Consider the following 52,616-nt stretch of genomic DNA (forward strand, 5'->3'; position numbering starts at 1 on the left):
TTAACAGTGGCCTTTTCTCGAATCTGGTTGCGGGAGCCGGATTTGAACCGACGACCTTCGGGTTATGAGCCCGACGAGCTACCAGGCTGCTCCATCCCGCGCCTGTGAGATCGAATTCTACGGGTTTTCTTGCCCATGTCAAGCGATATCGTGAAAAACCCTTTTTCGTTCAATCTCTTAGCGTTAACGTCCGGCTGCGGGTCAGGCGTGGTGCGGCTTTCAAGCCGATTATCGAAGCAGGCTGTCTCAGTGCCAGCAGCATGCGCTAATATCTGTATGAATTTACAGTGGTGGCCGTCATCAATGCCCTTGCGCAAGATCATCCATATCGACTGCGATTGCTTTTACGCCGCTATCGAAATGCGTGACGACCCGCGCCTGGCCGGTCGCCCCATGGCAGTGGGTGGCTCTCCTGACCGTCGCGGGGTAATCGCCACCTGCAATTATGAGGCGCGTGCCTACGGCGTGCGTTCAGCCATGTCGTCCCGGCATGCCCTCAAGCTTTGCCCCGACCTTGAAATCGTCAAGCCGCGCTTCGAAGCCTATCAGGAAGCTTCGCGCGAGATTCATGCCATTTTTCGTGACTACACCGACTTGATCGAGCCGTTGTCACTGGATGAAGCGTATCTGGATGTCAGTGACAGCCAGTGGTATGCGGGAAGCGCTACACGAATTGCTGAAGACATTCGCCGTCGGGTCGCCCGTGCCTTGCATATCACCGTGTCCGCAGGGGTGGCGCCAAACAAGTTTTTGGCCAAGATCGCCAGCGACTGGCGCAAACCCAATGGCATATTCGTGATTACCCCGGACCAGGTAGAGACCTTCGTGGCTGCCTTGCCGGTGGCCAAGCTGCATGGTGTGGGCAAGGTGACCGCCGACAAGTTGAACCGCCTGGGTATCGATACCTGTCTTGACTTGCGAGAGTGGTCGCGGCTGGCATTGGCGCGCGAATTCGGCAGTTTTGGCGAGCGACTGTGGGGGTTGGCGCGTGGCATTGATGAGCGTGCCGTTCACAACGATAGCCGCAGGCAGTCGGTCAGCGTCGAAAATACATACGACAACGACCTGCCGGATCTGGCCAGTTGCCTCGAACGTTTACCTGAGCTGCTCGACAGCCTTAATGAGCGAATTGCCCGAATAGACAGCAGTTACCGCCCGGACAAGCCGTTCGTCAAGGTCAAGTTCCATGACTTCAGCCAGACGACCATGGAGCAGGCGGGGGCGGGCAGGGACCTGGAAAGCTACCGCCAGTTGCTGCGTCAGGCGTTCGCTCGTGGTGGCAAACCGGTGCGCTTGTTGGGGGTGGGGGTAAGGTTGCGGGACCTGCGCGGGGCGCATGAGCAGCTGGAGTTGTTCCCAGCCAAATGAAAGGGGCTGCAAAGCAGCCCTTCTATATAGTTACTGCACGCCTGGGTCAGCGACCAACCGGCCAGTGGCCTTGGTCAGTGCCGTCAGGAATTCCTGCTGCAGTTCCGGATCGTTGCGTGTCAGCTCGATCAGGCTCTGCTCCATCTCGCTGGCTTCCTCTTCCAGGCCCAGCTCGGACAAGCGCTTGACCCGGTGTACCCATTGGCCGACATCGTCATCCTCGAGGTCATCGAAGATCAGCTCATGGGCTTCACGCAGCTTGTTGCGCAAGTTTGCGCTGACCAACAGGCTGGCATCGCCGCGCACGCCGTTGTCCTCGTCGACCACTTGCATGTGCAGGGTGCCGACGTGATTCAGGTGCTGTTCCGAGAACGGGCTGTCCAGCAGGTTCAGGCGCAACACGCCGTTCCTGTCGGTGGTCAGCTCGTGGGTCATCTTGCCAGCCTTGACTTCGACGAGGCGCTCGCTCCAGGGCACGCTGGTGAACTCTTCGCGCTTGTCCTTCTGAACTTCGCTGATGCCCGCCAGGTTCTGCTGAGCGCGCCCGTTGGACGGCGTGTTCATGAACGGATTGAGGCCATCCACGCCATAGCTGAGCCAGTCGTGGGTCATGCTCTGCGGCAGGTTGCCGAGGGCGAACACGTTGACCACGTTGGCCCCTATCCCGGCCACCACAGCTACCGCACCCAGCGGGATCTCGTAGATCTCCCGCCAAGGCTGGTACGGGGTGTAGCGGTCGTAGCGACGGGTGACCTCGTAATCGGTCACCTCGAAACGCTTCTGTTCATGGATGCGCACACGCCGTTGCGGAAGCTCCATCACCTTCGGCTCGCCGACATCGATCTGCAGGGTGTGCTCGAGCAGCTTGCGCTCGACGCGCTCCTCATGGTCGCTGCGCTGGGACATCTGGTTGGCGCAACCGCTGACGAGCAGGGTGCCGCACAGTGCGGCGCCCCCCAGGGTAAAGGTACTTCGCTTGGACATGATTACTCGTGCATTGATTATCAGCGGCGAACGCGGGCCTGCAGGAAGGACAGCACTTCATTGAGCGGCAGCGGTTGGGCGTCCTGCTCGGTGCGGTGCTTGTACTCCAGGTTGCCGTCGGCCAGGCCGCGGTCGCTGACGACGATGCGGTGTGGAATGCCGATCAGCTCCATGTCGGCGAACTTGATGCCGGGGCTGGTCTTTTTGTCGCGGTCGTCCAGCAGCACCTCGTAGCCGGCTGCGGTCAGTTCGGCGTACAGCTTGTCGGTTGCCTCGCGGACCACGTCGGTTTCGTAACGCAGTGGTACCAGGGCAATCTGGAACGGTGCCAGGGCGTCGTTCCAGATGATGCCTTTGTCATCGTAGCTCTGCTCGATGGCGGCGGCGACCACGCGGGACACGCCAATGCCGTAGCAGCCCATGGACAGGGTTACCGGCTTGCCGTTCTCGCCCAGTACCTGGCATTTGAGTGCTTCGCTGTACTTGGTGCCGAGCTGGAAGATGTGGCCAACTTCGATGCCGCGCTTGATCACCAAGGTGCCCTTGCCGTCCGGGCTTGGGTCGCCTTCGACGACATTGCGCAGGTCGGCAACCTGTGGAACCGGCAGGTCACGCTCCCAGTTCACGCCAAAGTAGTGCTTGTCGTCGATGTTGGCGCCGATGCCGAAGTCGCTCATCAGGGCGACCGAGCGGTCAATCACGATTTCCAGCGGCAGGTTCAGCGGGCCGAGCGAGCCGGCGCCGGCACCAATGGCCTCGCGCAGTTCGGCATCGGTGGCCATGACCAGCGGGTCGGCAACCTGTTCCAGCTTGGCGGCCTTGATTTCGTTGAGCTCGTGGTCGCCGCGGACGATCAGGGCGACCAGCTTGCCCTCTTCGGAGCCGCGCACGATCAGGGTCTTGACGGTCTTTTCGATCGCCAGGCCGTGGTTTTCCACCAGCTGGGCGATGGTCTTGGCTTGCGGGGTGTCGACCAGGCGCAGTTCCTCGGTAGGAGCAGGGCGCACGGTTTCACGCGGGACGGCTTCGGCCTTCTCGATGTTGGCGGCGTAATCGGAGCTGTCGCTGAAGATCACGTCGTCTTCGCCCGACTCGGCGAGGACGTGGAATTCGTGGGAGTAGCTGCCACCGATGGAGCCGGTGTCGGCCTGCACAGGGCGGAAGTCCAGGCCCAGGCGGGTGAAGACGTTGGTGTACGCCTGGTGCATGCGGTCGTAGGTTTCCTGCAGGGAAGCCTGGTCGGCATGGAAGGAGTAGGCGTCCTTCATGATGAATTCGCGGCCGCGCATCAGGCCGAAGCGTGGGCGAATCTCGTCACGGAATTTGGTCTGGATCTGGTACATGTTGAGTGGCAGCTGCTTATAGCTGGACAGCTCGTTGCGGGCCAGATCGGTGATCACTTCTTCGTGGGTCGGGCCGACGCAGAAGTCGCGCTGGTGGCGGTCTTTCAGGCGCAGCAGCTCGGGACCGTATTGTTCCCAGCGGCCGGATTCCTGCCACAGCTCGGCAGGCTGGATGCTTGGCATCAGCACTTCCAGGGCGCCGGCGGCGTTCATTTCCTCGCGCACAACGTTCTCGACCTTGCGCATCACCCGCAGGCCCATCGGCAGCCAGGTGTACAGGCCAGAGGCCAGTTTGCGGATCATGCCGGCACGCAGCATGAGCTGATGGCTGATGACCACTGCGTCGGCAGGGGTTTCTTTCTGGGTGGCGAGCAAATATTGACTGGTGCGCATGGTTAGCCGTGTCGATTGCCTAAGACGTTGAAATAGCCCCGCATTGTACGGGGGCGAAACGAAGGCGTACAGAATGCCCCAGGGCGTGGCAGTTGTCAGCCAAGAAAAAGCCCGGCGAGTGTGCCGGGCTTTTTCAGGTGCGGGGCACTATAAGCCAGGCTTACAGGATGCTCAGCGGGTACTCGACGATCAGGCGCAGTTCGTCCAGCGATGGGGAGCCGTAGTAGACGCCATCGGCGGAGCGGTAGGTGGCCTGACGGACGCGGAAGCTCAGGTCCTTGGCAGGGCCTTCCTGCAGCACGTACTTGATGTCCACGTCGCGTTCCCATTCCTTGCCATTGTCGGTGCCCGCGACATTGGCGCCGGTACCGCGTACATAGCGGGTCATGAAGGTCAGGCCCGGGATACCGAATTCTGCGAAGTTCAGGTCGTAGCGAGCCTGCCAGGATTTCTCGTCTTCGGCGTTGAAGTCGGAACGGGCAACGGAGTTGGCCAGGAAGATGGTACCGCCACCATCGACACCGTAGCCATAGTCGCCGTCGCCGGTGACTTTCTGATAGGCCAGGGTAAAGGTGTGAGCGCCGATGTTGTACGCACCGGACAGGCTGAACGCGCGGTTGTCCAGTTTGTCGCCATCGAATGCCTTGTAATCGGCCGAGCCTTCACTCTTGGTGTCATAGATGTTGAAGTCGAACACCAGGCCTTGCTTGTCGGAAAGCGGTACCGCCCAGTTCACGTTGGCGTAGTACTTGCGCCAGTAGTCTTCGACCTTCGAGTAGTACAGGCTGGTGGACAGGTTATCGGTGAAGGCGTAGGTGCCACCGACAACGTCGGCCTGTTTCAGGTGCAGGCTGTCGTGGTTGGTCTCGGCCTGGGCGTCCAGCGAGGTGAAGTGACCCGCGTTCAGGGTCAGCCCCTTGATTTCGTTGCTGGTGATCAGGGCGCCTTGGGTCATCTCAGGGAGCAGGCGGCTGTCGTCGGTAGCGAATACAGGCAGGGCAGTGAACTGGTCGCCCACTTTCAGCACGGTATCGGAAATGCGCAGTTTGACCGCGCCGCCGCCCTTGGAGTAGTCATCTTGCGAGCGATCGTCGGAGCCTTTAGGGAACAGGCCAGTACCGGCGCGGCCTTTGCCGCTGTCCAGTTTCAGGCCGAGCATGCCGATGGCGTCGACGCCGAAGCCCACGGTGCCTTGGGTGAAGCCGGATTCATAAGTGCCGAGGAAACCGAGGCCGGTTTCTTCAGCGCGGCTCTGACGAAAGCCGGTAACAGGGTCGCGCTCGTTGTTACGGAAGTCACGGCTGAAGTACAGCATGCGAGTCTTGACGTTCAGCTTGCTGTCTTCGAGGAAACCCTTGGAATCGTCCTGGGACGAAGCCACTGCCATCTGAGAGGTCCCTGCCGCAACGGCCAGGGCGATCATGCTCCACTTCATCACGCGCATCGTGATTTGCTCCTTTGGTTTTTAGGAAGAGTACCGCTGCGCCCAAGTCTTTTAGTTATATGGGGCAGCTCTTTCTTGTTATGTCGGCGGAAATGTATAGCACGCTGACTGTTGTTGGCGATATGTCAAAAATCTTCCTTTCGGGAACTTTATAGTCATGTCGCTTTTAGGTATTTCCATGTCGCAAATCACGCCCCGGTTAATCGGGCCGTACAACGCCAGCGCTGTTCCATTACCGTAACGATTCTGTAAGTACAGATTCCGGCTAGGGAAACTCCCTGGTGTATCCAATCTCGCTGTTGTTATTTGTCGCGTCGCCTGGTCTATGCAGGTGTCGTGCCGACTTGGCGTGAAGAGAATGCAACAAGCGTGCTCAAAATTAACAACGGTTCATGAAATTTTCACAAACCCTGCTGGCGAGGGTCGAAAAGTGCCGAAAACACGGGCTGTGAGTTGTCTGATGGTGTGCCAGATTGAATGTGCACGCTAAAAGAAAAAGCTGCCATAAAAGTCAATGTGTTACCGGCAACTGTTGATCCTCAGTCATTGATGTGGGTAGAAGCGTATTGCTGCACACTTTTGTGGCCTCATTTTGGTGCGAAAAGTAGCGCTGTGTTACCGGCGTTGTGCAAGTCGTGGTGATTCATGAACTTAAAGCGTGCAGCCCTGTGCCTGGCGCATGTCGGCTGGGGCGAAGCAGGGTATCCTTGGCCAATAGTTTTATTGCTGGAGATTGATTGTGTTTGATATGGATTCGCGTTTACAGCAGGACTCTATGGTCCTTGGCGACTTCCCACTGTGCCGTCTGTTGCTCAGCAAGGATGCCAACTACCCATGGTTCATCCTGGTGCCCAGGCGCGCAGGCGTGAGTGAGTTGTTCGACCTGAGTCAGGAAGATCAGGCGCAGCTGTGGAAAGAAACCACCTACCTGGCCGAAACGCTCAAGCATGAGTTTGCAGCTGACAAGATGAACGTTGCCACGCTGGGTAACGTGGTCAGCCAACTGCACATGCACGTGATCGTTCGCCGCCACGGCGATGCAGCCTGGCCAGCGCCGGTCTGGGGGAGGGTGCCGGCAGTCGGGTACACACCCGAGCAGGTGGATGCCATGCGTCAGCGCCTGCGTGCACTCCTTGCTCTCGATTACCAGGAGGTCTGACATGTCGCTGGAGTCGCGCATTATTGAACTGGAAACCCGTCAGGCGTTCCAGGACGACACGATCCAGGCGCTGAATGATGTGGTGGTCGAGCAGGGGCGGGTCATCGAGCGCTTGCAGCTACAAATGGCCGAGCTGATCAAGCGTCATGAAGAAATGGTCGGGCAATACGGCAGTGAAGGGGAAGAGGCGCCGCCGCCGCACTACTGAGGGTGGCAGCCCTGGGGTTGCCCCAGGGCTGTGCAGGGTCAGCGGCGGTTGACCGCGACCACGTCTTCGGCCTGCAGGCCTTTGTCGCGATGCATGACCGAAAACTCCACGCGCTGGCCTTCGACCAGAATGCGGTGGCCCTCGCCGCGGATGGCCCGGAAGTGGACAAAGATGTCGTCACCCGAATCGCGGGAAATGAAACCGAAGCCCTTGGAGGTGTTGAACCACTTCACCGTGCCGGTATCCCGCTTGCCGGCCTCCAGCGGTGCGCCTTGGCTGGCGCGCGCTTTCTTGCTGCTACGGGCGAAGCCCGCCACCAGGTGCAGGACGACGGCCAGTGCGGCGCAGACCAGCGCCGCCAGGTTGCCCATTTCCGGGCGTGCCAGCAGGGTCAAGGTCTGCAGGACCACGGCCACCACCAGCAGGGCACAGGCCAGGTATTGCAGCTGTTGCCGCGCACCGCGGTAATACAGCGGCACGACCGGGGCCAGCAGGAGGTTGAGCAGGCCGAGCAGGGCCAGGTAGACCGCGTCGGATTGCTGCAGGAAGGGTGTTGCGTCGGGTTTTAGGCTGGGCATGAGCGATAGCAGCAAAGCCGCAACGCCCGTCACCAGATGGACGATCTTGAACATGGGTTGGCTCACAGTTGATAAGGCCGATCACAGGAAGAGCTGGCGGCACGGTGCGCATGAGGTATAAAGCGCGAACACGTGGTGGGCCAGCCTATGCACCCGGCAATGACAGTCCGCACGGGTGGCACCCTGCCTATTTAACAGCAAAGGCGGGGGCATCTCAAACCGCAGGCGGCAGGTACCGATGGCTTGCCCTGTGTCATGGGCGCGTTGCACGAAGTATTGATACAGTGTGTCGGGCCGCTTGATCATCAAGCCTTATGGAAAGGGGAATTTCATGGCAATCGATATCGGTATCAGTGAAGAAGATCGCAAGTCCATCGTCGAAGGGCTTTCCCGCCTGTTGTCGGATACCTACGTGCTGTATCTGAAAACCCATAACTTTCACTGGAACGTCACCGGTCCGTCGTTCCGTACCCTGCACCTGATGTTCGAAGAGCAGTACAACGAACTGGCGCTGGCGGTCGACTCGATCGCCGAACGGATTCGCGCGCTGGGCTTCCCGGCACCAGGCTCTTATGCTTTTTATGCGCGACACTCCTCGATCAAGGAGGAGGAGGGCGTGCCGCATGCAGACGAAATGATCCGCCAGCTGGTCCAGGGGCAGGAAGCAGTGGTGCGTACTGCCCGCAGCATTTTCCCTGTAGTGGACAAAGTCAGCGATGAGCCGACCGCTGATCTGCTGACCCAGCGCATGCAGGTGCATGAAAAGACCGCCTGGATGCTGCGGGTTCTGCTTGACGGTAAATGATCGGTTAATCGTGTAGGACTTGTGCGAGGGCCCGGCTGAATCCATTTCAGTCGGGCCTTTTCGTTTCTGCGGGAAGGTTTTGCCGCTGCTTCGAACGCTTCGCTCAGCGCTTCATTGGGCCCCAGTTGATTGAGCTGAGGAAGTGGCGCGATGCAAGCGACCAAGTGTGCGATAGGAACGGGGCGTTGGCCCGGCAAGCAGTGCGTCGACCCGTTCAAGGCCGATTTCGACATGTTGCAGACTCAGCCCGTGTCGCGCTCGGTGCGGTTGAATGGTTTTTCCACCTGTCTACGCCTGGAGGCAGTGTATTGGGGTATCCTCGAGAAGATTGCCGCAGCGAACCAGTGCTCGATCAGTGCCGTGCTGTCTTATGTCGACCGCGAAGTGCACCTGCGTCAGGGTGGGGTGCGCAACTTCAGCGGGCTGATCCGGGTGATCTGTGTCGCCTGGCTGCTCGATCCGCCGAGTGCACGCTGATCGCCCGGCGGGCTGCGCAGTGTCGGTTAACCATATATAATCCCGCTTTTTGCTGCCCCGGCAGCCAGCGTTGTGGTTGACGAGAGACGTTCATGCCCCTTTATGACTATCAATGTGCTTCCTGCGATCACCGGATGGAGGCGCTGCAGAAGATCAGCGCCGCGCCGCTGACCGACTGCCCGGCCTGTCAGGCGCCGGCATTGAAGAAACTGCTGTCGGTCCCCGGTTTTCGCCTGAGTGGCAATGGCTGGTACGAAACCGACTTCAAGACCGGGGCGAAAAAGAACCTGGCAGGCGGCGACAAGGCCGACTGAGTTGAATTGCAGTAGCCGGGTCTTGCAGTATTAGCCCTCCGGGCGGCCAAGGCCTCCAACGAATACACGAATCACGAGAAGCGAAACCACCATCATGATGCGCAGCCATTATTGCGGCCAACTGAACGAGAGCCTGGACGGCCAGGAAGTCACCCTTTGCGGCTGGGTCCATCGTCGCCGCGACCACGGCGGGGTGATCTTCCTCGACATCCGTGACCGCGAAGGCATGGCCCAGGTCGTGTTCGACCCGGATCGCGCCGAAACCTTCGCCGCCGCCGACCGCGTGCGCAGCGAGTATGTCGTGCAGATCACCGGCAAGGTGCGCAAGCGCCCGGACGGCGCGGTTAACGCCAACATGGCGTCCGGTGCCATCGAGATCCTCGGCTATCAGCTGAACGTGCTCAACGAAGCGGAAACCCCACCGTTCCCGCTGAACGAATACTCCGATGTCGGCGAGGAGACCCGCCTGCGTTACCGCTTCATCGACCTGCGTCGCCCGGAAATGGCCGACAAGCTGCGCCTGCGTTCGCGCATCACCAGCAGCATCCGTCGCTTCCTCGATGAAAACGGCTTCCTCGACGTCGAAACTCCGATCCTCACCCGTGCCACCCCTGAAGGCGCGCGTGACTACCTGGTGCCGAGCCGTACCCACGCGGGCAGCTTCTTTGCCCTGCCGCAGTCGCCTCAGCTGTTCAAGCAGCTGCTGATGGTTGCCGGTTTCGACCGCTACTACCAGATCGCCAAGTGCTTCCGTGACGAAGACCTGCGTGCTGACCGCCAGCCGGAATTCACCCAGATCGACATCGAGACCAGCTTCCTCGACGAAGCCGAGATCATGGGCCTCACCGAGAGCATGATCCGCAAGCTGTTCAAGGAAGTGCTGGACCTGGAATTCGGCGAATTCCCGCACATGACCTTCGAAGAGGCCATGCGCCGCTACGGTTCCGACAAGCCTGACCTGCGTATCCCGCTCGAACTGGTCGACGTTGCCGACCAGCTGAAAGACGTAGACTTCAAGGTCTTTGCCGGCCCGGCCAACGATCCGAAGTGCCGCGTCACCGCCCTGCGCCTGCCAGGCGGTGCCAGCATGCCGCGCAGCAAGATCGACGAGTACACCAAGTTCGTCGGCATCTACGGTGCCAAGGGCCTGGCCTACATCAAGGTCAACGAGCGCGCCAAAGGCGTCGAGGGCCTGCAGTCGCCGATCGTCAAGAACATCCCTGAAGCCAACCTCAACAACATCCTCGATCGCGTTGGCGCTGTCGATGGTGACATCGTGTTCTTCGGTGCCGACAAGTTCAAGGTCGTCAGCGAAGCCCTGGGCGCGCTGCGTATCCGCCTGGGCCACGATTTCGAGCTGCTGACCTGCGAGTGGGCGCCGATGTGGGTTGTCGACTTCCCGATGTTCGAAGAGAACGAAGACGGCAGCTTCACCGCGCTGCACCACCCGTTCACCGCGCCGAAGTGCACTCCGGAAGAGCTCGAGGCCAACCCGGCCACCGCGCTGTCCCGTGCCTACGACATGGTCCTGAACGGTACCGAGCTGGGTGGCGGTTCGATCCGTATCCACCGCAAGGAAATGCAGCAAGCGGTATTCCGCCTGCTGGGCATCGAGGCAGAGGAACAGGAAGAGAAGTTCGGCTTCCTGCTCGACGCGCTGAAGTTCGGTGCGCCGCCTCACGGTGGCCTGGCCTTCGGCCTGGACCGCCTGGTCATGCTGATGACCGGCGCCCAATCGATCCGTGAAGTGATCGCCTTCCCGAAAACCCAGAGCGCAGCGTGCGTCATGACCCAGGCCCCTGGTATGGTCGACGCCAAGGCCCTGCGCGAGCTGCACATTCGTCTGCGCGAGCAGACCAAGGTCGAGTAATCGGCCCCGGGCGCATCCCGGCGGGTGCGCCCCGGCGCTTCGGCGCAGTATTTCCACGTTCCGCCCTTCGGGGCGGAACCTGTTTCTGTTTCAAGGATTCGGAGTCGTTATGGCTGGTCATTCCAAGTGGGCGAACATCAAGCACCGCAAAGAGCGCCAGGATGCCAAGAGAGGCAAGATCTTCACCAAGTGGATCCGCGAGCTGACCGTTGCCGCCAAGCAAGGTGGTGCCGACCCAGGCTCCAACCCGCGCCTGCGTTTGGCGCTGGACAAGGCCCTGGGCGCCAACATGAGCCGCGACATCATCGATCGCGCCGTGGCCCGTGGTGCTGGCACCAACGAAAGCGACAACGTCGAAGAGCTCAGCTACGAAGGTTACGGCCCGGGTGGCGTGGCGATCATGGTCGAGGCCATGACCGACAACCGTAACCGCACCGCTGCCGCCGTGCGCCATGCCTTTACCAAGTGTGGCGGCAACCTTGGCACCGACGGCTCGGTGGCCTATCTGTTCGAGCGCAAGGGGCAGATCAGCTTCGCCCCGGGCATCGACGAAGATGCCTTGATGGAAGCCGCGATGGAGGCCGATGCCGACGACGTGGTGGCCAACGACGATGGCTCATTCGAGGTGTTCACCTCGTTCAACAGTTTCTACGCCGTGCGTAACGCGCTGGAAGAGGCGGGCTTCAAGGCCGCCGATGCAGAGATCGTCATGCAGCCGACCACCAGTGCCGAGCTGGATCAGGAGGGCGCCGAGAAGGTGCTCAAGCTGATCGATATGCTCGAAGACCTGGACGACGTGCAGAACGTCTACTCCAATGCACAGATCTCCGACGAGATCATGGAAAAACTCGGCTAAGATTTTGCGCTTGGCTTACAGGGCTTTTTCGCGGGCAAGCCCGCTCTCACAGGTATTGCACCCGGTTCAAATGCGGTGCGATTTCTGTGAGAGCGGGCTTGCCCGTGAGTAGGCCGGTACATTTTGAACTCGCAGGCGCTATGACTCTGATTCTTGGTATCGACCCCGGCTCGCGCATCACCGGCTACGGTGTGGTTCGCCAGACCGCCCGTGGTTGCGAGTACGTGGCGTCGGGCTGTATCCGCACCGGCAGCGGTGAGTTGCCCGAGCGGTTGCAGATCGTCTTTCGCGGTGTCAGTGAAATCATCGCCCAGCACGGTCCAGTGACCATGGGCATCGAGCGGGTGTTCATGGCGCGCAACGCCGACTCTGCGCTCAAACTCGGCCAGGCTCGCGGCGCAGCCATCGTTGCCGCAGCAGAAGCCGGCCTGGAAATCGCAGAGTACAGTGCCAGTCAGGTCAAGCAGGCAGTCGCCGGTAGCGGTGGGGCGAACAAGGAGCAGGTGATGCTGATGGTCATGCATTTGCTCAAGTTGACCCAGAAGCCACAGATCGACGCCTCCGACGCCCTGGCCATCGCCATGTGCCATGCCCATACCCGCTCCAGCCTGGTGCCCCACGGCCTGGCCACGGCGCGCCGACGCGGCGGGCGCTTGCGTCTGTAAGCGCTTCATGAGCTGATACATATTTTGTTCGGGTGAAACGTTCACCTGGCGCATTTGCTGATAGGGTTGAGCGGTCTTCGACCGGCTCCCCGAGAGGAAGGATCGGAACGTGATTGGACGTTTGCGCGGCACCCTGGCGGAAAAACAGCCGCCACACCTGATTATCGACGTCAACGGCGTGGGCTATGAGCTGGAAGTGCCGATGACGACCCTGTATCGCCTGCCCAAGGTCGGCGAGCCGGTTACCGTGCACACCCACCTGGTGGTGCGCGAAGACGCTCACTTGCTCTACGGCTTTGCCGAGAAGCGCGAGCGCGAACTGTTTCGCGAGCTGATCCGCCTTAATGGCGTGGGTCCGAAGCTGGCGCTGGCGCTGATGTCCGGCCTGGAAGTGGACGAGCTGGTGCGCTGCGTGCAGGCCCAGGACGCTTCGGTTCTGGTGCGCGTGCCCGGGGTCGGCAAGAAAACCGCCGAGCGCCTGCTGGTCGAGCTCAAGGACCGCTTCAAGGCCTGGGAAACCTCCCCAGCCATGTTCACCCTGGTCTCCGATGGCCCGCTGCCGGTGGCCAGCGAGTCCTCCGCCGAGGCCGACGCAGTCAGTGCTCTGGTGTCCCTGGGCTACAAGCCGCAGGAAGCGAGCAAGGCCATTGCCGCAATCAAGGACAAGGCCGGCCTGAGCAGTGAAGAGCTCATTCGTCGCAGCCTTAAAGGGATGATTACCAAGTGATCGAAGCCGACCGCCTGATCGCCGCCAGTGGCCGCGACCGTGAAGAAGTCCAGGACCGTGCGATCCGCCCGTTGCGCCTGGACGAATACATCGGCCAGCCGGTGGTACGCGAGCAGATGGCGTTGTTCATCCAGGCGGCGCGGGGGCGTGGCGAGTCGCTCGACCACACGCTGATTTTCGGCCCGCCCGGGCTGGGCAAGACCACCCTGGCCAATATCATCGCCCACGAAATGGGCGTGTCGGTAAAAAGCACCTCGGGGCCGATCCTCGAACGGCCGGGCGACCTGGCAGCGATGCTGACCAATCTCGAGCCGCACGATGTACTGTTCATCGATGAAATTCACCGCCTGTCCCCGGTGGTCGAGGAAGTGCTGTATCCGGCGATGGAGGACTTTCAGCTCGACATCATGATCGGCGAAGGCCCCGCGGCCCGTTCGATCAAGCTCGACTTGCCGCCGTTCACACTGGTTGGCGCCACTACTCGCGCCGGCATGCTCACCAACCCGTTGCGTGACCGCTTCGGTATCGTCCAGCGCCTGGAGTTCTACAGCGACAAGGACCTGGCAACCATCGTCAGTCGTTCGGCCAACATCCTTGGCCTGGCCATCGAGGACCACGGCGCCTACGAGATCGCCCGTCGCGCCCGCGGCACGCCACGTATCGCCAACCGCCTGCTGCGGCGGGTGCGCGACTACGCCGAAGTGCGCGGCAAGGGCCAGATTACCAAGGCCGTGGCCGACATGGCGCTGAATCTGCTGGACGTCGATGAGCGCGGCTTCGACCATTCCGACCGTCGCCTGCTGCTGACCATGATCGAGAAGTTCGACGGTGGCCCGGTGGGGGTGGACAACCTGGCTGCGGCCATCAGCGAGGAGCGGCACACCATCGAGGATGTGCTTGAGCCCTACCTGATCCAGCAGGGTTACATCATGCGCACGCCGCGTGGCCGTGTGGTTACCCGGCACGCCTATCTGCACTTTGGCCTGAACGTGCCTGGCAGCCTGGGCGGCGCGGGTGAATTTTCCGAGCCAGGCGATGAATGACAGATCAAAGCCGGCTTTTCGTGGTCCTACCGCTGGCATGCCCATGGTGCGCTGGCAATACGACATTAATGAAGAAAAAACAGTTGCCGCAGCGGATTGGCAAGCTGAGGAGTAAGCACTAGAGTATGCGCGCGCTAAAAGGCCTGGAACCGTTCGCACACCGTTGTCGTGTCTATTACGAGGATACCGATGCCGGTGGCGTGGTGTATTACGTCAATTACCTGAAATTCATGGAGCGCGCGCGCACCGAGCGCCTGCGGCATCTGGGTTTTTCCCAGGCGCAACTGGCCGAGGACAATCTGCTGTTCGTGGTTCATTCCAGTGAAGCCCGCTATCACGCGCCGGCACGTCTGGACGACGAGCTGAGGGTCACCGCGCAAGTACTTGAACTCAATCGCGCCAGCCTGCGCTTCGTGCAGCAGGTCTGGCGGGAAAAAGATGAAACGCTGCTCTGTGAGGGGCAGTTCCTGGTGGCCGCCGTGCGCGCCGACACTTTCAAACCCCGAGCCATACCCCCGGAACTGCGCGATGCCTTTGCGGCGGACGGCTCGGGTAATCAATCGAACGCAGGAGAATAAGCGTGGAAGCTAACGTCGTCGACCATACCTCCATGTGGAGTCTGGTCAGCAATGCCAGCGTGGTGGTGCAGCTGGTAATGCTGACCCTGGTGGCCGCCTCGGTCACCTCATGGATCATGATCTTCCAGCGCAGCACCATGCTGCGCGCCGGTCGTCGTGCGCTGGATGCCTTCGAGGAGCGCTTCTGGTCGGGTATCGACCTGTCCAAGCTGTATCGTCAGGCAGGCAGCAACCCGGACCCGGATTCCGGTGTGGAGCAGGTTTTCCGCGCCGGCTTCAAAGAGTTTTCGCGCCTGCGCCAGCAGCCGGGTGTGGACCCGGACGCGGTCATGGAAGGTGTGGCGCGAGCCATGCGCGTTGCCATCTCGCGTGAAGAGGAAAAACTCGAGCAGAGCCTGCCGTTCCTTGCCACTGTCGGTTCGACCAGCCCGTACATCGGCCTGTTCGGTACCGTATGGGGCATCATGAACTCGTTCCGCGGCCTGGCCAGCGCACAGCAGGCCACCCTGGCCACTGTTGCCCCCGGTATCGCCGAGGCGCTGGTGGCCACCGCCATCGGCCTGTTCGCGGCCATTCCTGCCGTTATTGCCTACAACCGCTTTGCTGCACGCAGCGAAGTGCTGATCGGCCGTTACTACACCTTCGCCGACGAGTTCCAGGCGATCCTGCACCGCAAAGTGCACACCAGCGAAGAGTAATCAGGTAGAAGCCCATGGCCCGAGTTCGCCACAAACGCAAGCCCGTCGCCGAGATGAACGTGGTGCCCTACATCGACGTGATGCTGGTGCTGCTGGTCATCTTCATGGTGACGGCGCCCATGCTCAACCAGGGCGTGAAGGTCGACCTGCCCAAGGTTTCCAGCGAAGCCTTGCCGCAGGACAACAACGTCCAGATCCTCACCATCTCCATCAAGGCCGACAAGACCTACTACTGGAACCTCGGTAGCGAAGTCGACACCGACAAGCAGATGGACAAGGCCATGACCTTGCCGGACATGACCAGCGCAGTGACCAAGATCATTGCCGCCGGTCGCGACCAGGGCAAGCAGACCCAGGTCTTCATTCGTGGCGACAAGGCTGTCGACTACGGCGCCGTCATGGGCGCCATGGGCGGGTTGCAGAAGGCCGGTGTCGGTAACGTTGGCCTGATTACCGAGGCGCCCTGATGCAACAGCGAGAGCCATCCGCCTCGGAAAGCTACTTCTGGCCCAGTGTCTGGGCCATCGGCCTGCATGTGCTGGTGTTCGCCTTGCTGTTCGTCAGCTTTGCCATGACGCCTGAACTGCGGCCTTCCAAGCCGATCGTTCAGGCTACGCTGTATCAGCTCAAGTCGAAGAGCCAGGCGACCACCCAGACCAATCAGAAGATTGCCGGGGAAGCGAAGAAAACCGCCTCGCGTCAGACTGAAGTCGAGCAGCTGGAGCAGAAGAAGGTCGAGCAGGAGGCCATCAAGGCCGCGGAACAAAAGAAAGCCGATGCCGCTCAAAAGGCTGAGGAAGCGCGCGAAGCCGCCGAGGCGAAGAAGGCCGAGGAAGCTGCGAAGGCTGCTGAAGCCAAGAAAGCCGCTGAGTCCAAGAAGGCTGAAGAGGCGAAGAAGGCCGCCGAGAAGCAGCAGGCCGACATCGCCAAGAAGAAGGCCGAGGAAGAGGCGAAAAAGCAGGCTGAGGAAGAAGCCAAGAAAAAAGCAGCCGAGGAGGCCAAGAAGCAGGCCGCCGAGGACGCGAAGAAGAAAGCAGCCGAGGACGCCAAGAAGAAAGCGGCGGCCGAGGAAGCGAAGAAGAAGGCAGCTGAAGAGGCCAAGAAAAAGGCCGCTGCAGATGCTCAGAAGAAGAAGGCACAGGAAGCGGCCCGCAAGTCGGCGGAAGACAAGAAAGCTCAGGCCCTGGCCGAGCTGTTGTCCGACACCACCGAGCGGCAGCAGGCCTTGGCTGACGAGCAGGGTGACCAGGTGGCCGGCGACTTCGACGACCTGATCCGTATGCGCGCGGCCGAGGGTTGGGCTCGTCCGCCTTCCGCGCGTAAGGGCATGACGGTGACCCTGCAGGTCAACATGTTGCCGGACGGCACCATCACCGGTGTCAGCGTGATCAAGTCCAGTGGCGATGGTCCGTTCGACAGTTCGGCGGTGGCAGCAGTGAAGAACATTGGTCGTTTGACCGAGATGCAGGGTATGAAGCCGAGCGATTTCAACCGTTATCGTTCGTTCAAGATGACATTTACACCTGAGGATCTAGCGTTGTGATTAAACTCCTTCGAGGAATGCTGGTCATGCTCTGCTGCGTGGCCGGCATGGCCATGGCAGAGGAAAAGAACATCCTGGTCACCAGCGGCAGCGATCGGGCCACGCCCATCGCGGTAGTGCCGTTCGGTCTGCAGGGTGGCAGTGTGCTGCCAGAAGACATGGCCGACATCATCGGCAACGACCTGCGCAACTCGGGCTACTATTCGCCGATTCCGCGTCAGAACATGATCAGCCAGCCGACCCAGGGCAGCGAAGTCATCTTCCGTGACTGGAAAGCGCTGGGTGCCCAGTACGTGATGGTCGGCAGCATCGTGCCGTCCGGCGGTCGCCTGCAGGTGCAGTACGCACTGTTCAACGTCGCCACCGAGCAGCAAGTGCTGACCGGCAGCGTGGCGGGCAGCACCGACCAGCTGCGCGACATGGCGCACTACATTGCCGACCAGTCGTTCGAGAAGCTCACCGGCATCAAGGGTGCGTTCTCTACCCGCATGCTGTACGTGACTGCCGAGCGCTTCTCCACCAACAACACCCGCTACACCCTGCAGCGTTCGGACTACGACGGTGCCCGTGCGGTGACCTTGCTGCAGTCGCGTGAGCCGATCCTGTCGCCACGCTTTGCGCCGGATGGCAAGCGTATCGCCTATGTTTCGTTCGAGCAGAAGCGCCCGCGCATCTTCGTGCAGAACATCGATACTGGCCGCCGCGAGCAGGTGACCAACTTCGAAGGCCTGAACGGCGCGCCAGCCTGGTCGCCTGATGGTTCGCGCCTGGCGTTCGTGCTGTCCAAGGACGGCAACCCGGACATCTACGTGATGAACGTGGCCTCGCGCCAGATCAGCCGCGTAACCGCCGGCCCGGGTATCAACACCGAACCGTTCTGGGGCAAGGATGGCAACACCCTGTACTTCACCTCCGACCGTGGCGGCAAGCCACAGATCTACAAGCAGTCGGTCAGTGGCGGTAGTGCCGAGCGTGTGACGTTCGTGGGTAACTACAACGCCAACCCGAAACTGTCGGCGGACGAAAAGACCTTGGTCATGATCCATCGCCAGCAGGGTTTCACCAACTTTAAGGTGGCGGCACAGGACTTGCAGCGCGGAAGTGTAAAGATTCTCTCGGAAACGAGTCTTGATGAGTCGCCCACTGTCGCGCCCAACGGCACCATGCTAATCTACGCCACCCGCCAGCAGGGCCGGGGAGTCTTGATGCTCGTGTCGCTTAACGGCCGTGTGAGGCTCCCACTTCCTACCGCTCAAGGCGAAGTCAGAGAACCGTCCTGGTCCCCTTACCTGAACTGATTGCGGCGTAACACGTTTTGCTTAACACACTGGGGTTTCATTAGGAGTTTCACGATGGAAATGCTGAAGTTTGGTAAATTTGCTGCGCTGGCTCTGGCCATGGCCGTAGCTGTAGGTTGCTCCTCGAAAGGCGGTGACAACGCTGGTGAAGGCGCTGTTGATCCGAACGCTGGCTACGGTGCCAACACTGGCGCTGTTGACGGCTCCCTGAGCGAAGAAGCTGCCCTGCGCGCAATCACCACCTTCTACTTCGAATACGACAGCTCGGACCTGAAGCCAGAAGCCATGCGCGCTCTGGACGTTCACGCCAAGGACCTGAAAGCCAACGGCAACCGCGTTGTCCTGGAAGGCAACACCGACGAGCGCGGCACCCGCGAGTACAACATGGCTCTGGGTGAGCGTCGTGCGAAAGCCGTTCAGCGCTACCTGGTTCTGCAGGGCGTTTCCCCTGCTCAGCTGGAACTGGTCTCCTACGGCGAAGAGCGTCCAGTTGCCACCGGCAACGACGAGCAGTCCTGGGCTCAGAACCGTCGCGTAGAACTGCGTAAGTAAGTTCTTATGCGTATGTGCCGTCGTGCTGTAACCGTCCTCGCACTCAGCCTTCCGCTTTCGGCGTGGGCTGCGGTTCCTGTAGTTGATGACAACGGGGGTGCTTACCCACCTTCCGGTTATGGCACGAGCGGCGCCTATGCCGGCGCAGGGGCTTCGGCCCCTGCCTCGGCACAGGGCCAGCTGTTCATGCAGCTGCAACAGATGCAGGATCAACTTTCCCGTCAGCAAGGCATCATCGAAGAGTTGCAGAACGATGTGTCGCGCATGAAGCAGGAAAACCTGGAGCGTTACCAGGATCTTGATCGTCGCATCAACAGTGGTGGCGCGCCTGCCGCGACCCCAGACAATTCCTCCACCGGTGGTGCACCCGATGCCGCCGCCGGTGCCGCAGCAGGCGCCGCTGGCGCTGCTGCACAGCAACCGGCCGCCAATAGCGAGCCCGGTGATCCGGCGAAAGAAAAGCTCTATTACGATGCAGCTTTCGACCTGATCAAGCAGAAGGACTTCGACAAGGCCAGCCAGGCGTTCAACGCCTTCCTGCGCAAGTACCCGAACAGCCAGTACGCCGGCAACGCGCAATACTGGCTGGGTGAGGTGAACCTGGCCAAGGGCGACCTGCCCGCTGCCAGCCAAGCCTTCGCTCAGGTCAGCCAGAAGTACCCCAAGCACAGCAAGGTGCCCGATTCGCTGTACAAGCTGGCTGACGTCGAGCGCCGCATGGGCCACACCGACAAGGTCAAGGGCATCCTGCAGCAAGTCATCACCCAGTACCCCGGCACGTCCGCCGCGCAACTGGCGCAACGCGACCTGCAGAAGCTCTAAGCTGCACCTTTGCAAGAAACCCGCGCCCGCCGCGGGTTTTTTCGTTAGAATCACGTCCCTTTTTTATAAACACGCTGTAGCGGATAACGCCATGTCGAGTCCGCGACAGTGCCTGACGGAGGCGGACAGCCTGTTTAGCTGTCACGCCCGTGGCGAGCATGCAAGACACATTACGCATCACCGAAGTCTTTTACTCTTTGCAGGGTGAAACACGAACGGCTGGGCTGCCCACGGTTTTCGTGCGCCTGACCGGTTGCCCCCTGCGCTGCCAGTACTGCGACAGTGCCTACGCCTTCACCGGCGGTACCATTCGCACCCTCGATTCGATCCTTGAGCAGGTGGCCGGCTTCAAGCCGCGTTATGTCTGCGTTACCGGTGGCGAGCCATTGGCCCAGCCGAACGCCTTGCCGCTGCTGCAGCGCCTGTGCGATGCCGGCTACGAGGTCTCGCTGGAAACCAGTGGCGCCCTCGATATTTCTGGTACCGACGTGCGCGTCAGCCGTGTGGTCGATCTCAAGACCCCTGGCTCGGAAGAGTCGCACCGCAACCGCTACGAGAACATCGAGCAGCTGACCCGCAACGACCAGGTCAAGTTCGTCATCTGTTCCCGCGAGGACTATGACTGGGCGGTGTCCAAGCTGATCCAGTACAACCTGGCCGAACGCGCTGGCGAAGTGCTGTTCTCGCCTAGCCACCATCAGGTGAGTGCCACCGACCTGGCCGACTGGATCGTTGCCGACAACCTGCCCGTACGCTTCCAGCTGCAGTTGCACAAGCTGCTGTGGAACGACGAACCTGGACGTTGATTGAGGAGTGAAAGAGATGACTGAGAAACGCGCGGTAATCCTGCTGTCCGGCGGCCTCGATTCGGCCACGGTCGTGGCCATGGCCAAGGCCGAAGGCTACAGCTGCTACACCATGAGCTTCGACTACGGCCAGCGCCATCGTGCCGAATTGAACGCTGCGGCACGTGTCGCCCGCGACCTGGGCGTGGTCGAACACAAGGTCATCGGCCTCAACCTCGATGGCATCGGCGGCTCGGCCCTGACCGACAGCAGCATCGATGTGCCGGAGACTCCGGGCGAGGGCATCCCGGTGACCTACGTGCCGGCCCGCAACACCGTGTTCCTGTCGCTGGCCCTGGGCTGGGCGGAAGTATTGGAAGCGCGTGACATCTTCATCGGCGTCAACGCCGTGGACTATTCCGGTTACCCGGATTGCCGCCCAGCGTTCGTCGAGGCCTTCGAGCGCATGGCCAACCTGGCCACCAAGGCGGGTGTCGAAGGGCAGGGCTTCCGCATCCAAGCCCCGCTGCAGAACATGAGCAAGGCGCAGATCGTGCAAGCGGGCATGGCCCGTGGCGTGGATTACAGCCTGACGGTTTCCTGCTACCAGGCCAATGATGAAGGCCAGGCGTGCGGAAAGTGCGACAGTTGCCGCCTGCGTGCCGATGGTTTCAAGGCGGCGGGTGTACAGGACCCGACGCATTACTTCTGATAAAAGGTTGGCCAGGGTATTGATTTCTCGTTAGAAATCAGTATTATACGCGCCATCCAACGGGTCGTTAGCTCAGTTGGTAGAGCAGTTGGCTTTTAACCAATTGGTCGTAGGTTCGAATCCTACACGACCCACCATACTCAGTAAGACAAAGCCCGCTACCAGAAATGGTCGCGGGCTTTGTCGTTTCCGGCTGCGCGCAAGGCCTCGTGGGAGCTGGCTCGCGGGTGATTGTGGGGCGCGAAGCGCCCCGCCTTCGATTATTCAGCCCACTCAGGATCACCAGTAAACACCACGGTAATCCAGCGATCCGGCCCTTCGCCGCCTACCGCATCACCGATTTCATTGCGCCACGCATCCCATTCATCAATGGTTTTCGCGGCCATGGTCTTGGGTACGATGAAATACAGTTCGATCTCCCGCGAGCGCCCGACCTTGGCCACATAGGCCCTGTACGACTGCAAGCCTTGACGCGCCACGAATGCGCGCGCCACCTCTTCCACGTGCAGTTTCAGGTCGCCGGGTGTCACCAGGAAGATTTCCGACAGCGCCTGACGCACTACCGACAGCGGTAGTGGAATGATCACCAGGCACACCAAGGCCAATACTGCCGGGTCGATGTAAGGCGATACCCACTCCCACTGCGTGCCTTGAACCGCGTAGCCGAAGCAGAAGGCGATCAGCAGGGCGGCGGTGATGCTGGCCGACATTACCCAGCCTTTCACGTCCATGCGCACGAAGTCCGACTTCAGTTTGCGGTTGGCACGGTCCTCGACCACGGCGATGGTCGCGCAGGCGATCACGGTCAGCAGTGCGTAGACCATGGCGATGCCGAACTCCAGGTGTCGGCCACCCTGCAGCAGGCTGCTGACCGCGTTGATCAACGCGTAGATGGCGACGCCGCTGAGCAGGATGCCGTTGAGTGCGAGCACCATCGGTTCCAGGTGCCAGAAGCCCATGGTGAAGCGCTCACGCAGCTTGCGCGAGAGTTGCAGGCTGGTGGCGTGCGAGGTGATCAGTTTGACCACTACCAGTGAAAGCCCGCTCATGCTGGCGTCGACCAGCGAGTAGACGCCATCGAAGACAATCGAGAACGAGCCGGAGGCCAGGCCGAAGCCGATACCGATGGTGGCGATGAACAAGGTGACGGCGATCGAGGTACGTAACAGGCCCTGTTCGCTGGTTAAATCGAAGAAAGAAGATCGAGGTGTGGTTTGCATAACGTAAGCTCAGTAAGACGACGTTGCTCTTCGGGGCCTGTGCCGGCTTCTTCGCGGGCAAGCCCGCTCCCACTGTGATATCACAAGCCTTGAGTGACGCGCTGTGCTTGTGGGAGCGGGCTTGCCTGCGAAGAGGCCCTTACAGGCTACACGCGAAACTGTTCCATCAATGCCTGTTGCTGGTTGGCCAGTCTGTTCAGGGCCTGACTGATTCGCGCCGATTCATCGGCCTGCCCGGACAGCGACTCGGTCACGTCGCGAATGCCGGCGACGTTGCGGTTCACTTCCTCTGCCACCGCACTCTGTTCCTCGGCCGCCGAGGCAATCTGCAGGTTCATGTCGCTGATCACTGCCACGGCCTCACCGATGCGTTCCAGTGCGGGCAACGCCTGCTCCATGCGCGTGGCGCTGGCCTGGGCCTGGCGCTGGCCTTCATGCATGGCGCCGACCACGTCCTGGGTGCCTTGCTGCAGCCCTTCGATTACCTGGCGAATCTCTTCTACCGACACCTGGGTGCGCTGGGCCAGGCTGCGCACTTCGTCGGCGACCACGGCAAAACCACGCCCGGCTTCGCCTGCACGCGCGGCTTCGATGGCGGCATTGAGGGCCAGCAGGTTGGTCTGCTCGGCAATCGCGCGGATCACTTCGAGCACCGAGCCGATCTGCTCACTGCGCTGCTCCAGCGCGCGGGCCTCGTCCATGGCGACGTCCATGCCAGTGGCCAACTGGTCGATGGTCTGGCGGGTGCTGGCGATCAGTTGCAGGCCTTCACGGCTGGCCTGATCGGCGCCACGTGCAGCCTGGGCCGCCTGTGCAGCGTTGTGGGCAACATCCTGGGCGGTGGCGCTCATTTCGTTGGCAGCGGTGGCAACCTGTTCGATTTCCCGTTGCTGCTGCTGCATGCCATGACTGGTCTGGCTGGCGATGGCGGCGGACTGGTCGGCGGTGCCGCGGGCTTCGAGCAGTGAGCCTTTGACCTGGGCGATCACCGGTTGCAGCTTGTCGAGGAAGCGGTTGAACCAGCCCGTCAGCTGGCCCAGTTCGTCCTGGCGGGCGTAGTCCAGGCGACGGGTCAGGTCACCTTCGCCGCTGGCGATGTCTTCCAGGCGCGCGGCCACGGCGAGGATAGGGCGGGTAACGCCACGTGCGGTCAGCCATACCAGCAGCAGGCCGATGATCGCCGCGCCCAGGCCGATCAGCAGGCTGGTCAGGTTGGCGCTCTGGTTATGGGTGTCCAGGCGCTGGTTGAGGGCGAGTGCGGGCGCTTGCAGCACCGCTTCGGGCAGTTCCAGTTGCACTTGCCAGGGCGTGGCGTCAGGGATCGGCGCAAACGGCCGTGTCACGCGCAGCAGGCCCTGATCCACTTCCTTGTCCAGTGGCTGGCCCAGCCTGCTGGCGTCACGGCTGTACCCGGCAAGCAGGCCGGCAGCGCTGACGATGCTGACCTGGCCCTGGCCGTCGAACAGTTCCTGGCGGCCATCCAGGCTCAGTTGCTGGAGGTTGTTCAGGCCGATGTCCAGGCCGACCACGCCCACGACCTTGCCGTTATCCAGCAGCGGCAAAGCGATGCTGGTCATCAGCACCTGATGACCATTGACCTCGTCAAGGTAGGGCTCGAGCACGCAGGCCCTGGCAGTTTCCTGCGGGCAGGTCAGCCAGCGGTTCTTGGCCAGGCCGTTGGTGCCGGGGCTGTTGTCGCCCAACATCGACTCTGGCATCGCTTCCAGTTCCAGGGTGCCTGGGCTGGGCTGCGACCAGTACAGCGAGAAGCGTCCGCTTGCGTTGCTGCCGCTGTTCTCCTGGCCGATGAACTGGCTATCCTGGTGGTCCAGCGCATTGGGCTGGAACACCAGGTACAGGCCGATCACGTCCGGGTTGCCGGCAAGGCTGGCGTGGGCTTGGCGGGTCAGTTCGGCGCGCAGGTCGCTGCCGCCCTTGGTCTTGAGCACCTGGACCAGGCGGGCGAACCCGTTGCCGTACTGGTAGGCGTCCATGAAATAGCGCTGGATGCGCAACGCCTGGGTCTCGGCGTGGGCCTGCAGGCGCAGGCGCGCGCTGTGTTCGAGCATTTCGGTATTGGCCTGGTTGACCAACGCTGCGCTACGCCGTGATTGAGCCAGTGAGCTGGCGACCAGCAAGGCGACGATGGCCAGCAAGCAAAGGCCGGCGAGCAGGGTGATCTTCCATTGAATGGAGAGGCGGCGCAGCGGCATCTGGGCATTCCTTTTCGAACAAGAACAACGCCCGCGTTCAGGCGCGGGCGTTGTTGGTGGCTAGTGTCATTCAGCGACGTAGTTCGGTGGTGCGACACGGAAGGCTTTGGTCAGCCAGGCCAGGTGTATCAGCCCCGCGACTGCCCACAGGCCGCCGAATATCAACGAATGTTCGTTGAGGTCAAGCCAGAGCTTGGCGATGATGCAGAAGCCGATGGTTGGCAGGATCAGGTACTTCATCTTGTTGGCCAGCCCCTGGCGATTGCCCTCGCGCAGGTAGCAGTGGCTGATCACCGACAGGTTGACGAAGCTGAACGCTACCAGCGCGCCGAAGTTGATGATCGAGGTGGCGGTGACCAGGTCGAAGAAGATCGCCGAGAGGGCAATCACGCCGACCACGGCAATGTTCACTACCGGAGTCTTGTAGCGCGGATGCAGGCGGGCGAACACGCCGCTCGGGATCACATTGTCGCGGCCCATCACGTACAACAGGCGCGATACGCTGGTCTGCGAAGCCAGGCCCGAGGCGATGGTGTTGATCACCGTGCAGGCGATGAAGATCGACTGGAACAGCTTGCCACCGACGTACAGGGCGATTTCCGGCAGTGCCGCTTCTGGGTCATGGAAGCGAGCGTTGGTCGGGAAGTACGCCTGCATGAAGTACGACACACCGATGAACACGACGCCACCGATCAGGGCGGTGAGGAAGATCGCACGCGGAATGATCTTGCCCGGATCCTTGGTTTCTTCGGACAGGCAAGTCACTGCGTCAAAGCCCAGGAACGAGAAGCACAGGATGGTTGCGCCGGCTGCCAGGGCGCTGAGCTGCGTCTGCGAGTCGGCGAAAGGTGTCAGGCTCCAGGTGGTCCCCAGCCCTTCGCCCTGGTCCAGCCCGCGTACGCACAGGTAGATGAACACCGACATGATCATCAGCTGCACGATCACGAACAGCAGGTTGAAATGCGCGACCAGGTTGATGCTGCGCATGTTGATCAGGCTGATCAGGGTGACGAAGCCGGCCACCCACATCCACGCTGGCACCTCGGGGAACATGGCCGAGAGGTAGAGCTTGGCCAGCAGCGCGTTGACCATGGGCAGCAACAGGTAATCAAGCAGCGAAGACCAGCCGACCAGGAAACCCACGTGCGGGTTGATGGCGCGTTGGGTATAGGTATAGGCGGAGCCGGACTGCGGGAAGCGGCGTACCAGTGTGCCGTAACTCACGGCGGTGAACAGGACGCCGGCCAGGGCCAGCAGGTAGGCGCTGGGAACGTGGCCAGAGGTAATGCCGGACACGATGCCGAAAGTGTCGAACACGGTCATTGGCGTGAGGTACGCCAGTCCGATGATGACTACGTGCCAGAGGCGCAGGGATTTACGGAATTGGCCGTTGCCGGTGGCGTTGTGGTCATGCTGCATGCTGGTGTGGCTCCATGTTGTTCACCTTTTTTGTTCGGAGCAGAGATAGGCGCGTGCTAGGCGCCGACGTCAGGCTGGCAGTGCCTTGGCGAGGAGGTTGAAGCGTGCGGGCAGGGGCATCCGAGCATCATGACGGCGCGACTTTTTCTTCTTCGTGGATCGGGCGCTGGGCGAGGTGGTGAAAATAAAAAACGATTGGTAGGGAGGCGTCAAGTTAAACATGACAAGATGTTGCGAAATTGAAATATTTATCGGTTAAACGGCCTGTATGTTCGGTTTTTGCGCGGTTTTTTGCGGTTTCGATCGACTTGAATGTCCGTAAAAATTAACAAGTCTGAAGTTGAGAGCAGGCTTGTCGGATGCTTCCTAATCATAGGATTTCGTCACCGCAGCCATCACCTGACCAGGCGCCGGGTGATATTCTTCGGCCCTTGTGCGGCTATCGCCGCGAACCTGCCCATATGGACATCGATCGGTTCTATTCATGAAGAAATCAGTAGGCATCCTTTCCGGCCTGGCCATCGCCATTGCCGTCGTCACTACCGCTGGCGCCTGGTACACCGGCAAGCAGTTGCCTGCGGAGCTGGACAACGCCGTCAGCCGCAGCAACGAGCAGCTCAAGAAGGCCCTGGTCAACTATGGCGGCAGCATGACTGTCGAACTGGTCTCGCTCGATCAGCATTTCTTCAGCAGCACGGCGCAGTACCGGCTCAAGGCCAAGGACATCAATCTTGGCCATGGCGAAGTGGTCAGTTTCGACCTTGGCATGACCGACCAGATAGAGCATGGCCCGTTCCCCTGGTCGCGGGTCAAGGCACTGAAGCTGATGCCGGTGCTGGCCGCGAGCAACAGCAGCCTGCAGAAGGACGACCTCACCGCGCCGTGGTTCGCTGCTGCAGGCGGGCAGTCGCCGATCAGCGCGCACACCAGCCTGGGCTTCTCGGGCAACGTCGACAGCAACATCACTGTGGCGCCGCTCAAGCACACCGAGGCCAACGGCAGCACCCTGGACTTCTCGGGCATGTCGCTGGAAGTCAGCGGTGACCAGGAAGGCAAGGCGTCGAAGTTCCATGGCAGCGCGGATCGTTTCGAAATCAAGTTGGTCGGCGAGGATCATCCGCCGGCCACTTTCGAACTGTCGGGCCTGAAGGTCGGCGGCAACCTGGCAGCCAGCAAGCATGACGCCGTGTACGTCGGCAACGTCGACCTGCTGCTGGCCGAGGCCAAAGCGACCTTGGGGGCCAAGCAACAGGTGCTGGTGCTCAAGGGCCTTGAACAGAACGTCCTGCAGACACTGGATGGCCCGGACACTGTGGGTGGCCGCGTGGATTACCGAGTGGCAGACATCACCTGGGACGGCCGTGCGGTTGGCAACGCGCAGATGGGTGTGAGCATCAAGTCGCTCAACGCGCCGGCCTTGCAGTCGCTGTCCAAGTGGTACCAGGCCCACCTGCCCGAGTTCGAGGCGGCGCAGGCTGCGGGCCAGCCGGTGCCGGAAATCCAGATGGACGAGGCGGAAAAAGCCAGGTTCCACGGCGATCTGCAGCAGTTGCTGGCTTCCAGGCCCAAGCTGGCCATCGAGAACCTGGCGTTCCGCACTGCCAATGGCGAGAGCCGTTTCGATCTGTCGATGGATTTCGCCAGTCCCGCCTCGTTCGACCTGCCGCCTGACCAGTTGAGCAAGCAGCTGATCACCGAGGTGAAGAGCAAGCTGTCGTTGTCCAAGCCGATGATCGGTGACCTGGCGACGTTGCAGGCGCTGCTGGAGGGGCAGACCGATGCCCAGGTGATTGCCGCGCAATCGAGCCAGGCCGGGGAGATGGTCGGCATGATGGCGCTGCAGAGCGGCATGGCCACCGTACAGGGCAACGATGTTGTGTCGAGCCTGCACTATGCCGACGGCATGGTCGATTTCAACGGCAAGAAGATGACCGTCGAACAGTTCGCCATGCTGTTGGCGGCGCACTTTGCCGCGATGCAGCCGCAGGGCTGACGCCAACCTGGTGTTGGCCTCTTCGCGGCTGAAGCCGCTCCCACAGGTAAAACGCTGCTCTCAGGTCCAGTGCTGATCCTGTGGGAGCGGCTGAAGCCGCTCCTACGGGTAAAACGCTGCTCTCAGGTCCAGTGCTGACCCTGTGGGAGCGGCTGAAGCCGCTCCTACAGGTAAAACGCTGCTCTCAGGTCCAGTGCTGACCCTGTGGGAGCGGCTGAAGCCGCTCCTACGGGTAAAACGCTGCTCTCAGGTCCAGTGCTGATCCTGTGGGAGCGGCTTTAGCCGCGAAGAGGCCGGTACAGGCACTACAAAAACCGCTTTTGAATTCCCTTGATTGTCTGTAGCCTTCGGCGTCCGATAATAATCCGCGCCCGCAGAGGGCCGTGGCGGTGTACCTGCCGTCCGGCACCCTTAGCCGATCTGCCAGGGCCGGGTGATACACTCGATTTGACGCGCACGCGCGCCTGCAGGTCCAGCGATCATGACCCAGATTTCCGAACGCCTGTTGGTTCAGGCCCACCTTGACGCCAAGCAGCCGAACCCGCTGACTGCCGAGCAGGAGGCCGAATACCGTGCGGCCATCGCTGCCGAGCTGAAAGCGCAGAATGCCGTGCTGGTGGCTCACTACTACTGCGACCCGGTCATTCAGGCGTTGGCCGAAGAGACCGGCGGTTGCGTATCCGATTCACTTGAAATGGCCCGGTTCGGCAAGAACCACCCGGCCGAGACGGTGATCGTCGCCGGTGTGCGTTTCATGGGCGAAACCGCCAAGATTCTCACCCCGGAAAAGCGCGTGCTGATGCCGACCCTGGAGGCCACCTGCTCGCTCGACCTGGGCTGCCCGGTCGAGGAGTTCTCGGCCTTCTGCGACCAGCACCCGGAGCGTACCGTGGTGGTTTACGCCAACACCTCCGCTGCCGTGAAGGCGCGGGCTGATTGGGTGGTGACGTCGAGCTGCGCGCTGGAAATCGTCGAAAGCCTGATGGACAACGGTGAGACCATCATCTGGGGGCCGGACCAGCACCTGGGTCGCTACATCCAGAAGCAGACGGGTGCCGACATGCTGCTGTGGGACGGTGCCTGCATCGTTCACGAAGAGTTCAAGTCACGCCAGCTGGCCGACATGAAGGCGCTGTATCCGGATGCCGCCATTCTGGTGCACCCAGAGTCGCCGGAAGCGGTGATCGAACTGGCCGACGCGGTGGGCTCCACCAGCCAGCTGATCAAGGCGGCGCAGACCCTGCCCAACAAGACCTTCATCGTCGCTACCGACCGCGGCATCTTCTACAAGATGCAGCAGCTTTGCCCGGACAAGGCATTCGTCGAAGCGCCAACCGCTGGTAACGGCGCGGCGTGCCGCAGCTGCGCACACTGCCCGTGGATGGCGATGAATACCCTGGAGCGCGTGCTGCACTGCCTGCGTAACGGCGGCGATGAGATTTTCGTCGATCCGGCGCTGGTGCCAAAGGCGATCAAGCCGTTGAACCGTATGCTGGATTTTACCCAGGCAGCTCGCCTGAAACTCTCCGGTAACGCCTGACGCAAGACCGCGTTGCTTTCTTCGCGGGTAAACCCGCTCCCACAAGAAGCGCAAAGATCTTGAAAGCTGAGCAGTTTCTATGGGAGCGGGTTTACCCGCGAAAAGGCCGTCAGCGCCCCATCATTTCCATAACCATGCGCTTCTGCTCCATGATCTCGCGCTGGCGCTGGTCGATCTGCGATGCCAGCGGGAAGTTGCCGCCAGCCCGGCGCTTGGCGTAATCCAGCTGCTGGATCGCCTGGTCGAAATCCCCCACCAGGGTAAAGTATTCCGCGCGCGCCCGGTGCAGGCCGATGGTGTTGCCCGACAACCCGCGCACTTCAGCCATGTCGTACCAGACGTCCGGGTCATCCGGTCGGCTCTTGAGCAGGTCGTCCAGCACCTTCTCGGCCTCGGCCGGCTTGTTCTGTTTCACCAGCAGGTCGGCACGCACCTGTTTCAGTGGGTAGTTGCCGGGGTAAAGCCCCTGCATGCGCTCGGCGCGCTGCTGCGCGTCGGCCAGGCGGTTGTTGGTGATATCCAGGTCGATCTGAGCGAGGTTGTAGGTGATGTCGTTGGGCGCCTTGGCCAGCAATGGCTTGAGGTTTTCCCGCGCTTCGTTGAGCTGGCCGCCCTTGATCTGCGCCAAGGCCAGGCCGTAGCGCGCAGCGTCCAGTTTCGGGTCTTCGTCGAGCTGGGCGCGGAAGCGCTTGGCCGCAAGGCCTGGAGTGCCCTCGTAGGTGAGTGCAACGCGGGCGCGAATCAGCTGGTAGCGCTGGCTGTCCTCGACGCCGCCCTTGGGCGCCTGTTCGGCGCGGTTGCGGGTGTCGGCGATACGCGATTCGGTTACCGGGTGAGTCAGGAGGAATTCTGGCGGTTTGGCATCGTAGCGGTACTGGCGCGCCAGGCGTTCGAACATGGTTGGCATATTGCGCGGATCGTAGCCGGCCTTTTCCAGGTTCTGGATACCGACGCGGTCAGCCTCCTGCTCGTTCTGCCGCGAGAAGCGCCGTTGTTCCTGAATAGCCGCAGCCTGGGTGCCGGCGATCATGCCGATGCCGGCATCGCCTGCGCCCCCGGCCGCCAGCACGATACCGGCCAGCAGGGCAGCCATCATTGGCAGTTGCATGCGCTGCTGCGCCTCGACGCCTCGGGCGAAGTGGCGTTGCGACAAGTGCGCCAGCTCGTGCGCCAGCACCGAGGCGTACTCGCCTTCAGTCTGGGCATTGAGGAACAGGCCACCGTTGACGCCGACGATACCACCAGGGGCGGCGAAGGCGTTGAGCTCGCGGCTGTCGATCAGGATGAATTCCAGGCGCCGGTCTTGCAGTTGGCTGGTTTCGGCCAGGCGGTAGACGGTGGTTTCGACGTAGTCCTTGAGCTGCGGGTCGTTGAGCTGGTTGACCTGGCCGCGCAGCAGGCTCAGCCAGGCGCGACCGAGGTCGTGCTCTTGTTTCGGCGAGACGATCGCGGAGCTGGCATCGCCCAGTGACGGCAGGTCGTCGGCATGGCCAGGAAGGGCCATCAGGCAGGCCAGCGCCAGCAGGGTGGGGCGCAGTAGATTCATGCAGAAGCTCGCGTCGGTCGAAAAGCCTTACTGTAGCCGGGTCGCGCGGAGCCGACCAGAGGCGGTATGCTACCGGGCTTTGCCCAAGACTGTCCGCCCCGCCCTGGAGACGCGCCCGATGAGTGACACCCTGACCTGCGACGCCGAACTCGACGCCAGCGGGCTGAATTGCCCACTGCCGCTGCTGAAGGCGAAGATGGAGCTCAACCGCCTGGCCAGCGGGGCGGTACTCAAGGTTATCGCCACTGATGCCGGTTCGCAGCGCGACTTCCGCACTTTCGCCCAGCTTGCCGGTCATACCCTGCTGCATGAAACGGCCGAGGCCGGTACCTACACCTACTGGCTACGCAAGGCCTGACCCACCCCAAGGATCGTCAATGTTCAAAGTGCTTCGCGACTGGATAGAGCGCTACTTCTCCGATGAGGAAGCAGTGGTGCTGGCGGTCCTGCTGTTCCTGGCTTTCACCGCAGTGCTCACCCTCGGCGGCATGCTCGCGCCGGTGCTGGCGGGCATGGTCCTGGCGTTCCTGATGCAGGGCCTGGTCAACGCCCTGGAGCGCGTGCGGGTGCCGACCCGGCTGGCGGTAATGCTGGTGTTTGCCCTGTTCATGGGGGCGCTGGCGGTGTTCATGCTGGTGCTGGTGCCGCTGCTTTGGCATCAGCTGATCACGTTGTTCAACGAACTGCCGGGGATGCTTGGCAAATGGCAGTCGCTGTTGCTGCTGCTGCCCGAGCGGTATCCGCACCTGGTGTCGGACGAGCAGGTGCTGCATGCGATCGAGTCGGTACGGGGCGAAATCGGCAAGTTCGGCCAATGGGCGCTGACCTTTTCGCTGTCGAGCTTGCCACTGCTGGTCAATGCGATGATCTACCTGGTGCTGGTGCCGATCCTGGTGTTCTTCTTCCTCAAGGACCGTGAGTTGATCGGGCGCTGGGTCAGTGGCTACCTGCCGCGCCAGCGTACCTTGCTGAGCCGGGTAGGCAGCGAGATGAACCGCCAGATCGCCAACTACATTCGCGGCAAGGGCATCGAGATACTGATCTGCGGGATAGCCACCTACATCGCCTTCATCAGCCTGGGGCTCAATTACGCCGCGCTGCTGGCGCTTCTGGTGGGGTTGTCGGTGGTGGTGCCCTACGTGGGCGCTGTGGTGGTGACCGTGCCGGTGACGCTGATCGCGCTGTTCCAGTGGGGGTGGGGCGACCAGTTCATCTTCCTGATGACGGTGTACGCGATCATCCAGGCGCTGGATGGCAACGTGCTGGTGCCGCTGCTGTTCTCCGAGGCGGTGAGCCTGCACCCGGTGGCGATCATCTGCGCGGTGTTGCTGTTTGGTGGGCTGTGGGGGTTCTGGGGGATCTTCTTTGCGATCCCGCTGGCGACCTTGATCAAGGCCGTCCTGGATGCCTGGCCGCGGCAGGAGCCGAGCGTTTCACCGATGCTTTGAAGGTAACTGGGGCCGCTTTGCGGCCCCAATCAATCTCAAGCCTTGTTCAGGGCCTGGGCAGCAGCCAATACGGCATCCACATGCCCCGGCACCTTCACGCCACGCCATTCCTGGCGCAGCACACCGTCCTTGTCGATCAGGAAGGTGCTGCGGTCGACGCCCATGTATTCCTTGCCGTACAGCTTCTTCAGCTTGATCACGTCGAACAGCTGGCACAGGGCCTCGTCCTTGTCGCTGATCAGCTCGAACGGAAAACCTTGCTTGGCCTTGAAGTTCTCGTGCGACTTGATGCCATCGCGCGACACACCGAATACCACGGTGTTGGCGGCGGTAAAGGCGTCATGCTGGTCGCGGAAGCCCTGGCCTTCGGTGGTACAGCCCGGGGTGCTGTCCTTCGGGTAGAAGTACACCACCACCTGCTGGCCCTTGAGTTCGGCCAGGCTGACAGTCTGGCCGCCGGTGGCCTGGGCCTGGAAGTCGGCGACGGGTTGGTCGAGTGCTACAGCCATGGTCGGTTTCCTTACATGGGGTTTTGTGGGCGCCACGGCTCGATCAGGGCATCGAGGTTCAGGGCGTCGGCGAAGTCCAGGAACTGGTCACGCAGCCAGCTGATCTGGGTGCCGGCCGGCAGGATCACGGTGAACTGGGCATTGAGCATGCTGCTGCCGGTCTGCGGCGCCAGGTAGGTGTCGCAGGTCATGGCTTCGAGCTCGACGCGGTGGTCGAGGAAGAACTGGCACAGCTCGTTGATGATGTCCGGGCGGTAGGCGGCGCTGACGTAGGCCACGTAGGGCAGGGCTTGCGGGCGCACTTCCTGGTCGGCGCTGCGCACCACGTCGAGGGTCAGGCCGTGTTTCTTGCCCAGGCCCGGCAGCATGGCTTCGAGGCGAGCCAGGGCATCCCAGCTGCCGCCCACCTGCAGCACCAGGGCGCTGGTCTCGCCGTGGCGGCTCAGGCGCGAGGTGACCACCGCGCAGCGGTTTTCGAAGGCGGCGCGGCTGAGGACGTTGGCCAGCTCCATGGGATTGGGGCCCAGGGCGCTGATGACAAGGAATTGTTCGCGGACGGTGGGGGTGGACATGCAGCATTCCTAAAGCGATGAGCGGTCGGTGCAGGACGGGCGAAAGCCTCCTGTCGGCAGGGCCCGGGGCTCGCATGCGCGGACGTGGACGCTGGCCGGGGAGCAAGGTCGACGGCCCGGCGGGCCGCGCTGCACCGATCAAAGGGTCAAGGGTAGCGAAATAAGGCGCCGAGGGGAATGCTCCGCCCGCCTGCTTCGCTTGTGCAAGGTCGATGCCCCCAGTACCATTACCGCTCTCTTTTTCCGGCAGGAGCAGTTACATGATTGCGGGCAGTATGGTGGCGTTGGTCACACCCATGGATGCACAAGGGCGTCTGGACTGGGTCAGCCTCGACAAACTTGTAGACTTCCACCTGGAAAACGGCACCCACGCGATCGTCGCAGTCGGCACCACCGGTGAGTCGGCCACGCTGGATGTCGAAGAGCACATCCTGGTCATCAAGCACGTGGTCGAGCGCGTCAAGCGCAGCAACAAGCCGATCCCGGTGATCGCCGGCACCGGTGCGAACTCCACCACCGAAGCCGTGCACCTGACCCAGAACGCCAAGAATGCCGGCGCCGACGCTTGCCTGCTGGTCGTGCCGTACTACAACAAGCCGACCCAGGAAGGCCTGTACCAGCACTTCAAGCACATCGCCGAAGCCGTCGACATTCCGCAGATCCTCTACAACGTGCCTGGCCGCACCTCCTGCGACATGCAGGCCGAGACCGTGATCCGCCTGTCGAAGGTCAAGAACATCATCGGCATCAAGGAAGCCACCGGCGACCTGGCCCGCGCCAAGGCCATCCTTGACGGCGTCGACAAGGACTTCATCGTCATGTCTGGCGACGACCCGACCGCTGTCGAGCTGATCCTGATGGGCGGCAAGGGCAACATCTCGGTCACCGCCAACGTCGCCCCGCGCGAAATGGCCGACCTGTGCGAGGCCGCCCTTGAGGGCAATGCCGAGAAGGCCCGCGCAATCAACGAAAAACTCATGCCGCTGCACAAAGACCTGTTCTGCGAAGCCAACCCGATCCCTGTGAAGTGGGCGCTGGTGGAAATGGGCCTGATGCACAAAGGCATTCGCCTGCCACTGACCTGGCTGAGCGAAGGTTGCCACGAAAAAGTCCGTACTGCCTTGCGCCAGTCCGGCGTACTGGTTTAAGAGGAAGTACACCGCATGAAGCGACTGGCTGGTCTTTCCGCGCTCGCCCTTATCATTTCCAGCACCAGTGGGTGTGGCTGGCTGTGGGGCGAGGATGGCTATTTCCGCGACCGCGGCAGCGATTACCTGCAGGCGCACCCGACTGCGCCGATGCAACTGCCGCCGGACGCCGGCAACGTCAAGCGCCTTGACCCGTTGCTGCCGATCCCGCGCAATGTCGCTGACGATCGTGCCTCTGGCGAGTTCGAAGTGCCGCGCCCGCAACCCTTGACCGCCGGTGCCGAAGCCAGCGACTACACCCTGCAGCGCAGCGGCAGCAGCCGCTGGGTACTGGCCCAGCACTCGCCGGCCGAAGTGTGGCCGGTGGCTCACCAGTTCTTCGAGGACAATGGCTTCCGCATTGCTGAAGAGCGCCCGCAGACGGGTGAATTCAACACCACCTGGCAGCGTTTCGACGAACTGTCGGCATCCCTCGGTCAGCGCCTGTCGAGCACTGCCAGCAGTGGCGACAGCGAAGTGCGTGTGCGTGTTCGCATCGAGCCCGGCGTACAACGCAACACCTCCGAGGTGTACATCGTCAGCGTCGAACGCCCGGCCGGCAGCACTGCCGACACTGCGTTCCCGTCCACTTCGGCCAACACCGGCGCTGACGCGCTGCTGGTCGACGAAATGCTGGCCAGCATGAGCCGTAGCGCCGAGAAGGGCGGTTCGGTTTCGCTGCTGGCTGCACGCGACTTCGACGCCCCTAGCCGGGTAAGCCTGAGCGAAGACGGCAGCGGTAACCCCGTGCTGTTCCTCGGCTCGGACCTGGACCGTGCCTGGTCCGGCGTGGGCCGTGCCCTGGAGCAGGGGGGCGAGTGGCGTGTCGAGGACATCAACCGCAGCCTGGGCCTGTACTACATCAACCTGTCGGAAAAGCCTGAAGACAAGCAGAACGAGCCTGGCTTCTTCAGCCGCATGTTCGGCAGCGCACCGACCAAGGAAGAACGTGAAGCCCGTGCCGAGCGTTATCAGGTACGCCTGAGCAAGGTTGGCGAGAGCGTGCAGGTCACCGTCGAGAAGAACATCAACACCGTGGCCCCGGCCGATGTCGCCCGCCGCGTGCTGAGCGCCATTCAGGACCATCTGGGCTAAGTGCGCTTCGCGGTACTCGGAAGCGGCAGCCAGGGAAATGGCACGCTGATCGCCAGTGGTGACACGTTCATCCTGGTCGATTGCGGCTTTTCCCTGCGCGAAACCGAGCGGCGCCTGGCGCTGCTCGGGGTGTCGGCGGCACAACTGAGCGCCGTGCTGGTGACCCACGAACATGCCGACCACGTGCATGGGGTGGGGTTGCTGTCGCGGCGCTACAATGTACCGGTCTATCTCAGCCAAGGCACGTTGCGCGGCATGCGCAAGCCGGTGGAGGTGACCGGTTTTCTCGCTTGTGGCGAGCGCCTGCAGATCGGCGCCCTGGAAGTGAGTGCGGCACGGGTCGAACACGACGCCTACGAGCCGTTGCAGTATGTGTTCAGTGACGGTCGCCGACGTTTCGGCATGCTCACCGACCTGGGCTCGTATGATGCGCTGCTGCTTGAACGCTATCAGGGCCTGGACGCACTGCTGATTGAAGCCAACCACTGCCGCGACCTGCTCGCGCGCGGTCACTACCCGGCCTTCCTGAAGCAGCGGGTCGGTGGCATGCAAGGGCATTTGAACAACCACCAGGCCGCGCGCCTGGTGCAAGAGTTGGGCTGGAACAACCTGCAACACCTGGTGCTGGCCCACCTCAGCAGCAAGAACAACCTGCCACATTTGGCCCGCCAGTGCTTCGTCGACACCCTCGGGTGCGACCCGGACTGGCTCCAGGTGGCGAATCAGGAACACGGGCTCGACTGGCGCGAAATCGCCTAGCCCAACACCTCAGCAAGCGGAGCCCAATCATGGAAAAACGCGACGAACTCTACCGCGGCAAGGCCAAATCGGTTTACAAGACCGACGACGCCGACCGCTTGATCCTGCTGTTCCGTAACGACACTTCGGCGTTCGACGGCAAGCGTATCGAACAGCTCGACCGCAAAGGCATGGTGAACAACAAGTTCAACGCCTTCATCATGCAGAAGCTCGAAGAAGCCGGCGTGCCGACTCAGTTCGACAAGCTGCTGGGCGACAACGAGTGCCTGGTGAAGAAGCTGGACATGATTCCGGTCGAGTGCGTGGTGCGCAACTACGCCGCCGGCAGCCTGGTCAAGCGCCTGGGCGTGGAGGAGGGCATCAAGCTGGAGCCGTCCACCTTCGAACTGTTCCTGAAGAACGACGAGAAGGGTGACCCGTTCATCAACGAATCCCACGTTGTCGCGTTCGGCTGGGGTACCGCCGAGCAACTGGTCGAAATGAAGAAGCTGTCGCTGAAAGTCAACGAAGTGCTGAGCAAGCTGTTCGACGACGCCGGCCTGCTGCTGGTCGACTTCAAGCTGGAGTTCGGTGTGTTCCACGGTCAGATCGTCCTGGGTGACGAGTTCAGCCCGGACGGCTGCCGCCTGTGGGACAAAGAGACCCGCAAGAAGATGGACAAGGACCGCTTCCGCCAGGGTCTGGGCGACGTGATTGAAGCCTACGAAGAAGTTGCCAAGCGCCTGGGCGTGCCGCTGTAAGGCGCCCGCTCACGCAAGCGCCTGATACCACGTGATTTTTTTTGAAAAAAGGTTTGCCTTTTAAAGATTCGCTGGTATGATGCGCGGCATTGGAGAGATGCCGGAGTGGTCGAACGGGACGGATTCGAAATCCGTTGTACTGGCAACAGTACCTAGGGTTCAAATCCCTATCTCTCCGCCATACGCGAAGTAGCCGAAGCCCCCGAAAACGTTGAGTTTTCGGGGGCTTCGTCGTTTCCGGGGTATCAGTCAGGGAAAATTCAGGGCAGCACCTTTTATTGTCTGGTCGCCCTCCATGGCTGCACCTGAATCATCTCGATGTCGATACTGGCAAATCGCTATTTCCCCTGTCATGTCTTGCCCCTACAATCGGATGCTCTTGCAGTCGGTTGGGTAGTCCAGCCGCATCAGCTAGTCCCAGGGAGAAGGCCTCGATGATCAATTCACCGCTTCAGTTCGGCATTTCCATTTCCGCCGCAGAGCTGGCCGAGCAGGTCGAGATGGCGATGATACCGAGGGCGGTTGATGGTGTCTGGGAGGTGTTGTACCGGGATTATGGATCAGAGGGGGGCGAGAAGCTCTGCGAATTCCTGGAGGGGCGTTTGGGGCGGCTGCAGCGGGCACGTGCTCGTATCGCCCTGATCGATCGGCAAATCAAGCGGTACAGCCTCAACCTGAGCGCATTCGAGATCGCTGGGGCGCTGACCTCGATCGAGTCCCTGTACCACGAATACGAGCAAGCGCTGGACAAGCTTGTTCATGGCATTCATGAGCAGGCGGCTGGCGGGTTGCAAGGTGCGGCCGATCGGATGGTGGCAGTGGGGCGTCTGAATGGCTTGAACAGCCGTGTTGCAGAGGCGCTGGGCAGCGACCTGCTGACCCTGCAGCGCTTGCTATCAAGTGACTACGGCCAGTATTTCCTGCGGCCGTTCCATGAGCAGCAGAGCAGTCGCGACTTCGTTTCTTATTTCTACGCGAGCAAATACTGCTACGCGCGTTTCTTCCTCGCCCAGGTCAAGGCGTTCTTGCTGCTGCATTTGGTTCAGGCCGATCCCTGTTCGCCATTCCGGATCAAGGATGAACTCAGGGCGTTCGAAATCCTGCTGGGGCGCCAAGAGGTGGAAATGACCCGCCAGTTGCCCCAGGAGGTCAAGGCAATGGTCCAAGAGCTGGCGCTGGCGTCCCAGGGTGAACGTGACGCCATCGCGGTATCGTTCCGTTCGGGCTTGGGCGATCATGGCCTGCGCTATGGCGATGATAACGGCGTGCACCTTTCCAACGTGGTTCAGGAGTGGCGGCTGGAGCCCATCGAGCCGCTGGTGTTCAACCCGCATAATGATCACCGTTTCCGGGTCAAGCATGCAGTGTCTGGCCGGATCCTCCAGCTGGACGGCCCGGACGGCGCCATTGGGGTCAAGGATTACAAGGACGCCAAGGGTGGCTGGAAGATCAGCTGGAATGTCTCGCACCGGGTGTTCAACCTGCAATTCAAGGGCGAGGCGAAGGACCGCAACAATGACTTGCGCCTGATTGCCCGCACTGGCCCGAACAAGGCAGCGACCGAGGTCCGCCTGAGCGGCAAACGGGTCAATCACCCGTACGAGAACGAGCAGCAATTCCTTATCGAGCCCTATAACCAGCCTTTCGCCGAGCGCGAACGGCTGCTGGTCGACGAGCACCTGAGGCCGGGGGGCTACCTGACCTCGGAGGCGGGTGCCTATACCTTGCATTACCGGCATGACGGCTCGGTAGAGCTGGTCAAGGGGCGCGATGGCAAGGTGGTATGGTCGGCGGCAGCGGGCCACCCGGTGCCGCCGGAGCGTCTTATGCTCCAGCCCGATGGCAACTTCGTGGCCTATGACATGCAGGGGTCGCCTTACTGGGCCTCCGGCAAATACTTCAAGGACCAGCAAGCCTTGTATCGACGTTCGGTGCTGCGGGTACGCAAAGACGGTCGCGTGGAAATTCGCGTACCTGGGCAGGAGATTTTCTGGATCACCCCGCAGCCATGACGGCACAAGCGGCAGGGGGGCGCGTCATGCTCTTGAAAGCGCCAGCTGGAGCGCTATCTAGTCAGAACGAACCTTGATAGCATCTGGCCACTTCACTGAGGGTCGATTGTGTGACATCGTTCTCTTTTTCCGTATGCCTGACGTTGGCCCTGTGCCTGAGTGCCCCAGCCTCCTGGGCCGGTAACACGCCATGTTCCGGGCGCAAGGGTGGGATCGCCGGTTGCGACGGTGATGCCTTTCTTTGCAATGATGGCTCCCTCAGTGCCTCAAGAAAAAGCTGCACGGCCTATACCGGCAACCGGAGTTCACGGCCCGTGGTGAACGCGTTGCAGGGGGCAAGTAGCGAGTGTGCCTGCGGTTCAGGCACCTTTTGTACCGGGCCGCGAGGTGGCGTCTACTGCCTGACGCCCGGCGGCCAGAAAAGTTATCGCCGCCACTGATCCGAGACGCTCACGTTGTCTGTGAGGCAGCCGATAAGCAGGTTGTAACAATCCATACCTTTACAGGGACGTAGCGAGATGAAGCAGGTTGTCTGGTGGGCGGCGTTGGCGTTGATCAGCGGTGTGGCGCAGGCTGCCAACGCGGGCGATCCTTTGCTTGATAGTGCTAGCGCAACCTCCGCTGCCAGCGAGGTCCGTGGTGTTCTGCGCGCCCGTTCCCAGGCGGTGCTGGCCAGCGAGTTGCCGGGCCGGGTCATTGACATCCCCTATGCCGAGGGGCAGTCGTTCAGCAAAGGCGACGTGCTGGTGCGTTTCGACTGCAGCGCCTACCAGGCCCAGGCCAACGCCTCTGCCGCCGCTGTGCGCGCTGCCCGCGAAGAGTTGCACAACAAGCAGCAACTGGCCGCGCTGAATTCGGTCGGCCGTTTCGAAGTGGCCCTGGCCGAAGCGCGCCAAGCTCAGGCCCAGGCTGAATCGCAGGTCTATCAGGTGCAGGTGCAACGCTGCCAGATCAAGGCACCCTTCGACGGCCAGGTGGTGGCGCGCCGGGTTCAGGCGCACGAAAGCGTGGCCAGCGGCGCGGCACTGCTGGAAATCGTCGACAACCGCTCGCTGGAAATCCATCTGCTGGTACCTTCGCGCTGGCTCGGCAAGCTCAAGCCCGAGCAGGCCTTCAGCTTCGTGCCCGATGAGACTGGCAAGCCTATCGACGCGGTGGTCAAGCGCCTCGGTGCGCGCATTGACGAAGGAAGCCAGACTTTGCTGTTGATCGCTAGCGTACCGGCCAACACTCCGGGCCTGCTGGCCGGCATGAGTGGCACCGCGCAGTTCCCGGAGAGCCAATGAACGCGCCTGTTCCCGGCGCTCTCGAGCAGCTGCTCGCCCACTACCTGAAGCTGGAGCGCCAGGCCCGTGCCGCAGCGTCGCTGGAGGCGTTGTCGTTCAGCATGGTCAACGACAGCCAGCCGCTGTTTGGCTATCGCCACGGCGCGTTGCTGATCACCGGCAAGGCTCGTGCATTGACCGGCATCAGCGTAGTGGAGCCGAACGCCCCGTTCGTGGTGTTCATCGAACGGGTCGCCGCGCGGCTGGCAGCCGGTGCGCGATTCGCGCTGGCCGGGCCGGTACCGCCCGAGGACCTGGATCAGGCCTGCCGTGACGACTGGCAGGCGCTGTCGGCGCCCCATGCGTTCTGGCTGCCATTGAAGGACCGCAATGGCGAGGTGTTCGGTGGCCTGTGGCTGGCCCGCGATATTCCTTGGAGTGACGCCGAGCAGGCCTTGCTGGCGCAACTGGGCGACTGTTACAGCCACGCCTGGTGCGCTCTGCAGCCGGGCAAACCGTGGCGCCTGCGCTGGCCGGCCCGTACCCGCTGGGCCCTGGCCGCTGTGCTATTGATGGCTTTGCTGGTGCCGGTGCGCCAGTCGGTCCTGGCGCCTGCCGAGGTAGCACCGCGCAATGGCCAGGTGGTTGCCGCGCCGCTGGACGGGGTGGTCGCCGAATTCCTGGTCAAGCCCAACCAGGCAGTACAGGCCGGGCAGCTGTTGGTGCGCTTCGATGCCACCACGCTCAAGGCCCAGGCCGACGTCGCCGAACGCACCTTGGGCGTCGCCGAGGCGGAATTGCGGGCCAATAGCCAACGGGCATTTTCCGACGCCGACTCCAGCGCGCGGCTCGATCTGCTGGCGGCCCGGGTCGAGCAGAAGCGCGCCGAGCGCGATTACGCACTTGACCTGCTTGGCCGTAGTGAAGTGCGCGCCGAGCGCAATGGCATTGCGGTGTTCGCCGATGCCCAGCGCTTAATCGGCAAGCCAATGCGCACCGGCGAGCGCCTGATGGAAATCGCCGACCCGGCCCAGGCCGAGCTGCGTGTCGAGTTGCCGGTGGCCGACGCCATCGGCCTGGAGCCAGGCGCCGAGGTCGCGCTGTTCCTCGACAGCGACCCGCTGAACCGCCACGATGCCACCCTGGAGCGCATGGCCTACCAGGCGCAAAGTACGCCGGCCGGGCAATTGGCCTATCGGCTTGATGCCAGCTTCGAGCAAGCGCCGCCGCGTATCGGCTTGCGCGGCACCGCCAAGGTGTTCGGCGCCCGTGCGCCGCTTGCCTTGTACCTGCTGCGCCGGCCCTTGGCGGCCCTGCGCCAGTCGGTGGGCCTGTGAGGCTGCCGGCGCTGCGCCCTGACCTTCAGCTCTCGACGGGTGCGCCGGGGCTTGACGGTTCGCCGCAATGGACCTTGGCCGACCCACTGCGCGGGCGCTACTTCAAGCTTGGCGCGCCAGCCATGCGCCTGCTGCGTCACTGGGAGCAGGGCGATCCGCAGCGGGTGTTGAATGCTGCCAACGCCGAGCCGGGTTTGCCGGTTACCGGGCAGGCGCTGGACGAATTGCTGCGCTTCCTGCGCGGTCATGACCTGATCAGCGCCTTGGATGCCGAGCAACGTGCAAGCTACCCGATCAAGGCCGCGAGCCAGCGCCAGGGCCTATGGGCGCAGGTCTTGCACAAGTACCTGTTCTTTCGAATTCCCCTTTGGCGGCCGGATGCTTTTCTGAACCGTACCTGGCCCTGGCTGGAGCGCCATGGCCCGAACCTGCTGCGCTTCGGTCTGCCAACCGTGCTGCTGCTCGGCCTGTTTCTGGTGATGCGCGACTGGGAGCGTTTTCTTGCCACCTTCCCGCACCTGCTCAGCCTTGGCGGGATGGCGGCGTTCGGCATTGCCCTGGGCTTCGCCAAACTCTGCCATGAGTTCGGCCATGCCTACATGGCCAAGCGCGCCGGTTGCCGGGTGCCGAGCATGGGCTTGGCGTTCATGGTCCTGTTGCCGATGCTCTACACCGATGTCAGCGATGCCTGGCGGGTGCAGGACCGCCGCACCCGCCTGCTGATTGGCGCCGGTGGGGTGCTGGCCGAGCTTTTGCTGGCCTGTATCGCGCTGCTGGCCTGGTCGTTGCTCCCGGATGGGGCAGGGCGCACGGCGGCCTTCATGCTGGCCAGCGCCACCTGGATCACCACGGTGGCGATCAACGTCAACCCGCTGATGCGTTTCGACGGTTACTTCCTGCTCAGTGACTTGTGGGGCGTCGACAATCTGCAAGGGCGGGGCTTCGCCCTTGGCCGCTGGCATCTGCGCGAAACACTGTTCGGCTACGGCGAACCGATGCCCGAGCACTGGCCACCGAAGCTGCGTCGGCGCCTGCTGTGCTGGAGCTACGCTTCGTGGGTCTGGCGCGCGGCGCTGTTCTTCGGTATCGCCCTGGCGGTCTATCACCTGTTTTTCAAGGTGCTCGGCATCTTCCTGATGATGGTCGAACTGGTGTGGTTCATCGGCCTGCCTGTCTGGCGCGAATGGCAGCACTGGTGGCAGCACCGCGAACAGGCCCAGCCGCGCAAGGTGCTTTTGCTGGGTATCGGCCTGGCTGGGTTGCTGGCGCTGTTGATCGTGCCTTGGCGCAGTGGGGTGGAGGTGCCGGCAATGCTCGAAGCTGCGCAGCTCAGCTCCCTGCACGCACCTGCCCCGGCGCGCGTGAGCAAGGTGCTGGTCAAGGATGGGCAAGTGGTGGCTGAAAACCAGTTGCTGGTGGAGCTGGAATCTCCAGACCTGCAGTCGAAGCTGGGTATTACCCGGCGTGAAATCGAAATTCTGCAACTGCAGTTGCGCCGCCAGTCCGGGCGCAGTGCCACTGCGGCGGATAGCGGCATTATCGAGCAGCGGCTGGCCGAGGCCGTAGCCGAGTATCGCGGCCTGGCGGCCCAACGCGATCGGCTGGGTCTGCGCGCGCCCCACGCCGGGGTGGTGCGTGACCTGGCGGACAATCTGGTGCCGGGGCGCTGGGTTGATGTCGACTTGCCGCTGGCCCAGGTGGCAGCGCCAGGCTTGCGCTTGCGCGGCTACCTGGCCGAGGCCGACCTGTGGCGGGTCAAGCCAGGTGCCGCCGGGCATTTCGTTGTCGATGACGTTTTGCAGCCTGCCTTGGCGGTAAGCCTTGCAGAGGTGGACGCCAACGGCGTGTCGTTCATCGATCAGGAAGCACTGGTTTCCGAGCATAAGGGGCCGATCGCCGTGCGCAGGGATGCAGATAAGCGGGCGCAGCCGCTGGAGGCCCAGTATGGCGTGCGTTTCGTGGTCGAAAATGGTGCAGCCGGGCACGTGATGCATCCACAGCGAGGCGTTGTGGTGCTCGATGGCGAAGGCATGTCGCTGCTGGGATCCGCATGGCGACGGTTAGCTGCGTTGGGCGTAAGAGAAAGCGGATTTTAGTAGTGCGGTTGCGAGGCGGCTGCGGTAATCTGCTGTCACTTTGCCATGTAAGTAAGCGCGACAGTCGGCGCAATAAAAGTTAGTGCCAAACGTTATTACAGGAAGTTGCCTTCAATGCTCAAGGACGCTGTGACCCTGCGTGCGCTGCAATCAGACGACATGGCGTTCATCGAGCGCCTTTACGCTGAAACACGTGCCGAAGAAATGTCCCGCAGCGGGTGGCCCGCCGAGCAGGTCGCTACCTTCCTCAGCCAACAATTCCATACCCAGCATGCCTATTACCAGGCCCACTACAGCGGTGCCGAGTTTCTGGTCATAGCGCATGAAGGTAAAGCCATTGGCCGGCTTTACCGCTTCTGGGGGCCGGCCAAAGTCAACCTGATCGATATCGCGCTGGTAGCTGAGTATCAGAAACAGGGTATCGGCAGCGCGCTCGTTGATGAAATGGTGCGGCGTGCCGATGCAGAGGGGTTGCTCGTCGAGTTGTTCGTTGAAACCTATAACCCTGCCCAGCGCTTGTATAGCCGCCTTGGTTTCGCCGTCATCAACCAGTCTGGGGTTTACCTGCGTATGCGGCGCGAGCCCCGGCCTGCCTCAAGGAAAGCCCCATGAGTCGAGAAGACATCCATACCGTGCCCAGCCAGGCGGAACTTGAAAGGGCCGACCCGCAGGGGTTCGTCCTGCAAGTGGCACCGGGGCAGGGTATCCGGGTCACGTTGGCCGGTGTTTACCCTGAAGTGGCGATGAACGAACGCTATGAGTGCTATTCGTTCGTACTGTCCTTGCCCGAAGGCGTGGCGTTGCCGTCGCAGGTGTACCGCCTGTTCGGCCCCGAACAACAGGCATGGTTGCTGCTGCTGACGCCGGTAATGCCTGGCGCCGATGGGCGTCCGTTGCTGGAAGCCGTCATTCACCGCGAAAAAGCCGCACAGCAGTAACCGGCACCTGAGAGTTTTCAATAAACGCAACTCAGCTAAGGAAGTGTTCGATGAGCGATCCATTTATCGGCGAGATCAAGATGTTCGCTGGCAACTTTGCACCCCGCGGTTATTCCCTGTGCAACGGGCAGTTGACAGCGATCTCGCAAAACACCGCGTTGTTCTCGCTGCTCGGTACAACTTATGGTGGTGATGGCGTGACCACCTTTGCCTTGCCGAACTTCCAGGGGCGTTCACCGATTCATTGGGGAACGGGTGTGGGCCTGCAACCGGTGGAACTCGGGGAGTTCGCCGGGGTTGAATCCGTCAGCGTGCTGACCAGCAATATGCCCGCACACAACCACACGATCTTTGCCTCTACCGCTGAAGGCACCAGCAACGTTCCGTTGGCCAACGGGTATCTGGCTGCTGCGGTCGACAAGGACCTGAACCCGATCAACATGTATACGGCTGCACCTGCCAACCAGGTACCCCTGAACAGCACCGTCAGCGGCAGTTCCATTCCGCTGCAAACTCGCAGCCCGTACCTGTCCGTCAGCTTCATCATCGCCCTGATGGGTGAGTACCCATCCCGAAGCTAATGAAATGACCGGCGGCGCTTTGCAAGGCGCCGTCACTTTTTTCGCAGCGCTGCCTGATTAGACAGGGCGGTGGCGCAACTGGAGGCGCACCATGAAACTCATCGAACGATTCATGCGTAAGGCTACCGCGCAAGTGCGGCCCGCCGATCCTGGTACCGCGCCATTGCTGATGGCCTTGGAGCCACGGATCATGTTCGATGCCTCCGTTGGCGCAGTCGCCCAGGATGCAGCGCAAGCCACCACCGAGCCGACCACAGACAGCACCTCCAAGGCGCAGGCCGCGCAGGACAGCGCCAGCGCCGACAGCCGTCCCAGCCAGAGCTCGCAAGGCACCCAGCCTTCCCAGCGGCAGGAGGTAGTGTTCGTCGATGGCCAGGTTGGCAATGTCCAGCAATTGCTGGCTGGCCTGTCAGGCAACGCCGAGATCGTCGTGCTGGACCCTGACAAGGACGGCCTGCAACAGATGGCCGACTACCTCAAGGGCCGCGAGGGGCTGGATGCGGTGCATCTGCTGTCCCACGGCGCCGACGGTACGGTACAGGCGGGCAATGTCTGGCTGGCGTCGAGCAACCTGGCCGAGCACCGCGCCGCCTTGGAAAGCATCGGCGCCGCGCTCAAGGCTGACGGCGACCTGATGATCTATGGCTGCGAAGTGGGTAACAGCAGCACTGGCCAGACGTTCATCGAGCAGTTGGCGGCCATCACCGGTGCCGATGTAGCGGCGTCCTCGGATGACACGGGAACCGCGACACTGGGCGGGGACTGGGTTCTGGAGCGCAGCAGCGGCCAGATCGACACGGCCGCGCTTGTGGTCGAAAGCTACGAGGGAATTCTGGCCGCGTCGTGGAGCACCGGTAACGCACCGTTCAGCACGGCCATTGGCGCCGCTGGCCGTACTGTGGTCGGCGACTTCGACAACGACGGCGATACCGACATCCTCTACCAGACCGGTGGCAATGGCAGCACCTGGCTCTATGCTCGCAGCAATGGCGATGGCACCTTTACCCAGCTTGCTCAGGGCTTATCCCCCTTCAGCGGCGTTACCCTGCCGGACCACGCGTCCACCAACTATTACGTTGGCGACTTCGACAACGATGGCGATGTGGACGTCCTGGTCGGGGTGAACGGCGCCACTGGCGTGTTCCTGCGCAACGACGGTGGTGTGTTTGCACCAGGCAACAGCAGCTCCTTCCCTGCGCCGGCCGCGGCTTCACGCATGGTGGTCGGCGACTTCGACAACGATGGCGCTATCGACATCCTTTACCAGACCGCCGGCAACAACAGCGCCTGGGCCTATGCCCACAACAACGGCAACGGCACCTTCACCTCGCTGAGCCTTGCCCTGTCGCCGTTCAATGGGCTGACCTTACCGGACCATGCCGGTAACAACTACTTCGTCGCCGACTTCGACGGCGATGGTGATATCGATATTCTCGCCACAGTCAACGGCCAGACCGGCACCTACCTGCGCAACAACGGCAACGGTAGCTTTACCAGCCTCGCTACCACGGGCTTCCCGGCGCCATTGGCCAGCGGCCGGGTGATCGTAGGGGACTTCGATGGCGACGGTGCTGCCGACATCCTTTACCAGACCGGCGGCAACGGCAGCGCGTTCCAGTATGCCAAGAGCAACGGCGATGGCACTTTCACCTTGACGCCGCTAGCGGGGTCGCCCTTCAACGGGCTGTCACTGCTCGACCACACCGGCACCAACTACCGCGTCGGCGACTTCGATGGTGACGGCGACCTGGATGTCTTTGCCGCCACCAACGGCGGCACCGGCGTCGTGTACCTGCAGAATGGCGCGGCGCCCGAGCTGGTCAGCACTTCGCCGGCCGACAACGCCACCGGCGTCAGCCCCACTGCCAATATCACCCTGACCTTCAGCGAATCGGTGAACAAGGGCACCGGTAATCTCTACATCGTCCGTACTTCCGACAATACGATTGTCGAGACCATCGCCATCGGCAGTTCGCAGATCACCGGCTCCGGCACCACCTGGACCATCGACCCGTCGATCACCCTGGCCGGCGGCTTCAGCTACGCGGTGCGTGTGGGCCCAAAAGCCTTCGTTGACGCCGACGGCACCGTGTTCAAGGGGATCAGCAACAACACCACGCTGAACTTCACCGTCGCCATGGCCCAGCCGCCGGTAATCGGCAACGTAAATGGCGACGCCGTCACTTACGTCGAAGACAGCGCCTATGTGCTGCTCGACGCCTCCAGCAACGCGACGATCAGCGATGCCGACTCGGCCAACTTCAACGGCGGCAAGCTGACTGTGCAGATCACGGCAGGCGGCACGCTTGGCGAAGACGTGCTGTTCATTCGCGATCAGGGGGCAGGCGCCAACCAGGTCGCCATTTCCGGTGCGTCGATCATGTACAACGGCCTGGTCATCGGCACCTTCACCGGGGGCAGCAATGGCAACCCGCTGGTGATCACCTTCACCAGCAACGCCAACCCGACCAACGTCGCGGCCCTGGTGCAGAACCTGGCGTACCGCAACTCCAATACCGTCGAGCCGTCAACCGCCACGCGCAGCGTGTCGATCAGCATGGACGACGGTGCCGGTGGCAATAGCGCGGTTTGCGTGGTCAGCGTTGCCGTTCAGGGCGTCAACGACACGCCGGTGGCCAGCGTCAGTGCCACCAACCCGACCTACACCGAGAACACTTCGGCGGTACAACTGTTCAGTGGTGCGATGATCAATACCGTCGAGACCGGGCAGAAAGTGAACCAGATGACCTTCACCGTCACCACCGTGTACAACGGTGCGGCCGAGAAGCTGGTGATCGACGGCAGCGACGTGACCCTGGTCAACGGCACCAGCGTGGTCACCAACAACAACGGCACGGTGGTCACGGTTTCGGTGACCAGCGGTACCGCCAGCATCACCCTCAGCAGCAGCGCGGGCCTGGACGTGGCGACGGCGCAGACCATCCTCAACACCATGGCCTATCGCAACGACAGCGAAAGCCCGAACACCGCCAACCGGGTGGTGACCTTGAACACCGTGAGCGACAACGGCGGCTTGGCCAACGGTGGGCTGCCTACCGCGGCTATCGGTATCTTCAGCACCGTGACCGTGGTCGGGGTCAACGATGCGCCGGTGCTGGCCGGCGCGCCGTACAACTTGCCGAGCATCAACGAGGACACCACCTCGACCGGCACGCGGATCTCGACCCTGCTGACCAACTACACCATGGTCGACCCCGATGTCGGTGCCTTGCGCGGTATCGCGGTGGTTACCAAATCCGGCAACGGCACCTGGCAGTACTCCACCGACAATGCCACCTGGACCGACTTCGGTGCCGTGTCCAATTCCAGTGCGTTGCTGCTGAGCTCCACCACTTATGTTCGCTACGTCCCCGATGGCGCCAACGGCGAGACCGCCAGCCTGACCTTCCGCGGCTGGGACCAGAGCACGGGTACCGCGTCCGTCAACGGTATCCGTGGCACCGCTGATACCACCAGCAACGGTGGCACCACGGCATTCTCCACCACCACCGCGGTGGCCAACCAGGTGGTGACCTCGGTCAACGATGCGCCGGTGATGACCGGTGTATCGCCGACCCTGACCGGGATCACCGACACCTCGGTCAGCAACGGCGGCAATACCGTCCTCTCGCTGCTGGGCGGTGTCACCGACGTCGATACCCCGGCGCTCAAGGGCATGGCGATCACCGGCCTGACCGCCACCTACGGCAAGTGGCAGTACAGCATCGACGCTGGCAGCACCTGGAGCGACGTAGGTGTCGTTTCCAGCAGCGCCGCGCTGATTCTCACCGGGCAGAACCTGGTGCGCTTCGTGCCGGACGGCATCCATGGCGAGACAGCGACCCTCACCTACAAGGCCTGGGACCAGAGCAGCAACGCCGGCCTACAGGGCACCAAGGTCAATGTCACCACCTCCGGCGGCACCTCGGCCTATTCCGTCGGCGCCGACACCGCCAGCGTGGTGGTCACCGCGGTCAACGACGCCCCGGTAGTCACCGTGAGCGGCACCCCGGCGTCCTGGACCGAAGGCAACAACGTCGGCTCCACCCCGGTCGTGGTGGCCCCGACCCTGACCGTGACTGACGCCGACGGCCCGAACCCGTTCAGTGCCGCCGCGCGCATGCTGACCTACTACAGCTCCCAGGACACCCTGAGCTTCGTCAATGACGGGCTCACCATGGGCAATATCGTCGGCACCTGGACCGCCGGCACCGGCACCCTGACCCTGACCTCTGCCGGCAATCAGGCGACCGTGGCACAGTTCGAGGCCGCGCTGCGCGCGATCACCTACAACAACGCGTCGAACAGCCCCAACACCACCACCCGCACCGTGCAGTTCATCGTGACGGATGGCAGCAATGCCGCGTCGACCGCGGTGACCGGCGATATCACCCTCACTGCGGTCAACGATTCGCCGACCATCAGCGCCGTGGCGGCCTTGCCAGTCAACGAGGACACATCAACGCCGCTCAGCCAGATCACCTTCAGCGATGTCGATTCCACCCTCGGTATCGTCACCTTCTCGGTCGGTAATGGCACCCTCAGCGCCACTGGCGCCGGCGGGGTGACTGTGGGCGGCACGTCGACCGCGCTGACCCTGAGCGGCACCCTGGCCAACATCAACAACTTCATCGCCGGCAACCGCCTGGTCTACACCCCGGCGGCCAACGCCAGCGGCGACGTGACCCTGACCATCAACGTCAATACCACCAGCGTATCCGACGCCACCACTACCCTGACCCTGCAGGTCGCAGCGGTGAACGATGCACCGGTGGTCACCGCGCCGGCGTCCATCGTCGTGACCGAGGATGTGTCCAGCGTGATCGGCGGCATCAGCTTCACTGATGTCGATGCCGGTGCCAACACCGTTACCGCGACGTTCTCGGTGCCGAGCGGCACCCTGAGTGCCGCCAGTGGCATGGGGGTCACGGTGGCTGGTGCCGGAACCGATGTGCTGACCCTGTCCGGCAGCCTGGCCGATATCAATTTCTTCATCGCAGCCAACGGCCTGACCTTCAAGACCGCCCAGGACGCCACCAGCAGCGTGACCCTGACGGTGACCCTCAACGACAAGGGCTTCAGCGGCAGCGGTGGCGAGAAGACCGATACCAAGACCGTGATGCTCAATGTCAGTGCGGTCAACGATGCACCGGTCAACAGCGTGCCGGCCGCGCAAACCGCCCAGCAGGATATTGCCCTGGGCTTCAACACCGCCAACGGCAACGCCATCGTCATCACCGACGTGGATGCCGGCAACGGGCTGATCACCGTGACCCTGACGGCAACCAACGGCACGCTCAGCCTGGGCAGCCTGAGCGGCATCACCCTGCTGCAGGGGACCGGCACGAACAACACGGCCATGATCTTCGAGGGCACTCGCGTCAACCTCAATGCCGCGTTGCAGACCCTCAGCTTCAAGTCCGTCAGCGGCTTCGTCGGCGCCGCCAGCCTGACCATCGAGACCAATGACAATGGCAATTCCGGCAGCGGCGGGGCAAAGACCGATGTCGATACCCTCTCGATCAACGTGATCCCGGTGAACCCGAAGGTCACCAGTGTCTCGGCCCAGGGCCTGGACCGCACCGTTAAGGTCGGCGACGAAGTGCTGATCAACGTGGTCTTCGACCAGGTGGTAAACGTCGATACCAGCGGCGGAATCCCGAGTCTGCTGCTGGAGACCGGGCTGGTCGATCGCAACGCGGGCTACCAGAGCGGCTCGGGTAGCAACACCCTGGTCTTCAAGTACACCGTGCAGGCCGGTGACGTCAGTGCTGACCTTGACTTCCAGAGCACCGCTGCATTGCAGCTCAATGGCGCGGTACTGGCCAACGCCAGTAACGACCTTGCGATCCTCACCCTGCCGACCGTGGGCGGTAGCGACGCCCTGGGCGGGCGCAGCAATATTGTGGTCGACGGCGTGGTGCCGTTGGTGGCGAGCGTCCAGGCCCCGTCCGCTGGCACCTACATCACCGGCCAGAACCTCGACTTCACCGTCAACTTCAGTGAGAGCGTGGTGATCGATACCACTGGGGGCGTGCCGCGCATTGCCGTAAGCCTGGACACTGGCGGCACCGTGTATGCCGAATACGTGTCCGGCTCCGGCGGCAGCGCCCTGGTGTTCCGCCTGACCGTCGCCAGCGGTCAGCTGGACAGCACCGGTGTGACCGTGGGCAGCCGTATCGACCTCAATGGCGGCGCCATCAGCGACCAGGCCGGCAACGCCAGCGTGACGACCCTGAACAGTGTGGCTAGCACTGCCGGGGTTAACGTCGACGGCATCGCGCCGACCGTTGTCAGTGTGACACCGCCGCTCGATGGCAGCTACAAGGCCGGCGATGTGCTGAGCTTCACCGTCAACGGCAGCGAAGCGCTGCAGACTGGCGCACTGGCGCCAAGGCTGGTGCTGGATGTGGGCGGGGTGACCCGTTACGCCACTTACGTGTCCGGCAGTGGCAGCTCCGTGCTGGTGTTCCAGTACGTGGTCCAGGCGGGCGACAACGACAGCAACGGCATCACCGTCAACAGCATCGACCTGCGCGGGGAAGCGCTCACCGACCTGGCCGGTAACGACCTGAACCTGGCATTGAACGGCATGGGCAGCACCGCCGGGGTTCTGGTAGACACCACCGCGCCAGGTGCCAGCAGCATCGTGCGCGTCGATGCCAGCCCGAGCAGCGGCGACTCGGTCCGTTTCACCGTGACCTTCAGCGAAGAGGTCAGCGGTGTGGACGCCAGTGACTTCAACCTGGTCTTCGGAGGCAGCGCCGCCGGTAGCATCAGCAGCGTCACTGCGCTCGATGGGCATACCTACACCGTCCTGGTCGGCGGCCTGAGCGGCCTCGGCAGCCTGCGCCTGGACCTGGCCAACAGCGGCACCGGCATCCTCGACGCCGCCGGCAACGCCATCGCTGGCGGCCTGACGGG

46 protein-coding genes, 3 tRNA genes and 3 pseudogenes are annotated in these 52,616 nt (G+C 62.3%); 40 read left to right on the plus strand and 12 right to left on the minus strand.

Annotation, left to right across the window (positions count from 1 at the left end; genetic code table 11):
• Positions 1–24: 24 nt before the first annotated feature.
• Positions 25–101: transfer RNA gene (locus tag H040_RS26295), tRNA-Met, on the minus strand.
• Between the two features lie 208 nt (positions 102–309).
• Here H040_RS26295 and dinB point away from each other — a divergent pair.
• The gene (dinB, locus tag H040_RS26300; RefSeq protein ID WP_177326720.1) at positions 310–1,368 is read left to right on the plus strand and encodes a DNA polymerase IV; all 1,059 of its coding nucleotides are present in this window, start codon (positions 310–312) and stop codon (positions 1,366–1,368) included.
• Between the two features lie 30 nt (positions 1,369–1,398).
• On the opposite strand, the gene H040_RS26305 is transcribed toward dinB, so the two are convergent.
• The 3 genes from H040_RS26305 to H040_RS26315 all read right to left on the minus strand — a co-directional run bounded on the left by H040_RS26305 (position 1,399) and on the right by H040_RS26315 (position 5,532).
• A complete protein-coding gene (locus tag H040_RS26305) occupies positions 1,399–2,352 on the minus strand; it encodes a hypothetical protein (protein WP_027919968.1) in 954 nt (317 codons plus the stop codon).
• 20 nt (positions 2,353–2,372) lie between these two features.
• Positions 2,373–4,088: a proline--tRNA ligase gene (locus H040_RS26310; RefSeq protein ID WP_027919967.1), complete on the minus strand. Its 1,716-nt coding sequence runs from the start codon at positions 4,086–4,088 to the stop codon at positions 2,373–2,375.
• A gap of 160 nt (positions 4,089–4,248) precedes the next feature.
• A complete protein-coding gene (locus H040_RS26315; protein WP_027919966.1) occupies positions 4,249–5,532 on the minus strand; it encodes an OprD family porin in 1,284 nt (427 codons plus the stop codon).
• Between the two features lie 739 nt (positions 5,533–6,271).
• Between H040_RS26315 and H040_RS26320 the strand changes: the two genes are divergently transcribed.
• Together H040_RS26320 and H040_RS26325 are read left to right on the plus strand one after the other, a co-directional pair.
• Positions 6,272–6,691: an HIT family protein gene (locus H040_RS26320; protein ID WP_027919965.1), complete on the plus strand. Its 420-nt coding sequence runs from the start codon at positions 6,272–6,274 to the stop codon at positions 6,689–6,691.
• A gap of 1 nt (position 6,692) precedes the next feature.
• A complete protein-coding gene (locus tag H040_RS26325; protein ID WP_027919964.1) occupies positions 6,693–6,899 on the plus strand; it encodes a SlyX family protein in 207 nt (68 codons plus the stop codon).
• Between the two features lie 38 nt (positions 6,900–6,937).
• On the opposite strand, the gene H040_RS27940 is transcribed toward H040_RS26325, so the two are convergent.
• On the minus strand, positions 6,938–7,531 hold the full coding sequence (locus H040_RS27940; protein WP_027919963.1) for a cold-shock protein: 594 nt from the start codon (positions 7,529–7,531) through the stop codon (positions 6,938–6,940).
• Between the two features lie 277 nt (positions 7,532–7,808).
• Here H040_RS27940 and H040_RS26335 point away from each other — a divergent pair, with 277 nt between their 5' ends.
• The 18 genes from H040_RS26335 to H040_RS26420 all read left to right on the plus strand — a co-directional run bounded on the left by H040_RS26335 (position 7,809) and on the right by H040_RS26420 (position 21,359).
• Positions 7,809–8,282, plus strand: coding sequence for a Dps family protein (locus H040_RS26335; RefSeq protein ID WP_027919962.1), 474 nt, complete (start codon positions 7,809–7,811; stop codon positions 8,280–8,282).
• Between the two features lie 150 nt (positions 8,283–8,432).
• A complete protein-coding gene (locus H040_RS26340) occupies positions 8,433–8,759 on the plus strand; it encodes a ribbon-helix-helix domain-containing protein (protein WP_033696464.1) in 327 nt (108 codons plus the stop codon).
• A gap of 92 nt (positions 8,760–8,851) precedes the next feature.
• Positions 8,852–9,073, plus strand: coding sequence for an FmdB family zinc ribbon protein (locus tag H040_RS26345; protein ID WP_027919960.1), 222 nt, complete (start codon positions 8,852–8,854; stop codon positions 9,071–9,073).
• 94 nt (positions 9,074–9,167) lie between these two features.
• Positions 9,168–10,943, plus strand: a complete 1,776-nt coding sequence (aspS, locus tag H040_RS26350) for an aspartate--tRNA ligase (protein WP_027919959.1) — start codon at positions 9,168–9,170, stop codon at positions 10,941–10,943.
• Positions 10,944–11,052: 109 nt separating this feature from the next.
• Positions 11,053–11,799 (plus strand): YebC/PmpR family DNA-binding transcriptional regulator, encoded by a 747-nt coding sequence (locus tag H040_RS26355; protein ID WP_027919958.1) that lies wholly within the window; start codon positions 11,053–11,055, stop codon positions 11,797–11,799.
• A gap of 140 nt (positions 11,800–11,939) precedes the next feature.
• Positions 11,940–12,464 (plus strand): crossover junction endodeoxyribonuclease RuvC, encoded by a 525-nt coding sequence (gene ruvC, locus H040_RS26360; protein WP_027919957.1) that lies wholly within the window; start codon positions 11,940–11,942, stop codon positions 12,462–12,464.
• Between the two features lie 109 nt (positions 12,465–12,573).
• Entirely contained in the window at positions 12,574–13,191 is a 618-nt protein-coding gene (gene ruvA / locus H040_RS26365; protein WP_027919956.1) for a Holliday junction branch migration protein RuvA, read from the plus strand.
• A complete protein-coding gene (gene ruvB, locus H040_RS26370) occupies positions 13,188–14,234 on the plus strand; it encodes a Holliday junction branch migration DNA helicase RuvB (RefSeq protein ID WP_027919955.1) in 1,047 nt (348 codons plus the stop codon). The genes ruvA and ruvB overlap by 4 nt, the downstream gene beginning before the upstream one ends.
• A 125-nt stretch (positions 14,235–14,359) precedes the next feature.
• Positions 14,360–14,812 carry a tol-pal system-associated acyl-CoA thioesterase gene (gene ybgC, locus H040_RS26375; RefSeq protein WP_027919954.1) on the plus strand — a complete coding sequence of 151 codons (453 nt, stop codon included), beginning with the start codon at positions 14,360–14,362 and terminating at the stop codon, positions 14,810–14,812.
• A 2-nt stretch (positions 14,813–14,814) separates the two neighbouring features.
• A complete protein-coding gene (tolQ, locus tag H040_RS26380; RefSeq protein ID WP_027919953.1) occupies positions 14,815–15,510 on the plus strand; it encodes a protein TolQ in 696 nt (231 codons plus the stop codon).
• 14 nt (positions 15,511–15,524) lie between these two features.
• Positions 15,525–15,977, plus strand: a complete 453-nt coding sequence (gene tolR / locus H040_RS26385; protein ID WP_008090221.1) for a protein TolR — start codon at positions 15,525–15,527, stop codon at positions 15,975–15,977.
• Positions 15,977–17,053, plus strand: coding sequence for a cell envelope integrity protein TolA (gene tolA, locus H040_RS26390; RefSeq protein WP_033696463.1), 1,077 nt, complete (start codon positions 15,977–15,979; stop codon positions 17,051–17,053). Before tolR ends, tolA begins: the two co-directional genes overlap by 1 nt.
• 17 nt (positions 17,054–17,070) lie before the next feature.
• Positions 17,071–18,351, plus strand: coding sequence for a Tol-Pal system beta propeller repeat protein TolB (gene tolB, locus H040_RS26395; protein ID WP_177326719.1), 1,281 nt, complete (start codon positions 17,071–17,073; stop codon positions 18,349–18,351).
• A gap of 54 nt (positions 18,352–18,405) precedes the next feature.
• Positions 18,406–18,903: a peptidoglycan-associated lipoprotein Pal gene (gene pal / locus H040_RS26400; protein WP_023381906.1), complete on the plus strand. Its 498-nt coding sequence runs from the start codon at positions 18,406–18,408 to the stop codon at positions 18,901–18,903.
• A gap of 6 nt (positions 18,904–18,909) precedes the next feature.
• On the plus strand, positions 18,910–19,725 hold the full coding sequence (gene ybgF / locus H040_RS26405) for a tol-pal system protein YbgF (protein ID WP_027919950.1): 816 nt from the start codon (positions 18,910–18,912) through the stop codon (positions 19,723–19,725).
• A 158-nt stretch (positions 19,726–19,883) separates the two neighbouring features.
• A complete protein-coding gene (gene queE / locus H040_RS26410) occupies positions 19,884–20,531 on the plus strand; it encodes a 7-carboxy-7-deazaguanine synthase QueE (protein ID WP_027919949.1) in 648 nt (215 codons plus the stop codon).
• A gap of 16 nt (positions 20,532–20,547) precedes the next feature.
• Positions 20,548–21,222, plus strand: coding sequence for a 7-cyano-7-deazaguanine synthase QueC (gene queC / locus H040_RS26415; protein WP_027919948.1), 675 nt, complete (start codon positions 20,548–20,550; stop codon positions 21,220–21,222).
• 61 nt (positions 21,223–21,283) lie between these two features.
• Positions 21,284–21,359 (plus strand) — tRNA-Lys (locus H040_RS26420).
• A 123-nt stretch (positions 21,360–21,482) separates the two neighbouring features.
• Here the strand turns inward: H040_RS26420 and H040_RS26425 are convergent.
• From H040_RS26425 to H040_RS26435, 4 genes and pseudogenes are all read right to left on the minus strand, one after another.
• The gene (locus H040_RS26425) at positions 21,483–22,442 is read right to left on the minus strand and encodes a cation diffusion facilitator family transporter (protein ID WP_027919947.1); all 960 of its coding nucleotides are present in this window, start codon (positions 22,440–22,442) and stop codon (positions 21,483–21,485) included.
• A 146-nt stretch (positions 22,443–22,588) separates the two neighbouring features.
• Positions 22,589–23,344: a methyl-accepting chemotaxis protein gene (locus H040_RS28245; RefSeq protein ID WP_371915568.1), complete on the minus strand. Its 756-nt coding sequence runs from the start codon at positions 23,342–23,344 to the stop codon at positions 22,589–22,591.
• Between the two features lie 102 nt (positions 23,345–23,446).
• Positions 23,447–24,655 (minus strand): annotated as a pseudogene (locus H040_RS28250) (PDC sensor domain-containing protein); the annotation flags it as partial.
• Between the two features lie 66 nt (positions 24,656–24,721).
• On the minus strand, positions 24,722–26,074 hold the full coding sequence (locus H040_RS26435; protein WP_027919945.1) for an APC family permease: 1,353 nt from the start codon (positions 26,072–26,074) through the stop codon (positions 24,722–24,724).
• 484 nt (positions 26,075–26,558) lie between these two features.
• Between H040_RS26435 and H040_RS26440 the strand changes: the two genes are divergently transcribed.
• Both H040_RS26440 and nadA read left to right on the plus strand, forming a co-directional pair.
• Positions 26,559–28,067, plus strand: coding sequence for a YdgA family protein (locus H040_RS26440; protein ID WP_027919944.1), 1,509 nt, complete (start codon positions 26,559–26,561; stop codon positions 28,065–28,067).
• 481 nt (positions 28,068–28,548) lie between these two features.
• Positions 28,549–29,607 (plus strand): quinolinate synthase NadA, encoded by a 1,059-nt coding sequence (nadA, locus tag H040_RS26445; protein ID WP_027919943.1) that lies wholly within the window; start codon positions 28,549–28,551, stop codon positions 29,605–29,607.
• Between the two features lie 109 nt (positions 29,608–29,716).
• Here nadA and H040_RS26450 read toward each other — a convergent pair whose 3' ends face one another.
• The gene (locus H040_RS26450; protein ID WP_027919942.1) at positions 29,717–31,153 is read right to left on the minus strand and encodes a M48 family metalloprotease; all 1,437 of its coding nucleotides are present in this window, start codon (positions 31,151–31,153) and stop codon (positions 29,717–29,719) included.
• A 118-nt stretch (positions 31,154–31,271) separates the two neighbouring features.
• Between H040_RS26450 and H040_RS26455 the strand changes: the two genes are divergently transcribed.
• Both H040_RS26455 and H040_RS26460 read left to right on the plus strand, forming a co-directional pair.
• Positions 31,272–31,511 carry a sulfurtransferase TusA family protein gene (locus H040_RS26455; RefSeq protein WP_027919941.1) on the plus strand — a complete coding sequence of 80 codons (240 nt, stop codon included), beginning with the start codon at positions 31,272–31,274 and terminating at the stop codon, positions 31,509–31,511.
• A gap of 19 nt (positions 31,512–31,530) precedes the next feature.
• Positions 31,531–32,601 (plus strand): AI-2E family transporter, encoded by a 1,071-nt coding sequence (locus H040_RS26460; RefSeq protein ID WP_027919940.1) that lies wholly within the window; start codon positions 31,531–31,533, stop codon positions 32,599–32,601.
• A 35-nt stretch (positions 32,602–32,636) separates the two neighbouring features.
• On the opposite strand, the gene H040_RS26465 is transcribed toward H040_RS26460, so the two are convergent.
• The gene (locus H040_RS26465; RefSeq protein ID WP_027919939.1) at positions 32,637–33,110 is read right to left on the minus strand and encodes a peroxiredoxin; all 474 of its coding nucleotides are present in this window, start codon (positions 33,108–33,110) and stop codon (positions 32,637–32,639) included.
• 11 nt (positions 33,111–33,121) lie between these two features.
• Entirely contained in the window at positions 33,122–33,682 is a 561-nt protein-coding gene (locus H040_RS26470) for a glycine cleavage system protein R (RefSeq protein ID WP_013973793.1), read from the minus strand.
• 260 nt (positions 33,683–33,942) lie between these two features.
• Here H040_RS26470 and dapA point away from each other — a divergent pair, with 260 nt between their 5' ends.
• The 15 genes and pseudogenes from dapA to H040_RS26540 form a co-directional block, all read left to right on the plus strand.
• A complete protein-coding gene (gene dapA, locus H040_RS26475; protein WP_027919938.1) occupies positions 33,943–34,830 on the plus strand; it encodes a 4-hydroxy-tetrahydrodipicolinate synthase in 888 nt (295 codons plus the stop codon).
• Positions 34,831–34,845: 15 nt separating this feature from the next.
• On the plus strand, positions 34,846–35,964 hold the full coding sequence (gene bamC / locus H040_RS26480) for an outer membrane protein assembly factor BamC (RefSeq protein ID WP_027919937.1): 1,119 nt from the start codon (positions 34,846–34,848) through the stop codon (positions 35,962–35,964).
• A complete protein-coding gene (locus H040_RS26485; RefSeq protein WP_027919936.1) occupies positions 35,965–36,723 on the plus strand; it encodes an MBL fold metallo-hydrolase in 759 nt (252 codons plus the stop codon).
• Positions 36,724–36,752: 29 nt separating this feature from the next.
• Positions 36,753–37,463, plus strand: coding sequence for a phosphoribosylaminoimidazolesuccinocarboxamide synthase (purC, locus tag H040_RS26490; protein ID WP_011535129.1), 711 nt, complete (start codon positions 36,753–36,755; stop codon positions 37,461–37,463).
• 91 nt (positions 37,464–37,554) lie between these two features.
• Positions 37,555–37,644: transfer RNA gene (locus H040_RS26495), tRNA-Ser, on the plus strand.
• 253 nt (positions 37,645–37,897) lie between these two features.
• Positions 37,898–39,475, plus strand: coding sequence for a hypothetical protein (locus H040_RS26500; RefSeq protein ID WP_033696462.1), 1,578 nt, complete (start codon positions 37,898–37,900; stop codon positions 39,473–39,475).
• Between the two features lie 110 nt (positions 39,476–39,585).
• Positions 39,586–39,915, plus strand: a complete 330-nt coding sequence (locus tag H040_RS27905; protein ID WP_081784323.1) for a hypothetical protein — start codon at positions 39,586–39,588, stop codon at positions 39,913–39,915.
• 78 nt (positions 39,916–39,993) lie between these two features.
• On the plus strand, positions 39,994–40,761 hold the full coding sequence (locus tag H040_RS26510) for an efflux RND transporter periplasmic adaptor subunit (protein ID WP_027919935.1): 768 nt from the start codon (positions 39,994–39,996) through the stop codon (positions 40,759–40,761).
• Positions 40,758–40,989 (plus strand): annotated as a pseudogene (locus H040_RS28255) (HlyD family secretion protein); the annotation flags it as partial. The gene H040_RS26510 and the pseudogene H040_RS28255, both read left to right, overlap by 4 nt.
• A gap of 83 nt (positions 40,990–41,072) precedes the next feature.
• Positions 41,073–42,077: pseudogene (locus H040_RS26515) on the plus strand (efflux RND transporter periplasmic adaptor subunit); the annotation flags it as partial.
• Positions 42,074–44,173, plus strand: a complete 2,100-nt coding sequence (locus tag H040_RS26520) for an efflux RND transporter periplasmic adaptor subunit (RefSeq protein ID WP_027919933.1) — start codon at positions 42,074–42,076, stop codon at positions 44,171–44,173. The pseudogene H040_RS26515 and the gene H040_RS26520, both read left to right, overlap by 4 nt.
• 129 nt (positions 44,174–44,302) lie before the next feature.
• Positions 44,303–44,785, plus strand: coding sequence for a GNAT family N-acetyltransferase (locus H040_RS26525; protein ID WP_335740033.1), 483 nt, complete (start codon positions 44,303–44,305; stop codon positions 44,783–44,785).
• The gene (locus tag H040_RS26530; RefSeq protein WP_027919931.1) at positions 44,782–45,111 is read left to right on the plus strand and encodes a DUF6916 family protein; all 330 of its coding nucleotides are present in this window, start codon (positions 44,782–44,784) and stop codon (positions 45,109–45,111) included. The genes H040_RS26525 and H040_RS26530 overlap by 4 nt, the downstream gene beginning before the upstream one ends.
• A gap of 50 nt (positions 45,112–45,161) precedes the next feature.
• Complete coding sequence (locus tag H040_RS26535; protein ID WP_027919930.1) at positions 45,162–45,692, plus strand: phage tail protein; 531 nt, start codon at positions 45,162–45,164, stop codon at positions 45,690–45,692.
• Positions 45,693–45,783: 91 nt separating this feature from the next.
• The coding region (locus tag H040_RS26540) for a DUF4347 domain-containing protein (protein ID WP_112312927.1) at positions 45,784–52,616 on the plus strand (6,833 nt) is incomplete at its 3' end.

The organism is Pseudomonas sp. URMO17WK12:I7, assembly GCF_003269045.1.
Taxonomy (GTDB): Bacteria; Pseudomonadota; Gammaproteobacteria; order Pseudomonadales; family Pseudomonadaceae; genus Aquipseudomonas; species Aquipseudomonas putida_J.

Coding starts and splice junctions, on each gene's coding strand:
- tolR (WP_008090221.1), top strand. CDS start 15,525: ATGGCCCGAGTTCGCCACAAACGCAAGCCCGTCGCCGAGATGAACGTG.
- H040_RS26440 (WP_027919944.1), top strand. CDS start 26,559: ATGAAGAAATCAGTAGGCATCCTTTCCGGCCTGGCCATCGCCATTGCC.
- queC (WP_027919948.1), top strand. CDS start 20,548: ATGACTGAGAAACGCGCGGTAATCCTGCTGTCCGGCGGCCTCGATTCG.
- H040_RS26345 (WP_027919960.1), top strand. CDS start 8,852: ATGCCCCTTTATGACTATCAATGTGCTTCCTGCGATCACCGGATGGAG.
- H040_RS26310 (WP_027919967.1), bottom strand. CDS start 4,088: ATGCGCACCAGTCAATATTTGCTCGCCACCCAGAAAGAAACCCCTGCC.
- H040_RS26460 (WP_027919940.1), top strand. CDS start 31,531: ATGTTCAAAGTGCTTCGCGACTGGATAGAGCGCTACTTCTCCGATGAG.
- ybgC (WP_027919954.1), top strand. CDS start 14,360: ATGCGCGCGCTAAAAGGCCTGGAACCGTTCGCACACCGTTGTCGTGTC.
- H040_RS27940 (WP_027919963.1), bottom strand. CDS start 7,531: ATGTTCAAGATCGTCCATCTGGTGACGGGCGTTGCGGCTTTGCTGCTA.
- H040_RS26530 (WP_027919931.1), top strand. CDS start 44,782: ATGAGTCGAGAAGACATCCATACCGTGCCCAGCCAGGCGGAACTTGAA.
- aspS (WP_027919959.1), top strand. CDS start 9,168: ATGATGCGCAGCCATTATTGCGGCCAACTGAACGAGAGCCTGGACGGC.
- H040_RS26435 (WP_027919945.1), bottom strand. CDS start 26,074: ATGCAGCATGACCACAACGCCACCGGCAACGGCCAATTCCGTAAATCC.
- H040_RS28245 (WP_371915568.1), bottom strand. CDS start 23,344: ATGCAGCAGCAGCAACGGGAAATCGAACAGGTTGCCACCGCTGCCAAC.
- H040_RS26340 (WP_033696464.1), top strand. CDS start 8,433: ATGCAAGCGACCAAGTGTGCGATAGGAACGGGGCGTTGGCCCGGCAAG.
- H040_RS26315 (WP_027919966.1), bottom strand. CDS start 5,532: ATGCGCGTGATGAAGTGGAGCATGATCGCCCTGGCCGTTGCGGCAGGG.
- H040_RS26535 (WP_027919930.1), top strand. CDS start 45,162: ATGAGCGATCCATTTATCGGCGAGATCAAGATGTTCGCTGGCAACTTT.
- H040_RS26470 (WP_013973793.1), bottom strand. CDS start 33,682: ATGTCCACCCCCACCGTCCGCGAACAATTCCTTGTCATCAGCGCCCTG.
- H040_RS26510 (WP_027919935.1), top strand. CDS start 39,994: ATGAAGCAGGTTGTCTGGTGGGCGGCGTTGGCGTTGATCAGCGGTGTG.
- H040_RS26325 (WP_027919964.1), top strand. CDS start 6,693: ATGTCGCTGGAGTCGCGCATTATTGAACTGGAAACCCGTCAGGCGTTC.
- H040_RS26335 (WP_027919962.1), top strand. CDS start 7,809: ATGGCAATCGATATCGGTATCAGTGAAGAAGATCGCAAGTCCATCGTC.
- H040_RS26455 (WP_027919941.1), top strand. CDS start 31,272: ATGAGTGACACCCTGACCTGCGACGCCGAACTCGACGCCAGCGGGCTG.
- H040_RS26305 (WP_027919968.1), bottom strand. CDS start 2,352: ATGTCCAAGCGAAGTACCTTTACCCTGGGGGGCGCCGCACTGTGCGGC.
- nadA (WP_027919943.1), top strand. CDS start 28,549: ATGACCCAGATTTCCGAACGCCTGTTGGTTCAGGCCCACCTTGACGCC.
- ruvC (WP_027919957.1), top strand. CDS start 11,940: ATGACTCTGATTCTTGGTATCGACCCCGGCTCGCGCATCACCGGCTAC.
- ybgF (WP_027919950.1), top strand. CDS start 18,910: ATGCGTATGTGCCGTCGTGCTGTAACCGTCCTCGCACTCAGCCTTCCG.
- purC (WP_011535129.1), top strand. CDS start 36,753: ATGGAAAAACGCGACGAACTCTACCGCGGCAAGGCCAAATCGGTTTAC.
- dapA (WP_027919938.1), top strand. CDS start 33,943: ATGATTGCGGGCAGTATGGTGGCGTTGGTCACACCCATGGATGCACAA.
- H040_RS26500 (WP_033696462.1), top strand. CDS start 37,898: ATGATCAATTCACCGCTTCAGTTCGGCATTTCCATTTCCGCCGCAGAG.
- H040_RS26465 (WP_027919939.1), bottom strand. CDS start 33,110: ATGGCTGTAGCACTCGACCAACCCGTCGCCGACTTCCAGGCCCAGGCC.
- H040_RS26425 (WP_027919947.1), bottom strand. CDS start 22,442: ATGCAAACCACACCTCGATCTTCTTTCTTCGATTTAACCAGCGAACAG.
- tolA (WP_033696463.1), top strand. CDS start 15,977: ATGCAACAGCGAGAGCCATCCGCCTCGGAAAGCTACTTCTGGCCCAGT.
- queE (WP_027919949.1), top strand. CDS start 19,884: ATGCAAGACACATTACGCATCACCGAAGTCTTTTACTCTTTGCAGGGT.
- pal (WP_023381906.1), top strand. CDS start 18,406: ATGGAAATGCTGAAGTTTGGTAAATTTGCTGCGCTGGCTCTGGCCATG.
- H040_RS26450 (WP_027919942.1), bottom strand. CDS start 31,153: ATGAATCTACTGCGCCCCACCCTGCTGGCGCTGGCCTGCCTGATGGCC.
- bamC (WP_027919937.1), top strand. CDS start 34,846: ATGAAGCGACTGGCTGGTCTTTCCGCGCTCGCCCTTATCATTTCCAGC.
- H040_RS26355 (WP_027919958.1), top strand. CDS start 11,053: ATGGCTGGTCATTCCAAGTGGGCGAACATCAAGCACCGCAAAGAGCGC.
- tolB (WP_177326719.1), top strand. CDS start 17,071: ATGCTGGTCATGCTCTGCTGCGTGGCCGGCATGGCCATGGCAGAGGAA.